We start from the raw sequence: 44,221 nt of genomic DNA on the forward strand, positions 1-44,221 counted from the left end.
CCGTTTCCACTCCAGTTAATTACTTTCCATGGAACCACCGTAAAGGTCGTTCCCACCCCTTCGTTGATATCCGGATCGGGATAAGGCCGATCCGGAGCTCCCACGTGTTCATCGGTATATAAAACCGGAGACCAGTCCAATACTCTCATCAACAACCGGCTCTCGTTGTTCTTTACCTCCAGGGTGAAAACGTACCGTTTGCCTCCGTCGAAAGAAATATTCATTTCGGTTGTCGCTTTCAGGGTCGCCGTTTTATCATCCCGCTGTACGTCGATCTCCACATCGAAAGGCGCTTCACTTTTAGGCAGAAGCACTCCCTTTGTTTTATTGAGCTTCGCACCATCCGTGTCCGGCTCTACCTGTTCAAACTCTTCTGTTTCAAACAGGACCTGCGCATCCGTATCACCGCCTGTCGGCAAAATTCCCGTATCTTCGCCCACGACAAGGGCTGCCCCCGGGGAAGATATTTTGCTTATAACCAACCGGGTGGCATACAACTGGTCGAAAGGAAGAACATTCTCTTTCGATGGAGCTACATTGAACACCACTAGCGCACATTTCCGGTTAAAAGTGCCCAATGTCACGCTATGCGAATTACTCGAAACAGTGACCCCATGCACAAAAGAAGTCATCACATCCTCTTTATGGGGTATACCCTTTATCCGATAAGTATTGTCTGTGTCTTTTACCCATTTTCTTGCCGGAGAGACAGCAAAAAAGTCGTATACACCTCCCCGTACGATCATCTCTTTCGCTTCACCGGCAATCGGTCTCCCGTCATCGTCCACCGGGCAGGGCGACAGGGAACCGTCCGTTCCTACCTGATAGGTGGCTTCCAGGGTCGGGGCAGTCGTAGAAAAGGATACCTGCGCAGCCTGTCCTTCCCCCAGGTCATTCCTGAAATAGGCACCGATACGCAGGGTCGCTCCCTCCGGCAGCAGCTCGGGAGACGAAGCTCCGGCTTCTTCCGTACGCGTCAGGACCACCGGCATGCCCAGGTTCGGCTTGCCGAAACTCAAAGCGACCATTCGGGCGTTTTCCGGTACGACACCTTCCACCGGTCCTGCCGTGCATCCTGCCAGCACAGCGCATCCCAACAACCCCAGATATACTTGTATGCTATTCCGTTTCATATGATTCCCTATCTTAAAGTTCCACTACTCCTCCTTCTTTCTCCGTCCAGCCGGTAACGGCTGTGGCAACGGATAATTTTTCTTTCTCTGCATCCAACGTGACCGAAAGGGTATAGGAAGTGCCGGCCTGCGCCATGCCCCCCGCCTCCCCGAAACGAACCGGCAGAGCCTCATAAGCCAGACTGCTCCCGTCGGGAAGGGCGACGGTTGCGTAAAATGTCAGCGGGACAGCTGCCTCCAGCAGGGTCGTTGCAACCGGCGTATCGGGATAAGCTTCCGACAGCCAAACGTCTGTACCATCCGACTCCCAAACGGTTAAAACCGCCGGTTCACCCATCGCCAACAACGTGCCTTTCTTCAAATCGAGTAATACATCCGGATGGCTTCCGCCTATCTGCATCCTCACCAAACGGGCATCAGCCGGATAACCCTCCGACACACGGACGCGGATATTCAGTTGCGTCAATAAATGGCGGAAAGTAAACCGCTTGCCCGTCTGCCAGAACATGTCGGCAAGCGAACCGTATTGTTCATTGCTGACAAGCAAATCCCGGCTACCGTCCAGTCGGTAGACAACTCCGTTACTGCCCGGCTCCGCCGAAGGATAATAGCCCCGGAGGTAAAGACGGCTGCCGTCTGACGGATAATCGTGCGACTGCAACAGGACAGCCTCTCCCGCCGCCGTCCCGTGTGCCTCCCAGACCTCATCATACGTACCCGACGCTTTCCCGGCGGCAAAAGCCAGTAGCCCATCATCGAACGCCGACAGAGAGTTGCCCGTAAGCAGGCGTATCCCGTTCGTGTCCTCCGCCGGTTCAGGCACTTTCAGGTTCTCGCAGCCCCACAAGAACGCGGTAAGCAACCCAGCCATCCACCATTTATTTACCCTATATTCCTTTTTCATGTCTTTCTCTTTTCCTGTTTTTTATTCAGTACCGGCTGTCCCCTCCGTCTCTGCCGTTCCTTGGCGCCAAGCGGTAAGCTCTATGGTATAACCGCCTGTTTCCAGCGGACGGACGGTCAGATCGAGTTCAATACGGGTCGCCAAACCGTTGGTCAGCGCCTCATTCATCTGGTCGGTCACATCCGTATGCGAGACGAACGATTGTCCGTCTTTTTGCTCTATCGTCAGCGAGAGACAGGCTGGAACTGAAGTTCCGGCTTCTTCCAGACGAATACCGAACAAAGATAGGGTAGCCGTATAACGGTTTATACCGGCAGCCTCAGCCGGAAAGCAGACCGAGGCATACTTTCCTTCACACGGTTTGCCGGTCGGTATACAGACTTCGGGAGAAATACCGCTCAACTCGCCGCTCACCACAGATACTTCACCGCCCCCCTCGATACGGATATTCAGTATCACCTCCTTAATCAGGCAGACAGGAGTCAGCACAACGGTTTTACCGACAGTGGCAGTGGCAATCACCTCTTTCTCTCCCGTTCCGTACAGGTTGCCGGGCTGGCTGATCACACCGACAGTTCCTTTGGAAGAGACAGAAGAACGGGCTGCCGCACGGGCTTCTGCATATCCCTTATTCATCGACAGGTCCAGATTAATGCCATCCGGATTACAGACCACGACCCCGTAATGACCCTGCGGAATGGTACCCTCATAACCTGAAGCATCGCCACGACGGACCAGGGGAACCGAGTTACCATCGGCATAGAAATAATAATCGAAAACACCTGTACGCGGGGCACGTATACCCCAGTCCAGCACTAAACGGATTTTGCCGTTCCTCGTCCAGTCCTTGTCAGTCGTCAGGGAGGTACAGGCTGTAAATAGCAAACCAATCAACAGCCCCCCCGCATAATCCCTTATCTTGTGCCTCTTCCCCATCTTAATTTTCAATTTTCAATTCTCAATTACCAAATCCCTATCCTGTACACTATACTGAGCCTGAACCCAATCATCATCCCCGTTGCATTGAACAGGCTTTCCTGATAATTCTTATCGTCCACCTTGTCATACCGGTATTTCTCTCCACCGAATACCGAACGGTAGCCACCCTGTAAAGCCGCCTCCATACAGAAACCGGCTCCTAACGGAATCATACACCCTATTGCCAGCCCTCCCGAAGCGAACTTACCCGTACGGCCATAAAGACCGTCGGAACTGATCTTCTCCCCCCGTACATCAAAATCGCCATACTGCCCGAACGCCCCGACCCATAACCAACGGAAACGCCCGTCTCCCTTCAGCCAGAAACGCGGTTCCAGCGTCACGGATGAAACGCCCCAAAGATTATCCGGATTGCCGTTGTAAGTATAATAGGAATAAAGAAAAGAGGCATCTACCGACCAGCATTCCCCGAAGCAATATTCCAACTCCAGATTAGGCATAAAGCTTCCCTTGTTAAATTCGACCGGCCCATTCCCCAACATCACCGACGGAGCCAGCGTACACCAGGGAAGCAGGTTCGTCTTTATCGAAAGATTGAAAGGGCGCGCACCGGAAAAGCTTGTCGTAACAACCGTCGCGTGAGCCGTCTCCGGCTTCACTTCTTCAGGCATCACCTCTTTTTCATGAGGACGTTCTACCTGTTTTTTCGGTTTCACCGTTTGGGAAAGGGACGTCTTTTTCGAGATCAGCAGCCGGTAATCGCTGACTTCATCCTTGTCAAACAATGCATCGCATATCATATAGACAATGCGTTCTTTTTGTTCTCCCGACATCCGTTTATACTGTTCCACAAAAGGGATCGCTCCATATTTCCCGACAGCCTCTTCCATGCTCCGCGAATAACGGCTTTCGCTGTAACAGATTTCCTGGTTGGCAAACCAGGGGACAGGGCTATCCAGATAATAAAGATGTACCTGATCCCGATCCAGTCCGCTACGGTCGATATAGAATACGATACATTCGTGAGGTAATTTCAATTTTGTCTTCAGATAGTTACGGATACGGGCGGCACGTATCGAGGCTTCGTTGACTGCCTCCGTTTCCATATATTGCCAGGAAGCCAGGTGGACCACGATCAATAGATGGGAAGTCCCTTCCAATAGAGCAATCCGGTTTTGCCTCAACTGCTCTGCCATCCGCTGGAGTTCGCCGGCATTATCCGCATAGTCAGCCAGTAAACGATTTTCCGCTTCGGGAAAAGAATAGACATAAGCGTCCGCCTGTTGAAAATCCTGTGCCCAAAGAGCATTACCGTTCAGCATGAGGAGCATGATAGATAATATGTACAAAACTCTTTTCATAACTTCCTGTATCTGTTCTGTTTCTTGGTAAGAAACGGAACATGAGCGAAAGACCGGACGTAAACAAATGGTATGCAATACATTAACAACATCACAGAAGTATTCTTTATAGTTGTAGAATACAATATGGACCATTCTTTACGTCAGCTTTTTTCCTTTTTAGATCATGAAAGTTTTTGAAACGCAAGAAAAACTGATATGTCCGGAAAGTTATCCTCACTAAAATACTTCCGCCATAAAAAGACAATAAGATGAGCCAAAAAAGAAGAAAGAAAAGGAAAATATTATTTAAGAAAACCACCATAAACAACTGATACTTTGAAATTTGCAAGAGAGCTGATAGATTAGTATAAATAACAAGAATGCCTATGCCCTATTTCGTAATATTTACTCTTTGAAAATAAGGAGAGTATAATATTCAGGGTTTCTCTTGCAAAATTTTGGGTTTTCATAACTGTTATAAGAAATAAAGTTATTATTTTTGCAGTGTAATACTATCATTGATTATCAATGTTCCGTTTCTTACCAAGAAACAGAACCAGCTTCTAAGTCTATCCTGCTGATCCATATCTTTTTATTTTTCGTTCCTGTTTTCTTTTTAATACAATCCGGTTGGCTTTATTGATCACAGAATTATTCAGTTCTGCCAGATAAATACGGGTTACCAAAATAGAAGAATGTCCCAGCGCATCACAAATGATTTCGATATCTACGCCTTTGTCTCGTGCAACCGTTGCCCAGGAATGGCGCGCTACATGTGTTGTTAACTTTACATTCAGTTCCAAAATCCCGGAGATACGGTTTAGGCGTTTGTTTTGCAGCCTCAAGGCACTCTCATATCCTTCACCGTCCGCTTTCAGAATAGGAAACAGGTAAGGACTGTCTTTCACATCCGGGGCATACCGTCGAATGATCATTATCATCTCCGGCAGTAGCTCTATATGCAGAACCTTACCGGTTTTCCTTCTCGTATAGGTAAGTACTCCCCCTTGTATATCCGTCTTTTTCAGATGGGCAAGGTCCACAAAAGACATGCCTCTCGTATAATAACTGAACAAAAACATCGAAAGGGTAAATGCCAGATTAGGGGATAACCGGGTCACCGCCTTTTCCAACCGGGTAATACTAGCTTCAGGCACAGCCCGTTTAGCCGTTTTTTTCACACCGGTAAAAACATTTTTAAAAGGATCTTCGTTTCCCCGGTCGACCATCCCTGCCGTCACCATTTCATGCCATATAGTCCGCAGATGGCGAAGATAAAAAGAAGAACTATTCTCCCCCAGCTTCTTCCTTCCCGGCTTTTCTTCTTGTAGCCAATGTTCATATGCCGTCATCAGTTTCCCATCCACCCCGTCCGCATACACTATCTTTCCACATAAAAAACGCTGGAACGAATTAAGCGCACTCCTATAATTATGCGCCGTACTCTTCTTCCCCCCATCTTCCAGACGGGTTATTCTCCCTTGCATAAACTGCAGTACTTCCACTTTCTGCCACCTGCTTACACTCTGCTCGTTGTCTCTTCTCATATACATTATTATTTACTAATTGATAATCACTCAAGTGAGTTTAGTAAACAAAATAACATAAAGAGATGATTTGATTTATTATTAAAACTGGTATCTTTGCAAATGTCGCACCATTCTTTACCACCGTAAAGTTTACGACGGTAAAGTTTACACGATGACAAAAAAGGCCTGGCAAACTGCCAAGCCTTCTCCTGATTGATAATGTCAGTTATCAATGAACGCCCAATTCAAGAGCGGTATTCTTTATATCTCCACTAAGGTCCAGCAGAGCCTTTTGTAATTGTTTTAATTCCTCCGGAGTAAATTGAGCTTCTTTTCCATTTACAATGAAACTATTCAAACGCTGATTTAACCAGGAACGGCTCTTTCCAAAATAAGCTTTAGCTATATAAGACCAGGAAACTGCATCATAAACTTTTGACAGTACTTTTCTTAGACGAGCTTCATGGATTAAATTATCAGCCTTTTCAATATCTTCATTCACACATTCCAGCATGATATCAGCTAACATCTGAGTCTCTTCCGGCGTTTTTGTAGCTAAATATTGCCTGATACGCTCTTGGAAAACACCCTGATCAGCCTCTTCACATTGACTAAACTCTGCTCGTTGTGAAAGGAACTCTTTTTTTAACTCTTCATAATTAGCCATATAATCTCCTTTTTAACTGACACCACAAAGATAATATACATATGTATATTAAACAAGCAATAAGAAATTTTTATTGGTTAAATAACTAAAACCACTCTTCTTACCATGAGCAGAGCAATTAATAGCACAAATAAAAGATAGTAATATCTGAAAAACACAAACAAAATGAAAGCTTTTTAACTTCTCTGCCAACATCAATATCTTACAAAAAAGAACAAACAGATCAACATCTGATCATCCCCGGCCAAATAGTTGCCACCACCCGAGCAGATCACCTTCACTACCCGGCAGGTAGTCACCACCATCCGTACGGATCATCGTGACAAACAGCCCGGGTAGCTACAATAATCCGGGCAGCCAGCTGAAACAATCCGTGCAGATAAATGAAATGAGGCTAAAAGAAAAGAAAGCATAACTTGATATGGGACAAAAAGATTGTGTTTTTTCCTGATTAGCAGTTATTTTTCTTCCAAAAGCCTCTTCTGACAGTTCGACTTCCATTTTACATTTCGATATATAAAACAGTATAAAAATAATTCAGGCTACACCTATCCGTACAGATAAATGCAGCCCGACAATCATTTTTCCATCTCATTAGAAAACTTGTATCCAAAAAGATAATCCTTAACTTCTGTACAGTCCCATATTTCACCGGCGAACTGGAGATAGAGACTCACAATGCAAAGAAACTAAAGGAAAAATAACATAATGACATTTCGATTATAAAGTTATAATACTCCATCTACTCAGGCTTTGCAAATTTAGAAAACAACTTTTCATTCAACTTATTATGTATCATTTTAAGTATATCACAAAATTCTTCTTCAGTAATTATCTCCGGTTCATCCTCTATTATTATTTCACAAAAATCATCTCCTCTGTTTGTGTATTCATCTGAATTTTCATATTCAAATATGCCATTACTAAACCCAACATAAAAGCCTTTAAAATCAATAACATCCCACCCATAAAGATCCAAACGGCATATTTCTCTTACATAACAAACCTGTAATTCTGAAAGCCGTAAATACTTGTTATTATAAACTTCTTGCAGAAGCTTTGTTTTCTTCTTTTCACATAATTTTACTTTCTTATTTGCATTAGCAATAGACTTTTCCATCTTTTCTATTTCTGCATTCAATTCATCTATTTCCATTATTATATATTTATGTTTCAACAAAAGTAGGCATTTTAACATCCCAACCATAAAAATCGGGATGTTTGACAACAGGATATGAATAATGTGTATCCGGACTCTTATCCAAATTTATTATTCTTCTGGTATTAAAATTGTTTTGAGGTATTTTAAAATAGCCTGTACATGTATATCGGCAATTATCGCTCTTCCCTTTTCCGAACAAAGAAACAAAAAATCGTCCCAGGTATCCATAAATAGATTTTCAGTAAGAATAGCCGGACAATTGGTATGCTTTAGAATGAACAAAGGATCATATTTCAAACCTCTGTTCCTGAAAGGGAAATCCGTGTCATGCCGGGATGTTACTTCTTCTGAAAAGACCGAAGCGATTTTTTGAGAAGTCATGGCATCACGGGTATAAAAGACTTCCCATCCTGTTCCACCTCCTGCATTAGCATGAATAGAAACAAGCATGCAGTTTGTCTTTCCAACCTGATTGGAAATAGTATTTACCCGGTTACAGCGTTCCTGGAGTGAGACATCATTAATTTCCTTTACTATCAGCTCACAATCTATATCTTTTTGAGTTAGTGTTTCATGTACCCGCCTTGCAATATCCCGATTAAATTCCCATTCAAACAAACGTCTGCTTTCATTCGGCCATTCCGGAGAACGTTTGCCCGGAGTTTCTATACCATGCCCATTATCGATCAATATCTTCATAAAATAAAAAGTTAAAAGGAGCTACTAAATAAATCACCAGCTCCTTTTATGAATAAAATGATTAGCCTTCCAATCCTATTTCAAAAAACAACGTTGTACCCTTTGTACGGTAAGTAGCAACAGCATCCCAAATTACACGAAATTCCTGTATAAAACCTGCTGCATTTACACATGCAATTCTATTTACTTCCTGCATAATTGTCTTTATTATTAATCTCTCAAAAACGGAACAATTTTAGTGATCATCACTTCACCACCATAGCAAGGCAAAGCCTGATGAACATATACCATTGCATAGGATTCCCGAGGAGGATTCGTTGCAGTTACTGACTTACAGACATAACGATAATTTACACCTTCCACAATCTGAACAGCTACCGATACAGGTGTATATTGAACTCCGACAACTCCACGCATCGCTTCCTGAAAGACTGCCATCTCTTCCGGCAACAATTCGTGATGATCTGTCCAACCTCCTGACTTCCGGTCGATATGGTCGTCCTCTATTTCAACAGGTTGAATCTGTTCGTAAAGAACACCTGCTTCCGATACATGTGTCTGAGCCAACTGATAAAGAGCTTTCCCGGGAGCTACTGCTTTAAAAACAAACACTTTTTTTCCCGGTGCACCGAGCAACTCTGCATCCGGTTCTATTGCATCTTCATCCAATAAGATCAAACCACCTTCCAAACGTGATAGAAAACAGTTCTCGCCTGTATTAAAATTAACTTCACGTTCTACTGTAAAGGTCTCATACAATTTCAAACTTCTACCTTGTGAATTTTCTTTTTCTTCCATGCTTATAAAATTTAAGATTCAAATTATAATAAGACAGCCCTTAAACCATCCTATCTTTACTGGCAAAGGAATGGTAAATTTTAATACGCACAAAGAAATTCAACCCTTAAGAAGTGACAACAGGAGCATTGTCATAAGACAAAAGAGATGTCACCCTCAAGACGTCAGATTGTCACATCAGCAAAACTCAATAATTAATGATTATTCATATCGCCGATTCATTTATTTAGCTACTTTTGCGCACTTATTATATTCGACATGAATAACGTGCTAATTTTATTAGACAGCCTGAATGATTGGAAACCGTATTATAAGACAAGCAGTATCTTAACCGTTTCCGATTATTTGAAGAACAAATCTCTCCAGAAAGAAAAGGGGAATAAGTTTGTCATCAACCTGAGTAACGATTACAGTTATAATTCCGAAGGATATTACTGTTCGCTACTAGCCCAAACCAGGGGACACAAAGTGATTCCCGGAGTAGATATCATTAACAAGGTGGAAGCCGGAGCCGGTGTCCGTATGGACCGGAACTTACAAAAGCTCTGTTATCAGTGGATACAGAAAAATGATATCACCGAAGACATCTGGAACCTGGATATCTATTTCGGTACATGCAAAGAGAAAGGGTTGGAAAAAATAGCCCGTTTTATCTTTGAGAACTACCCGGCCCCGCTACTAAGAGTCAGTTTGAATACCCGCCAAAAGAATCAAATCGAAACGATCCAGTTCCTTTCGCTGGAACAGTTGAACGATGACGAACAAAGTTTCTTTGCCGATGCGCTGGACCGTTTCAACAAAAAAGTATGGCGTGCTCCGCAATCCGTCAAATCAGCACGGTATAGCATGGCTGTATTATACGACCCGGAAGAAAAGTTTCCACCCAGCAACAAACAAGCTTTGAACAAATTGCTGGATGTTGCTAAAAAGATGGATATACATGCCGAACTGATTACCGAAGAAGATGCTACTCGGTTAATGGAGTTCGACGCTCTGTTTATCCGAACCACTACGTCGCTGAACCATTATACTTTCCGCCTGTCACAACTGGCGAAGCAAAACGGGATGGTGGTGATCGATGATCCATTATCTATCATCCGGTGTACCAACAAGGTCTACCTGAACGAATTATTTGAGAAAGAAAAGATACCGGCTCCGCTGTCTATGTTAATCTTTAAGTCGAATGAAAATACATTCGAACAGATCAGCGAGCAACTAGGTTCTCCTTTCATCCTGAAAATTCCAGACGGCTCGTTCTCTTTCGGAATGAAGAAAGTAACCAATGAGACAGAACTGAAAGCGGCACTCAATCTGCTTTTCGATAAATCGTCGATCCTTCTGGCACAAGAATTTACACCGACTGAATTCGACTGGCGAATCGGTATCCTGAACGGAGAACCGTTGTTTGCCTGCAAATATTATATGGCAAAAGGACATTGGCAGATTTATTGCCATTACGATTCGGGAAGAAGCCGGTGCGGACTGGTCGATACCATTCCCATTTATCAGGTTCCCCGTAAAGTACTCGATACGGCGGTCAAGGCAGCTTCCCTGATCGGGAAAGGGCTTTATGGAGTAGATATGAAGATGGTTAACGACCGGGCTATGGTTATCGAGATCAACGATAATCCGAGTATCGATCACGGGATTGAAGATGCCGTACTGGGAGACGACTTGTATTACCGTATACTGAATCATTTCGGGCGGACACTGGATATGAAACATTTTTAACCGGATGGAAAAGGAGTTGGAAATCAGGCAGGCAGTCCGTTCGGATCTCGATTCGATACTGGAGATTGAAACCGTTTGCTTCGGTGCGGACAGTTTTTCAAGGAGACAGCTCTTATACCTTATTACCCAGGCAAAAGGGATCTTTTATGTTGTTACGGATAAGGGAAAAGTGATTGCATACAGTTCGTTGATATCGAATGCCCATACTCATAACCTACGTATTTATTCCATAGCCGTTCATCCGGATACCAGAGGCAGGAAGTTAGGACAGCTACTGATGGAAAAAGCGATCGGATTTGCCCGGTCGTATCAACTCAAAAAAATTACGTTGGAAGTAAATGTGACTAACGAAGCCGCCATCGGCCTTTACCTAAAAAACGGATTCGAACACATCCGCATAATCAATAATTATTACGCGGATGGTTCGAATGCTTATTATATGTATAAGCTTATTTACTCCTAAGCGTTTGATTAAAACTACAAATTCGTCGGGTTCCCCCCTACCTTAACTTCGGACAATCCGGCATTTCCGGAGATAAAACTGATGCGGACAAAGCGGATATTCTTTCCGAGGTCACCATCTATACGCTGCTTCTTTTCTCTCTTATTGCTGGTGCGCTGGTCGGATACGGTTATCCATGATTGGTTATCGGAAGATACTTCAATGACGTATTGATGTATATCTACTGTCGGGAAGACCAGTTCGATCGCGTTCAGATCATAGGAGGCTTCCAGATCGAGCTTCCACCAGGCAGCCTTATCTGAGGGGTCGGCAAACCAGGCGGTCTGGTCGTCACCGTCATTTGATAAAGTGCGGGAAGAAAGTTCCGCTGTCGAACTGACAAAAGAAGGACGGTTAACCGCCAATAACAACTCATTTACAGGTTCTTCTTTCTTCGGGGCAATATAGCGTTTATAAGGACGGTCTGCCACTTTCGGACGACCGGCCGACTCCCAGGTTGGCTGTCCTAATGTCCGGATAGTGAGGGTAGACACCGGTAGCCCTTCAGCAGACGCTTCGACGACGGTCGTTCCGGCATAGTAACTACGGAACTCGATTGCAGCCTTTCCGTCACGGATCGTAATATCGGAGGCTTCCTCTTCTGAAGGAGGCATAAACTGAATGGACGAACCTGTTGGAAATTCGCCCGGACCGGACAGGATGGATAGCTTAACGGGGATCTCATTACTAACCGGTTTGCCGCTTGCATCCAACAAAGTGATCAGGATATGAACATCATCTGTCCCATCGGGAGCAGCGATCGTTGTCTTATCCGCAGACAAACCGATCTTTGCAGGAATACCCGATTCAGGCCATTGCGGTTCAACCGGGTTCCTGTTTCCTTTGGCATAAGCCTCCCGATACCAGTACCAGGAACGCTTCGGGATACGGAAATAATCCACTAATCCCATAATAGCCAGACCGGTTCCACCGACTGTCCCGTGATCGAAGCCACACCAGATCACTTGCCCTCCACGCCATACCGGACGGTTAAAGCCATCTTTCAGGTCTGCCCATCCCGGTTCGAATGTACCCGGACGATGTGTCGTTACACTACCATATTCAGAAACCATACTAGGTACACCGGGATTCAGGAAACCCGCCCCGTCGCCATTATAAAAAGCGATCTGGTTCTTCCCTAGTTTATCTACGCCTTTACGCTGGCTACCGCCGATAGCGACCAGGCGCGTCGGATCCCAAACATGCGTACTGTCGGTTGCCTTGTTCAGCAATTGCTTCATCCGTTCATTGGTGGATGCATCCGTAAAGAAAGGTTCATTACTCATACTCCATGCCGTAATAGAAGGACTATTCCGGTTGATTCGGATCAGCTCTTTCAACTGGTACAACACACTCCGGTCGAAACGATCCTGGTCTTCCGGATTCGGAGGATAACAACCGGACGAAGGAGTCCCCCAACCGTCACGGTCGCCCGAACCGCCTCCCATACCCCAGAAAGCATTCTCCGGGAAGAACAGTATGCCGATCTCATCACAAGCCTGTGCAAATGAAGGGTCGTGCGGATAATGTGATCCGCGGATCGTATTGAAACCACAATCCTTCATCATCTGTATATCCCGACGGAAACCGGCATTTGTTACGGCATCTCCCCAGCCGGCATGATCCTGATGGACGTTTGCCCCCAACAGGTAAAAATGTTCGCCGTTAAGAAAGAACCCTTTGTCTGCTGTCCATTCGAACCAACGGATACCGAAAACGGTTTCTTTCCGGTCGGTCACTTTATTCCCCTGCTGAATCGTTGTCACCGCTTTATAAAGGTTCGGACTATCCGGATGCCAGAGAGCCGGGTCGGCGATACTTGCCGGATACTGAGTGTATATTCGGGAACTGCCGGCTTCAAGCGTTTCTTTTGTTTCTGCTTTTGAAACAATTTTACCCTTGGGTGAAACGATCTCTGTCCGGATCGTAAACTGTTGCGGACGGGCATGGTCATTTCTTATTTCTGTCTCTGCCCTAAAAGAGGCAGACGATTTCGACACTTCCGGTGTTGTGATGAACGTTCCGCACCAGGCGACATGCAAAGGATCCGTTATATGTAAATACACATCGCGGTAGATACCTCCGCTAAACTGGTGATCGCCGGCACGTGGTGCCACATCCGGCTTCCAGAGATTGTTGACACGGACCGCTAAGATATTTTTTCCGGGTTTCAGGAAAGGTGTCAGGTCATAGCAGAAACCGGTATATCCTCCGGTATGCTCTCCTACCCGCTGCCCGTTCAGGAAAACTTCGCTTTGAATAAATATGCCTTCAAATTCAACCGATACTTGTTTACCCTTCCATGCTGCCGGCATTTCAATCGTCTTCCGGTACCAGCCATACCCATTGTATACGCTCTTCCACATGAAGTAAGGAAGAGAAAATGAGTGAGGAAGATTCACTTGTTCCCAACTTTGATCGGAAAAGGAGGTTTGTTCTGCCCCTTCCACATCGCCTAAAGTAAAGAGCCAGCCGCGGTTCAAATTGATCTGTTGGCGCACAGGGGCAGCATTCAGATTCCAGCAGATCATAATCTGCAAGAAGAAAATAATCGTTACGAGAGTTTTTTTATTCATAAGTACTTTAATATTAATGGCGAAAAAAAACAGAACAGAAGGAGAATAGCATTTACCTGCTGTTCCCCTTCTATTTATACTAAGATCTAACGGATACTATTATTTACAGATTTTGGCAGCATACCCTCCGCCCGGAGCCATCTTAATCTTCAACTTACGATCAGCCGGGACAGGTATGATTTCTTTTTTGTAATCGCTGGCAGCACGGTCAGCATTGATACCGTCTTTAAACAGTTCCAGCTTGTAATCGCCGTCACCCAGAAAAGAAAGATCCAGCTCCAGCTCACGCGGTTCCCAGTTGGTGAGGGCACCGACGTACCAGTTGTCGCCATGTTTGCGAGCCATTGCTATATATTCGGACACTTTTGCATCGAGCACCTGGGTTTCTTCCCATACGGTGGGGATAGCTGCTATAAATTCCGTACATTCTTTTTCACGCATATAATTCGTCGGATTGTCGCACAGCATATTCAGAGGCGATTCGAAGATCACATAAGTAGCCAACTGGCGGCAACGTGTCCCCTGACTCATCGGTTCGGAATAAACCGGACGGTAGTTTTGGCGGATCGCATTACGCATAGCCCCTTGTGTATAATCTACCGGGCCGGCCACCATACGGATGAACGGGAAAGTCACATCGTAAGTAACCATATCGTATGATTCGGGCGACCACTTCAACTGTTCCAGGCCGTTCACACCCTCATAATTGATCACGTTCGGATACGTGCGCTGCAACCCTGTCGGTTTACAGATCCCGTGGAAGTCGACCAACATATTATAACGCGCACAAGTCTCCGCCGCACGATATAGGAAGTCTATTATTTCCTGATCGTCACGATCCATAAAGTCTACTTTGAAACCTTTCACCCCCATATCGGCATATCGTTTCACCACATTTTCCATATCGCGGTCGAAAGCATAATAACCGGCCCAGAGGATAATATCCACATTCTTCGATTTAGCATACGATACAATTTCTTCCAAATTGATTTCCGGGATCACCTGCAATAAATCAGCTTTCAGGTTTACAGCCCATCCCTCATCGAGGATCACATATTCGATGCCATGATCGGCAGCGAAATCGATATAATATTTATAAGTTTCGTTATTGATACCGGCACGGAAATCGACTCCGGAAATATTCCAGTCGTTCCACCAATCCCAGGCAACCTTACCCGGTTTGATCCAGGAGATATCCTTTACACGAGACGGGGCAGCCAGGCGATATACCATATCGCAATCGGCCAACTGCTTGTCATTGTCCGAAACAACGAACACACGCCAGGGGAAAGAACGGTTTCCTTTTGTCTTTGCTATATAATTCTCGCGTTCCTTTACCAGCATCTGCAACTGATTATGTCCGCCTTGCTGTTTCACCTTCGGATACGGAGCATGGACAGATTTCAGAGAAGGCTTGTCCGTCGTGTTATTCAGGAACATACCCGGATAACTTTCAAGGTCGGCCTCTGTGATACAAACTTTCTTTCCATTTCCCAAATCGACCAGGAACGGCAGGATCATCAGGCGCTTGTCGTTCAGCTTCGTGATCGGTTCGTTGTAATAAGGCTGTTCGAACGAATTGGAAAATTGCTCTTCAAACGTCGGCTTGGTGCTGTTCACATAAGCGGCGAAGGTCTTATGGTCGGTAGAGAAGTTGTAGGATGCCTCCTCATCTTTCACGATCATATCTCCTTTTTTCTTCGTCACGAAACGATACGCCATCCCGTCGTTATACAGGCGGAACACGATACTGTAATCGCCGCGGAAAGCGATCGTCATCTCATTATATATATCGCTTACTTCCGATTTCTTATAGAATGGTGAGGGGATCGACTTATCGACGGAACCTTTCGTCACTTTCGAAACTTTAGGACTGTTGCCCCCCAGCACCTCTCCGGTCTGTAAGGTCATGGATATAGCAGAAGGAGCCAACACCTCCGTCCCGTCATGGTTCAACGAGAACTCTACATTATCTCCAACTGTCACTACTGTTTGCAGTTTCCTGTCGGGCGACTGCAACTGATAACTTTTCTGCGCCAATAAAGGCATGCTTCCCAACAACAGGAAAGTAAGCAGTACTTGTACTTTCATGGTATCTATGTTTTTTATTTTTAACAGGGGCAAATATACGTGAATAAACGAAAATAAAATTTCTAAAATTGTACTATCTTTGTCAATATTGTGTCAAAAAGTATGGTATATAAATAGATCGACCTATGAAAAGACTGTTGAATATCTTTATTCTATGTATGGTATGCCTCTCTGCCGGGGCAGAATGGAAATGGCAGAATCCGATGGACGCTGGTTTTCCCGTGATCCAGAACCAGGGTTGGCCCGATGAGATCGGACAGACCTATGTACGCCTACCCGACCGGGCAAAGGCCGAAGTCAGGGAACCGGTTTGGAACCTCTCCCGCAACTCAGCCGGACTGGCTATTCATTTTTATTGCAACTCCCCCCAGATAACCGTACGTTACCAGGTAAGCGGTGGGTATGCTATGCCGCACATGCAATCGACCGGCGTATCGGGGCTCGACCTGTACAGCATCGACAGCGAGGGCAAGTGGAGTTTCTGTTTCGGTAACTACTCATTCGGAGATACAATCCGATACAGCTATACGAACCTGGGACAAGACAAGTTCCATAACCGCGGGTTTGAATACAGACTCTACTTACCTTTATATAATAGCATCAAGTGGATGGAGATCGGCACACCGGAAGGAACCGAACTGACTTTCATTCCCCAATCGCCGGAGAAGCCGGTTGTCCTTTACGGTACTTCCATCGCACAGGGCGCTTGCTCTTCACGTCCGGCTATGGCGTGGGCGAACATCCTGCAACGTGCCCTAGGCTATCCGTTGGTCAATCTGGGATTTTCCGGTAACGGGCAGTTGGAAAAAGGCGTATTGAATTACGTCATCGAACAGGATGCCCGCATCTATATCCTCGACTGCCTGCCTAACCTCACCCAAAAGACCGAGCAGGAAGTGACAGACCTGGTGATCGCCGCCGTAAAGCAGATCCGGGAAAAACGGAACGCCCCGATCCTCCTGGTAGAACATGCCGGTTACAGCAACGCCCCCAGCGATCAGCGACAATACGAATCGTACACCCGCCTGAACGCCGCCTCACGCAAAGGATACGAAGCCTTGTTGCAAGCAGGTGTCAAAGACCTGTATTACCTGACACATGAAGAATTGAACTATCCGCCCGATGCCTGGGTTGACTACGTACACCCTTCCGACCTCGGAGCCACCTACCAGGCGACAGCCGTTGAAAAGAAAGTACGCGACATCCTCCGGCTGCCGGTAGGAGACCGCCCGACGACCCAGCCTGTCACCCAACGTCGCGAACCGAACAATTACGAATGGCAAACCCGCCACCGCGACATATTGAAGCATATCGAGCAAAACCCGCCCAAAGCCGTCATCATCGGCAACTCGATCACTCATTTCTGGGGAGGAGAACCGGCAGGACCGAGAAGCAGCGGCGCGAAAAGCTGGAAGAAGATCATGGAACCGGCCGGATTCCAGAATCTGGGATACGGTTACGACCGTATAGAGAACGTACTTTGGCGCATCTACCACGGTGAGTTGGATGGATATGAAGCGGATAAAGTTGTCCTGATGATCGGAACGAACAATATGGGAATCAGCCCGGACAAAGATATTGTAGAAGGTCTGCGTTTCCTCATCACAGCTATCCGTAACCGCCAACCAAAAGCGACGGTCAAAGTGATCGGTATCCTTCCCCGCCGGGAACACGAGAATTGGGTGAAAAACATCAACCAGCAAATCCGCACAATGGCGAACGAGGAAAACTGCCTGTTCAGCGATGTCGGAACAACCTTGCTCCTGCCCACCGGCAAGATCGACGAATCGCTTTTCAACGACGGCCTGCATCCGAATGAAAAAGGGTATCAGTTAATAGCTAAAACAATAGCCGAGGATTAAAGCAACAGATATAAAGACAGTAAGTTATGACACAGCAAAATGCAATCAAAATCTTTGAAGAGAAGAAAGTACGCACCGTATGGGATAGCGAAACGGAAGAATGGTATTTTTCCATAGTGGATGTAATTGCCGTATTGACGGATAGTGATAACCCACGTCGTTATTGGAGCGACTTGAAACGTAAGTTATCAAAAGAAGGAAGTCAGTTGTACGCTAAAATCGTACAACTGAAAATGCCCTCTGGTGATGGCAAATACTACAAAACCGACGTAGCCACCACCGAGCAACTTTTCCGCCTGATCCAATCCTTCTTATCTCTTTAACGACTTACGCACCAGCCAGTAAGAGACTGACAACGTGCAAATCTCAGCGATCGGTATATCATACCAGATGGCGTCGATACCGAATACAGCGGGGAGGACAAGTATACCGATTCCTACGAATATGAGTCCTCTCAAAGCTGATATAATGATCGAAATCTTCGCATTTCCGATAGCCGTAAAATAGCTGGATGCCAGGATATTCAAACCACACAACAAAAAGGCAAAGCAATAGATCGAGACACCTCGCGACGCAATAGCAAAGGCCTCGCTGCTGTGATCGTTGAAAAACAATCCGATAATCTGTTCGCCGAACAATAACAATACCAGGAACAAACCAATCCCGATCGCAGAATTAACCCGCACGGCAAGTCCCAGGATCGACTTGATACGTTCCTGCTTCTTCGCCCCGTGGTTATATCCTATAATAGGTATGATACCATCCGATACCCCCAGGAATATGGTGGTTCCGATAAACAGGATATAATTGATTGCCGTAAACGCCGCCACCCCACTTTCACCCAGATACTTCATCATCGTGATATTGAAGAGGAAAACGGTAATTGCCACCGACAGTTCAGACATACCCTCCGACGACCCGTTATAGAAAGCATTCCATACCAGCCGCCAATTGTAGCGTCCACGTTGGACGGCAACGACTTCGTGACGCGAAAACAACCGGGGCACATTCAGGCAAGCACCGATCGTAAAGGCAATACCGGTCGCCAGTCCGGCTCCCATCACGCCCCAACCCAATACGGCAACGAACACGAGGTCGAGAATAATATTCAGGATCACGGTCGTCCCCATGACCGAAGTCGCATACAAGGGATGCCCCATCGCCTTAATGATATAGTCGCCGAAGAACATCGTACACAAAAACGGGAAGAAAGGGACCAATGCCCGGATATATCCTACGGCATCCCCCTGCAACACGGCATTCGCCCCCAGGAAAGAAGCGATCTCCCCTGCAAATAAATAGATCAACAGGCTCACCGCCAAAGACATGGCAATCAGGAACAGAAATACCGAACGCAACGCGTTGTTCGCTTCCTGCTTATCACCTTTTCCCAGACTGATACTGACAATCGTCTGTCCCCCGATGCCCATCACGATGGCAAACGCCGAGATCAAACTATAACACGGTAAGATCAGATTCACACTAGCCAGCGCATTAGCGCCCACAAACCGTCCGAGCACAATCCCGTCAATTACGGACTGGATACCCAGAAATAATAGTCCCGCCACGCCGGGAAGTGCATACTTTGTAAATAACCGGGGAATCTCACCTGTCAACAATAACCTCTCTCTTTCCTGGCGGAAGAGAGCTTTTTCCTTACTCATAAAACAACTTGCTTTTGGTTCCGGCTGCAAAGGTAAGGAGGTCTTTTCAGAGAAAAATTACCATAAGATAATTTCGGTCTGCTCTTTTTATTTAGAAGAGGAACGGATACGGCTCAACGATTGCGGCGTGATCTGCAGGTAGGAAGCGATATGTTTCAACGGTACTCTCTGGAACAAGTCCGGACGCGAATGCATCAGACTCTCGTATTGTTCGCGGGCATCACTCCAACTGTCGTTGATAAAATAGTTCTCATATTCCCGCAGGTAATAGTCGAGCAGCTTCAATCCCCAGATAGCGATATCGTGCGACTGTTCGAAAAGTTTGTCCAGTTTCGTGGCAGGGATGCGGAACAGGACGGTATCCTCCACCATCTCCACGTTATAGACCGAGATGTCGCGGTAAACGAAATTGATCATTTCGCCGTCGCTGGCAAACCATAAGGTGATATCTTTCGTATCCAGTTCGACATATGCCCGGACCAATCCCTCTTTGACGAACCAGACAAACGGGTCGCGGTCGCCTTCCCTCGTCGAAAGTTCTCCTTTCGAGAAAGCCACCTCCTCCATCTCGTCGACCAGCAACCGGATCGCTTCGTCGGACATGGGATAAACCGCCCGCTGTTGTTCTATGAATTTATCCATGCTGTTTTTGTAACAAGTCCAATAACAGGGTCAACGCAGCATCCGCCGCGGCCTGTATATTTTCCGCCCTGACCGTTCCGAAATGAAAACAATGTGAGACGATTTCACCTTTCAGGGCTGCGGCGATCCAAACCGTGCCGACCGGTTTTTCCGGGGTTCCTCCGCCGGGTCCTGCTACACCGGAAGTCGCTACCGCACAGTCGCATCCGAGGGTACGGATCGCTCCCTGCGCCATCTGTTCCACCACTTCGCGGCTGACGGCCCCATGCTGGCGAAGACTTTCTTCCGAAACACCCAATACATGCTGTTTCACTTCGTTGCTGTAAGAGACAACTCCCCCGACAAAATAATCGGAACTACCTGCCACCAGCGTGATCATATTGGCTATCCGGCCACCCGTGCAGCTTTCCGCCGTCCCCATCGTCAGTTTCCGTGAACGTAAGACGTCGCCTACCCGTTCACCTAAGACTTTATTCTCTGCCATAATTCGATATTATCTTCTGAAAAATAGGATGCATCCTTTTCCAAAATAGCATGCACCCTTTTTGTAAATAGCATGCACCCTTTTAAAAAAGAGGATGCATGCTTTTTTCTATACCGTAATTACACCTGATAATCAGATAACTACCCGTGAGAACGGAACAGCGTCCATCGGACAAAAATCCTTATCGAGGAATTTATAATAACCAGTGATGGCAACCATCGCCGCGTTGTCTGTAGTAAACGCGAACTTCGGGATATGCACTTTCCAGCCATACCGCTTCGCATGGTCGAGGAAGGCATCGCGCAAACCGGAGTTTGCCGAAACACCTCCGGCCACCGCCACCTCTTTTATATTCAGGTCTTTCGCTGCCTTGCGCAACTTATCCATCAGGATATCGATCACGGTCGACTGAAGGGAGGCACAAAGGTCACGTTTATTATTTTCGATGAAGTCCGGATCTTCCTGTAGTTTATCCCTCAAGGTGTAGAGGAAAGAAGTCTTTAGTCCGCTAAAGCTATAATCGTATCCCGGAATATGCGGTTTGCTGAAAGTAAAGGCTTTCGGATTTCCTTCGTTGGCCAACCGGTTCACCACCGGACCACCCGGATAACCCAATCCCATCACCTTCGCACATTTATCGAAGGCTTCGCCCGCTGCGTCGTCTATGGTCTGTCCTATCACCTCCATGTCGTTATAAGCATTTACTTTGATGATCTGCGAGTTACCGCCCGACACCAGCAAACACAGGAACGGGAACGAGGGAGCATGATCGTCTTCCGGCGTTTCCTTGATAAAGTGAGCCAGTACATGCGCCTGCAAATGGTTGATCTCGATCATCGGGATGTCCAAAGAAGCCGCAAACCCTTTGGCAAAGGAGGTTCCGACCAGCAGGGATCCCATCAACCCCGGCCCGCGTGTGAAGGCAACGGCGCTCAGTTCCGACTTATCGATGCCTGCACGCTTGATAGCCTCTGCCACCACCGGGATGATATTCTGCTGGTGGGCACGCGAAGCCAGCTCGGGAACCACGCCACCATATGCTTCGTGAACCGCCTGACTGGCTATCACATTCGACAGCATCACGCCGTCGCGTATTACGGAAGAGGAAGTATCATCACAGGATGATTCTATCCCCAATATTGTTACACTCATACTCTTCTCTCGTTTTTTTGTGCAAATTTAATGAATTCTATCGCGATATTGTTGTAGATTTGCGTTTAAAATATAGTAAAGATATCAGAGGACTCAAATACATAATCATTACCCTACTTGTTTTGTTCTGGATATTCTATGCGATGCCCTTTATCTTGTTGAAGATACCCTACATCCAACATCAGGTTTCCGACATTGCATCGACCGAATTATCCGGCCATCTCGGTGTGCCCGTAAAGATAGGAAATGTGAATATCGAATGGTTCAACCGTTTGGTCCTCGACAACTTATACCTCGAAGATCAGGAAGGTCAGACATTATTCGAAGCCAATCATGTGGCGGCGGGCTTTGAAGTTCTTCCGCTATTTAAAGGAAAATTCGTTTTCACTACCGTGCGGCTATTCGGTTTTTCCGTCAATCTCAAAAAGAAGACACCCGAAAGTCCGCTCAATCTCCAGTTCGTGCTGGATGCTTTTGCCAGCAGGGACACGATCAAGAAGAATCCGAATATCGACCTGCGTTTCAACTCGATCCTGATCCGCCGGGGAAACTTCCGGTACGACGTGCAAAGCGAGGCCGAAACGCCAGGAAAATTCAACGCCAGGCATGTGGCTATCAAAAACCTGAGTGCGAAGATTTCCATGAAGGCCTTCAACAAGGACAGCCTGAACGCCAACATCAAAAAGATGAGCTTCGACGAGGCTTCCGGCCTTACGCTGAATAAACTCTCGATGAACGTTATCAGCAACCGCGACAGTGCTTTCATCAACAATTTCGAAATAAAACTACCGGAAACGGATTTGAAAATCAGCCGGGCAAAGATCGACATGCAGGAGGTGAAGAACGCTTCCGAGCTGCTGAACCATGCCCCGTTGGAATTGAATATTTCCCCGTCGCAAATCTGTCTGAAAGACCTCTCTCCTTTCGTCCCGGCTTTCAGCAACTTCACCGAGACCATCGAATTATCGGCAGAAGCGTCCGGTTCCGTCAACAATATCAACCTGCAACGGCTGACAATCCGTTACAGCGACAAGATGCTGTTTATCGGAAAAATGGACCTGAAAGGGATCAGCCATCCGGAAGATGCCTATATCTTCGGACAGGTAAACAAGATGTATATCACGACCGACGGACTGGCGGGCCTGGTAAACAATTTCAACAAGAAGCCGGTCGTGCTGCCCGATCCTGTCGTCAGGTTGGGTACGATCAATTTTACCGGAGAGATATCCGGCTTCTTCGATAACCTGGTGGCGTTCGGAAAGTTCTCTTCGGCGATCGGTTCGGTGCAGACCGACATGATATTCGGTACAGACAAAGAAAACAATGTTGCGGCATACCTGAAAGGACATATTTCTACCTCCGGCCTGCATCTGAACGAGCTGTTCAACGATGGCAACCCTTACGGGAACACCCGCCTGAGCATCTCACTGGATGCCAAACGCTACAACAACAGCAGTTTCTTCGGAAATATTAAAGCGAACATCAACGAGTTCGAGTTCAAAAAATACAAGTACGAGGATATCCAGCTGTCCGGAAATTTCAAAAAGAACAGCTTCGACGGCATGGTACAGGTGAACGACCCGAACGGGAAGTTGCATGCCCAGGGTATGTTCCGCCACGAGGGGAAGAACTCTATGTTCAACTTCACCGCCAATCTGGAACATTTTCGTCCCGACAGCCTCAACCTGATCGACAAATATGAATCGCCGGATATCTCGCTATCCCTGAATGCCGATTTTACGGGGAATAATATCGATAACCTGGAAGGTAATATCACGATAGACAGCCTTTCGTTCCTGACGGCTCCAAGCAGCTTCTTCCTGAAAAAATTCCAGGTAACGGCATCCGGACATTCATTGGACCGCCATCTGACTATCTCGTCCGATATCCTGAACGGAGAGGTTACCGGTGCATACTCCTTTACCACGATCGTACCGAGTTTTATGAACACTTTCAAAGGATATATCCCGGCACTGATCAATGCGACGCAGAAGAAAAAAGAAGTAGAAGAAAACAATTTCTCGCTGTTGCTGACAGTAGAGAATACGGAAAAGATATCCGAAACACTCAAACTGCCGGTGACGATGGTCAACCAGGCACGCATCACCGGACACTACAATAACTTGTATAATAAATTCCGCATCGAGGCTTTCCTCCCTAAATTCAAACTGGGAAACTCCCTGTTCGAATCCGGTTACCTGACTTGCGACAACCCGCAGGATAATATCAACCTGCAACTGAGGGCAACCAACTACAACCTGAAAGGACTTCGTAACTACCTCGACCTGAAAGCGGATGCCCGCGACAACCGGATCAATACGCTGATCGGCTGGGCGAACAATAAGGAAAAGGTGTTCCGTGCCGAGCTGTCGGCGTCTGCCCTCTTCACTGAAAAAGAACAGGAAAAGAGGCCTTCTACCCTGCGAACCGATATTTCCGTCAAGGAGAGCCAACTGGTGCTGAACGATTCTTTGTGGACCATCCATCCCTCGAATATTGTAATTTCCGACGGGCAGATAGGTATCCGTAAATTCCTGGTAGGCAATGAGAAACAATCGTTGCTGCTGGACGGAAACATCTCCAAAAATCCGTCGGATACGCTTTTGATGGACCTGAAACAGGTCGAGCTCAAATACATTTTCGATATACTGAATATCCCGGTATTGCAGTTTGCCGGGAAAGCGACAGGTACATTTAATATAAGCGACCTGTACGGCAGTCGTATGCTGAACACCGATCTGGAGATAAAAGACTTCTCATTCAACCAGACACCGCTGGGCAGGCTGAACCTTTTCAGCGAATGGGACGATGAGCAAAAGGGTATCCTGATGCTCGGCAGTATCTATAAGAACGATACGACATGGACCGACGTAAGCGGTTACATCTTCCCGGTAGGACAGAATGCCGGGTTGTCCTTATTCTTCGGAGCCAACGATATCAATCTGGAATTCCTCCACCCCTTTGTGGAAAAGGTGGCTAAGAATATGAAAGGACGGGGTTTCGGAAACGTCCACCTGCACGGTCCGTTCAAGTCGCTGACCGTCGAGGGAGATGCGTATGTGCTGGACGGCGGCCTGGGTATCGAATATACGAATACATATTATACCTTCTCCGACTCCATACATCTGGATGCCGGTTCCATCAATATGCGGAACCTGACCGTCCATGACGAGTTCGGTAATCCGGGTATCATCAACATGAGTGTCTATCACAATCACTTCAAAGATGTCAGTTTCGACGTAAATGTCAAGACAAACAATATGTTGGTGTTTAATGCGACACGCAGGCAGAACCCATTGATCTACGGAACTGTCTTCGGTAGCGGATCGGCGTCGATCAAAGGAAATGACAAGCTGATCAACTTTGACATCAATATGCGGAGCGATCCTAAGACGGCTATCACATTCGACTTTATAAACAATACGACGGCTGCCGACTACGACTTTATCACGTTCGTCGATAAGAAACAGTTGAACGAATCCATCGCAAACGGAACAATCTCGCCCGACTCCCTGAAAATGGCTGCCGCCAACGAAGAAGAAGGTGCCGAAATGCGCATGAACTTCCTGCTCGACATCACACCCGATGCCCGGATCGAGCTGATCATGGACCCGGTTGCCGGAGATAAGATAACCGGCAACTGTAGCGGAAGCATGCAGATAGAATACGGGACAAAAACGGATTTACGCATGTACGGAAACATGGGAATTGTCAGCGGCAACTACAATTTCAGCTTGCAACAGATCATCCATAAGGACTTTAAGATACGCGAAGGCAGCTCCATCGACTTCCGGGGTGACCCGTTCAATGCCACGATGCAAATAAATGCCATTTATAATGTAACTGCCAACCTGCGCGACCTGGATGAAAACCTGGCACTGGAAAGTCCGCGAACCAACATACCCGTCAACTGCGTGCTTAACCTCGACGGCATGTTACGCAGCCCTGCTATCTCGTTCGACCTGGAACTTCCCGGTTCAAACGAAGAAATAGAACGTCAGATGAAAGCGTTGGTCGATACGGAAGACATGATGACACGCCAGATTATCTACCTCCTAGTGCTGAACAAATTCTACACCCCCGAATACAGCCAGAACGCCTACCGTTCGAGCGAATTCAGCGCCGTAGCTTCTTCCGCCATCTCCTCCCAACTGTCGAGCATACTCAACAGCTTGACGGATAAGGTGCAGATCGGTACGAACATCCGCACCAGCGATGACGGCATACAGGATACGGAAGTGGAAATGTTGCTATCCAGCCAATTACTCGACAACCGCCTGTTATTCAACGGAAGTTTTGGATACAGGAATAATACGTACCAGGGGAAGAACGACTTCGTCGGTGAATTCGACCTGGAATATAAGCTGACCCCAAGCGGAGAGATCCGCCTGAAGGCTTACAATCATGCCAATGATATGTATAAGTATCTGAACCGGGCCTTAACGACCCAGGGGGTAGGTGTCATGTTCAGGAAAGACTTCAGTAACATTTCCGAGTTCTTCCGCCGACGGAAAAGACTGCTGCCGATCGTGCCGCTTGCTCCGGCTGATACCATCTCGCCGGCAAAGACGGATACTACGGCTGTAACAATTCCTTTACCGCCTGCTGATAAGTAGATAACTGGTTGCTTTTAAGTATTTTCTTCCGCAAACGTTTTTCTGCGTCCGGCAAGAGGTAATCCCAAAGAGTTTTCATTTTGGCAAGCACCTGGTGCTCTCCGCCTTCAAGTATGGCGCTGTATTTCTCAAATAAAAGTGTATGGAAACGGAACAGTCCGGCTTTCTTTTCCGTGTCCGGCAGCTCCTTTCCTGCCATATATTCCTTTGCCAGCCAGGGGGAAGACAATAAGCCGCGTCCCAACATCACCCCGCTCAACCGGGGATACAAGCGAATGATCCGGTCGATATCGGCCGGATAGTTCAGATCGCCGTTATAGAAAAGCGGATGTGCACATGCTTCGTAGAAACGGGTAAAGCTGTCCATATCCACATGCCCTTTGTACTGTTGCCGCCCTATCCGGGGATGCAAAGTCACATGTGTAAGCGGCAACGAATCGATAAAGGGAAGCAAAGCAAAGACTTCGTCCGGTGAATCCCATCCTAACCGGAGCTTGACAGAGAAATTCATTTCCGGAAATTCACGGGCTGTCTGCAACAGGGCGGCAGCATCTCCCGTATGAGGCAGGATACCTGCTCCCCGGTGAAGACGTGCCTGCATCGGGAAAGGGCACCCCATATTGATATCTGCCTGCCGGTATCCTTGTCCGAGAAATAAAGTTACCAGATGCCGGAATTCCTCAGGCGTGGCCGCTATCAACTGGGGAACGACCGGAGTAGCCACATTCCTGCCGGACGTTATATCCCGGAGATCCTTGTTCCGGAAACCGTCTTTCTCCACCCGCACAAAAGGGGTATAGTAGGCTTCGACTCCTCCGAATACCTGTGCATGCACTTCCCGGTACACGGCATCCGTATAGCCTTGCAAAGGGGCAAAATGTATCTTGTACTCCATCAGGGGAACAGTTCTGAAAATAATGAATGAAGCTGTGTTTTAGCTTGTTCGAAATCCTGCTTTTCCCCTAATTCTTTCTCCAGCGAGGTCACACCTTTATCCGTAAACCCACAAGGGTTAATCAGGGAAAAATAACTCAGGTCGGTATTGATATTCAGAGCAAAACCATGCATAGCAACGAACCGGCTGCTCTTTACTCCGATCGCACAGATCTTGCGGGCACGTCCTTTTACATCCGGATCGATCCATACGCCGGTAGCACCGTCGAGACGTTCTCCGCGTATCCCGTAAAGGGCGAGGAAACGAATAATGACCTCTTCCAGCCGATGGATATACAGTTTGAGTCCCAACTGCCAATATTCCAGGTCGAAGACCGGGTAACCGGTTATCTGCCCGGGGCCGTGATAAGTAATATCCCCTCCCCGGTTGATATGGTAGAAAGAGACGCCACGCTGCTGCAACAGTTGTTCCGGTATCAGGAGATTGGCATCTTTCCCACTCTTTCCGATCGTCAGCACGGGTTGATGTTCGCAGAAGAACAACTTATTTTCTTCGCTGCCTCCCTCCTTCTTTGCCTGAAGCAAGGTTTCAAAAGCATCTGTCTGAACCTTTAGCGCATCTGCATAATCAATGCGTCCGAGGTCGTGAAAAGTGAAGCTCTCCATTTCTTTCTTTTTTTTATTTTTCCGTTCGTATTATCGATCTCACCGGCTCCGTAACCCATCTGTATCTTCAACAACTTACCCATCAGGGAAAGGATTTGTCCCTGTCGTTTCAACATATAGGGAGAAGGTTTACCGGAATTAAATTTCCTGGGATTCGGCAAAGATGCAGCGATCAACGCAGCCTCCTCGCGATTTAACCGGGAAGCCTGCTTCTTAAAATGGGCCTTGGCTACCGCTTCTGCTCCATAAATACCGTCGCCCATCTCGATGGAGTTCAGATAGACCTCCATGATCCTTTCTTTCCCCCATATCCACTCGATCAAGAGGGTGAAGTAGGCTTCGATCCCTTTCCTTATATAGCTTTTGGTAGGAAGAAGGAATACATTCTTGGCTGTCTGCTGGGAGATGGTGCTGGCGCCGCGTACGCGCTTTCCCTTTTCCGCTTCATCGCGTGCTTTCTGTATCTGTTCAATATCAAAACCGTTATGATCGAGAAACAAATTATCCTCCGAAGCGACAACCGCCTGTACCAACGGTTGTGCTATCTGCGACAACGGAACCCATTTATGTTCCAGCTTGAAGGGTTTCCCCCCCTTGTACTGATCATACAACCGCGTCAGCATCAACGGCGTATAATAAACAGGGATGAACTTATACGCCACCACCGCCAGGATGCTGGATATAAAAAGAAACAGAAAGATATTCCTGCATCCGATCAGAATCCGTTTTATAATAGGCATATTCAATATCGTTTACTGTCGGCAAATGTACGAAATGTTACTTTCCTCCAAAAAGAAAAGTAACCAAAAATTCAGGCTGTATTTGCCTTGAACTTCCGGTTACTTCCTAACCAATCTAGTATATGGGAATTATCTTTTCCAGTATTGTTCCATCTGTTCCAACGTCTTTCCTTTGGTTTCGGGGACGAATTTCCAGATAAAGGCGGCAGCCAGGATACCCATCAGACCGTATATCCAGTAGGCCATACCATGATTAAATGTTTCAGTCAGGTACTGATTCTTATCGAGCATCGGGAAAGTCCATGATACCAGGAAGTTGGCAATCCACTGTGCCGCAACGGCAATACTCATCACCGTAGAACGGATAGAGTTCGGGAATATTTCAGCCAGCAATACCCAGCAAACCGGTCCCCATGACATGGCAAAACCAGCCGTATAAACCAACATGCAAACCAGCGAACCGACGCCGACGGAATGGGTATAGAAAGTCGTACCCAGTATAGTCATCGAAACAGCCATAACCAAAGCTCCGATGATCATCAACGGACGGCGGCCAAACTTATCGACCGTAAAGATAGCCAGTACGGTAAACGACAGGTTCACGGCACCTACCACGATCTGCTGCAACAAAGCGGCATCGGTAGCGGCCCCCATCGTCTTGAAAATCTCCGGTGCATAATATAATACTACGTTAATACCGACAAACTGCTGGAATGCTGACAACAACACACCCACCAGAATGATCAGAACGCCAAACGAACGGATCGGGAGTATCAAAGAGACAAAGAAGCTGCCGATCAAAGCGATCTCCAACGCACTCGTACTGCCAGCCAGTTCCAATCCTCCGTATGAAATCAGGAACAGAACCAACCAGGTCCCCATAAACTGGAAGTAAGGACGCATAGATGGTGCTTTTTCCTTGAAACTTTCTTTAATATCTACCAATTCTTTCGATGCTTCTTCCTTATCCATCAAACGACTGAGAATAGAGAAGGCTTTCTCTGTTTTACCACGCATGACCAGATAACGGGGAGTTTCCGGTACGAACATCAGGAAAACAAGGAATAAGACTGCCGGGATGGTCTCAGAGGCAAACATCCAACGCCAGCCGGTGGCATGCAGCCACGCCGCATCTCCTTGTAAAGCAATGGTATAGTTCACGAAATAAACCACCAGCATACCGAAGATGATAGCAAACTGGTTCCAGGAAACCAGATTACCACGGCGGTCGGCAGGCGCCACTTCAGCAATATACATAGGAGAAACCATAGAAGCCAGTCCGACCCCTATTCCTCCTACTATTCTATAGGCAACGAACAAATACATATAAGTATGATCTCCGCTTCCGGGTAGTCCCAAGCCGAATTCCGGCCATGCGGAACCGATCGCGGAGAGCAGGAAAAGGATAGCCGCAACGACCAACGTCGGCTTACGACCATACCGCTGGCTCACCCATCCGGCAAAAGAAGCTCCGAGGATGCAACCGATCAGCGCACTGCTGACCACAAATCCTTCCAGCGAATTAGCCTGATCGAGAGGTAATCCGTAAGGTTCGATAAAAAATTTCCGTAGTGATTCTACTGTTCCGGAGATAACAGCCGTATCATATCCGAATAGTAACCCTCCAAGGGTAGCAACGAGGGTAAGGCCAAAAATATAACTATTGTTGTTTTTCATATCTATCAGACTAAGAAACAAAAAGTAACTTCTCCACTCCGGAGAAAGGTACGGAGGTGTGCTATCATTTGGAAACACGTAATTATCACACGCCTCCTGCCTTTCTCCAAGAGAAGAGAAAGTTACTCTTTGTAACTAATTTTATATATATAAATTGAGAATCATTTCATATAATTCCTGCTTGCCACTGATCTGCTTCGGTTCGCCGTCACGAAGAGCGATCGTACGCAAGTCTTCCAAAGTCAGCTTGCCGTCTTCGAATGCTTTACCTTCGCCGTTGTCGAAGCTGGCATAACGCTCAGTACGCATTTTCTTGTAATCGGAGTTTTCAAGGATGGCAGCAGCCGTTATCAAAGCACGGGCAAAAGCATCCATACCACCGATATGAGCCAGGAAGATATCGTCCAGATCGGTCGAGTTACGACGGGTCTTCGCGTCGAAGTTCGTTCCTCCGGTAGTCAGACCGCCACCCTGAAGGATAACCAGCCATGCCTGGGTCAGCTCGTAGATATCCATCGGGAACTGGTCGGTATCCCAACCGTTCTGATAATCACCACGGTTAGCATCGATACTGCATAACATACCAGCGTCGACAGCAGCCTGCAGTTCATGTTCGAATGTATGTCCCGCCAATGTAGCATGGTTCACTTCGATGTTCAGGGCGAAGTCTTTATCCAGACCATAATGACGCAGGAAGCCGATCACCGTTTCAGAATCCACATCATACTGGTGCTTGGTCGGTTCCATCGGTTTCGGTTCGATCAGGAAAGTTCCTTTGAAACCATTCTTACGACCATAGTCACGTGCCATGGTAAGCATCATGGCCAGATGATCTTTTTCACGTTTCATATCGGTGTTCAGTAGGCTCATATAACCTTCGCGACCACCCCAGAATACATAATTCTCACCGCCCAGAGCGATACAAGCGTCGATAGCGTTCTTGATCTGCGTTCCGGCACAAGCGACAGCCGGAAAATACGGATTGGTAGCTGCACCGTTCATATAACGTTTGTTACCGAATACGTTGGCTGTCGACCATAACAGTTTCTTGCCTGTTGCCTGCTGCAAACCTTTGGCATGTTCAACCATTGTCTGCAGGTCTTTTTCAAACTCAACCATTGTAGGAGCCTCGTCTACAACATCCACATCGTGGAAGCAATAGTAAGGAATGCTACATTTGGTCATAAATTCGAAAGCGGCATCCATTTTATATTTTGCACGGCTGATACGGTCAGCCTCCGTGTTCCAGGGGAATGTTTTTGTTCCGCCGCCAAACTGGTCACCACCTTCGGCACAAAGTGTATGCCAATAAGCCATAGCAAAACGGAGATGGTCTTTCAATGTCTTACCCATTACCACCTTATTTTCATCATAATAATGAAATGCCATCGGATTCTTAGAATCGCTTCCTTCAAACTGAATCTTTCCTATTCCGGGAAAGAATTCTTTTTCACCTTTATAAAAGTCCATGAAATTAATTGTTTTAATGATTTATACTTTATCAGTTGATAGTTGACAAGTGACAGTTGACAGTTATTTCGGCTTTTAGCCGATTAGTTCACCGAACGCGAAGCCTATCTGTCATCTGTCACTTGTCATCTGTCAACTGTTCTAATCGTTCTTTCCAGATACTGTATGCAGCGCAGTATTTGTCCGCTTTCAATCCGTCAGGCTCGATCACATCGATCTTCTTCAGAGAGGCGAATGCTTCTTCCGCCGACTGATAGATTCCGGCACCGATACCGGCTCCCTTAGCAGCACCGACAGCTCCGTTCGTATCGAACAGCTCGATTACCGTTCCTGTCACACCCGACAAGGTATCACGGAAGACCGGACTCAGGAACATATTGGCATTACCGGCACGGATCACATCGATGTCGATGCCCATTTCGTTCATAATATCCATACCGTATTTGAAAGAGAACACGATTCCTTCCTGGGCGGCACGAGCGATATGCGCTTTACTATGAATATTAAAATTCAGTCCATGTATAGAGCAGTCGATCTGTTTATTCTGTAGCATGCGTTCGGCACCGTTACCAAACGGCAGGATAGACAATCCTTCCGAGCCGACAGGGATATCGGCAGCCAGATCATTCAGTTCAGGATAGCTGATGCCTTCCGGCGCTACGTTTTTCTTCACCCATGAGTTCAGGATGCCGACGCCGTTGATACACAGTAATACGCCTAAACGGGTCTGTTCGGATGAATGGTTCACATGAGCAAAAGTATTCACTCTCGATAATGTGTCGAAGTTTACTTTTCCATTCACGCCATACACCACCCCGGAGGTTCCTCCTGTTGCTGCGATCTCTCCCGGATTCAGTACGTTAAGCGATAAGGCATTATTGGGTTGGTCACCCGCACGGTAGGTAACAGGAGTACCTTTCTTCAAGCCCAGTTCCGTTGCAACAGAGCCCAGCAGTTCGCCCTGTAAGCCGAATGTCGGCCGGATCGCCGGTATCAGATCGTTGCTGAATCCGAAAAAGTTCATCAAGTCCTCAGATACCGTCTCGTTCTTGAAGTCCCAGAAGATGCCTTCCGACAAACCGGAAACCGTAGTAACGATATCTCCCGTCATACGCATGGCGATAAAGTCACCCGGCAACATAAACTTATGGACGGAACGGAACAGTTCGGGTTCAAATTCTTTTACCCAGGCCAGTTTGGCTGCGGTAAAGTTTCCCGGAGAGTTCAGCAGATGGGACAAACACTTCTTCTCCCCTATATTCTTGAATGCCCGGTCGCCATAAGGAACAGCACGACTGTCGCACCATATAATGGACGGACGCAATACTTCCATCTTCTTATCTACCAGTACAAGTCCGTGCATCTGATAAGAGATACCGATCGCTTTGATATCCGTTCCCTGGATACCGGCTTTAGCAATGGCTCCTTTTATAGCCTCTTTCAGATATTTCCACCAGTCATCCGGTTCCTGTTCTGCCCAACCGGGTTTCACAGCCTTAATAGGAGCTTCTTCCTTCGGATAGAAATCGGCACCGACCGTCAGTCCCGAATTGGCATCTACTATGGATGCCTTGACAGAAGAACTACCTATGTCACAACCTAATAAATACATATTCTTACGTGATTAATTCTTATTAAATTTTGAATGCATCTTATTATATTTCACTTTATCGAAACGATAATAGCGGGCGGCACGATGGGCAACTCCTGTTTCAACCTCGTCGGTCGGCACTATATATTCCAGCGAACTCATTTTCTTATGGAAGTTACGAACGTCCATTTCCTTATTATATATGATCTCATAAGTACGCCTCAACTGGTAAGCCGTAAACTTCAACGGCAAGTAATCGAAAATGATAGACGGTTCTTTCTCCACCCATTCCCGTATTTCTTCCACGGCAGCTTCGATGATCTCCCTGTGGTCGAAAGGCAAAGCCGGAAGGGAATCGACAGGGAACCAGGCAAGCGAGTTATATTTATTGGTCGGATTCGATTTCCGTCCGATCTTGCTTAACGCCAGGTAAGCTACAGTAACGATCCGTTCGATCTTCAGCTTCATGGCATTTTCCAGCCACTGCATATCGTCTGCATTTTTGGTACGTGACGGAGACCCGAAGCTACGGAACTGTTTCAAAGGAACGCGTTTCAAACCGGTGGCTTCATTAAATACCCGGTAAGCAGCCGTATCCAGATCTTCATTCTCGTAAATAAGACTACCGGGTAATTTGTAATGTTTCTCATCACTATTATCTATCTTCCGTTCCACCAGCAGTACGCAAAGTTTGTCTTCATTAACTCCCAATAGCACGCAATCGACAGATACGTGCGAATAAAGCATTTTCTTGTTTTCCATATGTGTTTCCATGATATTACGTTAATCAGTTGCAAATATAATCATTTATCCAATATACAAAATACACAAAACTATTTTTTCAATATTTATAACAGCTTATTTATCTGCCATTTTACTATCTTACCTCATACAATAACATTTATCCCCCATAATGTAAACAAAACAATATTATGGTAAAACGTTGATATTTTTCTTTTTAACATGCTTTATCAAAACTTTCTAAACTATTCCCACCCCGGAATACTTTTATTAATACATTTGCTACAGATTTTACTTGATCATGGACATAAAACATATACAGTTCACATGCCGGATGTATTGGGCCAACGCAAAAGGGCTGCTGAATATAGCGGCAGAAGGTATCATACTCCTGGCATCCATCGCCTCCCTGTTTGTTCTGGTTTATCAGTTCGGGTTTCAGCAGACCAACGAAACTATACATCATTTATACCTGAGCCGTATCTATATTTTACTGGGGTTCTTTATCGGGATCACACTGCGGTATATAGTCCGGTTCAATGAGATTATACAGGAGAAGCTGCTGTATCTGGATATCGGGATCTATTTTCTCCTGTTTGCCGTTCTATCGGCAAAGGTCTTTTTCAGGGACGTCATCGAGCGGTCATTGCCTTATCTCGACTTCCTTTCGAAACCGTTGTTCGTATATACTTTGATGTTGCTGCTGAGTGTTATCCATCTATCGAGACAGACATTTACACTAATGCAGACCCGTATCAAACCGTCGCTACTGTTCCTGCTCAGTTTTATTTTCGTAATCCTGATCGGCGCAGGATTATTGATGTTGCCGAATGCCACTACCCGGCCGATCCATTTTGTGGATGCCCTGTTTACAGCTACAACTTCGGTTTGCGTAACAGGACTTACGACGGTGGATGTAGCAACCACTTTCACTCATATCGGGCATGTAATCATTATGATCCTGATACAGATCGGAGGGATCGGCGTGATGACTTTCACCAGTTTCTTTGCGCTGTCTTTTATGGGGCATTCTTCTTTTACCAGCAAACTGATGCTGAAAGATATGTTGAATGAAGAGCGTACCGGAGGACTGTTCCGGGTGATCCTGAATATCCTGTTTGTTACTTTCTTCATCGAAGGGATCGGGGCTTATTTCATTTATATGGATATAAGAGGTACGTTACCGGGTGCCACGGTACAGGATGATATATTCTTTGCCATTTTTCATGCAATATCGGCTTTTTGTAATGCCGGGATCTCTACGTTAAGCGGTAATATGTGCGATCCGTTAGTTGTACATAATTACAATCTGCATGTCTGGATTTCCCTGCTGATCATCTTCGGCGGACTGGGTTTCCCGATCGTATTCAACTATCTGAAACTGTTAAGGCATTTTATCGTAAATACGTTCATGGTCGCTACCAGGCTGCAAAAACGGTATATCCATACTCCCCGCATTATCAATATCCATACTTATATCGTAGTGATAAGTACACTGGCGTTGATCATCGGCGGAATGATCCTCTATTTTATTTTTGAAACGGACAATACGCTGGCAGGGCTTCCGCTCAAAGGGAAACTGGCGGATTCTTTACTGGGAGCAGTCACCCCGCGAACAGCCGGATTTACGGTAGCCGATATGGGAACACTTCGTCCGGTAACCTTGATGCTTACGCTTATTCTGATGGTTATCGGTGCTGCACCGATGTCTACCGGGGGTGGGTTGAAGGTAACGACGGTTTTCGTGGCGATCGTCACGGCATTGAACGTTGCCCGTGAAAAAGAAAAGGTGGAAGTACGTAAACGGGAAATATCTCCCGCAACAATCCGCCGGGCGTTTGCGACCATTGTCCTTTATTTCATTTTTGCCTCGGTTGCAGTCTGGATGCTGTCTTACACAGAAGAAGGGACGCCGATCTTTACGCTTACCTTCGAAGTTGTTTCTGCCTTGAGTACGGTAGGGTCGAGCCTGAATTTTAGCCCGCTGCTTTCCATGGCGGGAAAGCTGATCATCATCTGCACGATGTTGATCGGACGTATCGGGGTACTGACTTTTATGGTCAGCTTTATAAAAGAGTACAAAAAGAGGGATTATACATACCCTCAGGAAAATATATTAATGTAATAAGAATGCCTTATGAAATTTCTGGTTATAGGATTAGGTAATCTGGGACGTGCCATCGCGGAAAATTTAACCCGCATCGGCGACGAAGTGATCGGTGTCGATTTGAATCTGCATAAAGTAGAGGCTGTCAAGCAGACCATTTCCGGTTCTGTCAGCCTCGACACGACCGACAGGGATGCGCTGAACACGCTTCCGCTAAGCGAGATGGATGCTATTTTTGTGACCTATGGGAAAAATTTCGGTACTTCGGTACAAACAGTCGCCTTATTAAAGAGCCTGGATGCCGGCAGGCTGATCGTTCGTTCCATCTCTCCCATCCATGAAACGGTGATCCGTTCTATCGGTGTGTCGGAGATCATTCGCCCGGAACAGGATTATGCCGCCACATATGCTTCCCAGAGCTTGCTGGGCGATCTGTTCCAGCGTTGGTATCAGGTGACGGAGACGCATCATCTGTACAAAATAAAGACACCGGGTGCTTTGGTCGGACAGACTTTAAGGACGATCGACTTCCAAACGAACTTCGGTATCCGCCTGGTCGGAGTAGAACGAGCCAAAGAAATACGAAACCTGATTGGATTGAAACAAACAGAATATTATGTGGTCGACCCTCTAACCGATGATCTGGTGCTGGAATCCAACGACAAGTTGATCCTCTTCGGAAAAATGGAGGTGCTTCATAAGATCAAAGAACTGTAAGAAGAGAGAAACTATACAGAAGGCTTTTCAAAGCATATATGTTTTAATGACGAAACATATATGCTTTGAAAACAAAAGTCCCTTATTTTGATTACAAAATAAGGGACTTTTGTTTTCAAATCTACTCAGTGAATGTCACTATTCACTATCAAGAAAGAGGATACGATACATTCCTCTATTGAATTATGGCTTACAGTTTCAGGTAAATCCTTCCACTATTTAATCTTCGTACAAAGAATATCAATCTATCTTCTTCACCAACACCTTGTCGATACGTGCCCCATCCATATCCACGATCTCAAATTCGAAAGTTAACCAATTCAGTGTCTCACCGGTCTTCGGGACACGTTCCAATATTTCCAGGATCAAGCCGCTCAACGTATTATAATCGTGTTCGGCATAGAGATCCTCCATATCGAAATACTCCAGAAAATCATAGAAGTTATACTGTCCGTCCACCAACCAGGAACCATCGGCACGCTGAGTGATCTCAGCCTCTTCTCCCAATTCCGGAACCTGGCCGATCAAACCTTCCATGATATCTTTCAAAGTAACGATACCCTGGATACCACCGAACTCATCCGTCACGATACCATATTTAACACGTGCCTGTTTGAACTGCTCCAACGCATTATAAACACTTTGGTTTTCCGGCAGATACTGAGCCGGACGTATTACCTGTTCCAGCGAGAAATCAGGTTCATCGATCCGTCCGAACAGATCTTTCAGGTAAACGACACCTTTGATATTATCGAATTTTTCGGAAGCTACCGGATATATATTAAACAGGTTTTCCTGTACCTTTTCACGGATCTTTTCAATACTATCCGTTACATCCAGCCAAACCAAGTCACTCCGGTGTGTCATAATCGAACCGACATTACGGTCTCCCAGGTTGAACACACGTTCCACAATGTCTTGTTCCACTTCCTGCACTTCACCTCCGTCAAAGCCTTCTTTCACGATCGCCTTGATCTCTTCTTCCGTTACTTTATTTTCTTCATTTGCTTTAATTCCGGTAATTTTAATAACAAAGGAAGTACTTTTAGACAATAACCATACAAAGGGTAAAGCCAGCTTTGATAGCAGAAACATGGGTCTGGCAACCAGCATCGAAACCCGTTCGGCATATCCCATGCCGATACGTTTCGGCACAAGCTCACCCATGATCAAAGTAAGATAAGTAACGATTATAACGATTACAGTCTTTGACAATCCTAGTGCATAAGGCTCAAGTACGGGAACATGACGTACCACTTCTGACAGATTATAGGCGAAAGCCTCTCCTGAATACAAACCGGTCAGGATTCCGATCAGCGTGATACCGATCTGGATAGTAGATAAGAAACGATCGGGCTCACCAGCCAACTTCAGGGCTGTTTGCGCAGATTTATTACCTCTTTTTGCCTCTAGTTCCAACCGGGCCTTACGGGCAGACACTAAAGCGATCTCAGACATCGACAAAATACCATTCAACAAAATAAGGCCGACAATAATAAAAATTTCCATTTGCTATATATACAGCGATTGATTAGGGAGCGAAGATATGAATTATATCGAAATTAATACTACATTTAGAACCTTAATTAATATATGATATAAAACATGAAACATCAGATCATATTACTTGGCAAAGATATCACCTCTGTTTATCACGGCATCAAAGAGTTTGCCCCCGACCATGTGCATCTTCTTTGTACGAACGAGACAAAAGATGTAGCTACCCCTTTATTTCCGCTACTCCCCGCCAGCATCCGCCGGACCTTATACCGGACCGAACCGTACGACGGAGAAAACGTTCGCAACGTATGCCGCAAGATACACCAGGCCTACCCTACCGACGAGTTTGCCTATAATCTTTCGGAAGGAACCAAGCTGATGGCATTCGCCGCTTTTACAATAGCCAAAGAATATAACGCCCCGGCCTTCTACCTGACTCAACTGGGCGACCTGATCCGGTTGGAAAACTTTGAAAAGCATCCAATGCAAAGCCAGTTGGATAATAAAGAGATATTGGGCCTGAGCGGAAATATCCTGACGGAATACCAGGACGCCAAACAATTGAGCGATGCCGACATACAGGCTTCCGTCTCCATCAAGCAGTTTATCGAACAATACCCGAAAGAACATACCATGATCCAGAAGTTCTTCAATATATTCTGCAATAAGGAACTATCCCGCTTACCGTCATCACGGGTTTTCAAGAGCGGGTTGCGCTTCAAGCAAAGACAGGATACTTTCCTCATTGCACAGCAAAACCATGTATTGCTCAGGTTAACGACCCCCAACGCAGGTATGTTATTTTTCAAAGGACGCTGGTGGGAAACACTCGTTGCCCATAAAGTCAGGACATGGAGCCAGAGACATCCCAACCGTCCCGAGGTATGGCAGAGCGTTCTATTCAGGACAGAAAACAACAGTTCCAGGACAAAAAACGAAGTGGATGTCTTGTTGAACAACCAACAGAAACTAATATTCATCGAATGTAAATCAGGAAATGTAACACAGAACGATATATATAAGGTAGATGCGGTACGTGAAACCTATGGCGGAGATATCTCGCTGGCCGTATTAGCCAGTTATTACCCGGTGGAAGACAGTTTACAGGAAAAATGCAAGGATCTGCAGATCAATTTATTTGCCCCTGCCTATATCGACGATCGTATCCATCATCTGGATACCCTTCCCGACTGGTTGGAAAAGCTGTCCAACTCCCTACAGTTATAAAAAAATGAAGCCGTTCTACCTTCTCAGGCGGAACGGCCTTTATCAATCGATAAGTTTTTGCTAATCTAATACATATTAGAAAACAATATCGGGAGATAGATACTTACACTTATTCTAAATTCTAAACTTCATCATCATATTCATAGAGGGGAACTCACTTATTCCCCAACACCTTTATTTATGCAAATGACGTGCCAAAAGAATATAAAGTCGGGATATACCTATCTAATATACTAACTATCAACAGATAAAAACATTTTATATCACATCTTGTATTTCCGTACATCTCACAACTGTGGTGTGGAATCGATGTGGAAGTGTGGATTTTTTCCACACCACACTAAAAAAGCCGGTCTATTCCTAGACCGGCTTTCACACGTACCTTTATATATTATACTTTACTTATTTTACAAACTTGGCTTTCAAAAGATAATCGGCACAACCTTTTATCCCGTCAAACTGGGTACGGCCATCCGGCATACCTTCCAGTTCTACATAATATTCCTTTACACCGATCTGATAGGCCTGTTTGAAGATCATCTCAAAGTTCATAAAGCCAGATTGTCCAAGGATTGCACGATCTTTGATATGCAACAGTTTAATACGATTCGGATATTTCTTCATGTATTCCACCGGATCATTCTGCCCGATCACCGTCCAATATACATCCATTTCAAAGAATACCAGATCAGGATCCGTATCTTTCAGGAAAAGATCATAGATTTTTTCGCCTTTGTTATGGCGGCCGAATATAGCTTCTTTACCTCCGGGAAGTACTTTGGCAAACTCAAAGTCATGGTTATGGTAGCCAAAAGGAATACCTGCCGCTTTTACAATTTTTCCGGCTTCGTTGAAAACATCGCAAACATAGCCTACCTCTTCCACACTGCGGGTACGGGGTTGTCCGGGCTGAACCAGATATTTCACACCTAACTTGGCATGATCGTCTGCCGTCTTTTTCCAATATTCCATAATCATATTGCGGGTATCCGGCGTGTACTCGCCTGTCGGAGGATTCACGTGAGAACTGGTGATCTTCAATCCGGCATCTTCTGCCATCTTCTTGAATTCCATCATATCGACACCATTGATCTTGCCGTTATTGTAACCCGCCAGTTCAAGAGTGGAATAACCCATCTTTTTAAGGTTTTTCATTCCACCGGGAACGTCCTTCATCAGTTCACCTCCCAAAGAATAAATCTGTAAACCGATACTTTTGGCAGCAGTCGTTTCCGATACGACGGGAGTGGCTGCATGTAATGATTCTGCCTTTCCGGCTACCAGCCCCCCCAAAGTCAGGACAGAGGCACTTTTTAGAAAATTTCGTCTATTTACCATGGTCTATTAAAATTTAAGTCTTCAAAGGTATTGTTTTTAATCTGAAAAATAATTCTATATTTGTTCTAAAATAAGAGGCTTATAAATAAATTTAAGAGTATGGAACCTATTTATTGTCAAAGTTGCGGGATGCCGCTGATATCCGATACGGATTATGGAACAAACCAGGACGGGAGTAAAAACAAAGAGTATTGCGCGTTCTGTTTTAAAGACGGGAAATTTGTACAGGATGTAACGATGGATGAAATGATCCGAATCTGTCTTCAGTATTCAGATTCTTTCAAACACGACAACGGCGAAAGCTACACAAAAGAAGAAGCGCTTGCCGGCATGCAGTATTATTTTCCTCAACTGAAACGCTGGAAAAAAGAGTGAACCTCTACGAATCCAATCAAACTGTGTAATACGCCATTATGTACCAGGAATATCCTCCATGCCCGTCACTGGCTCCCTATATCGACAAATATTGGGAGGTGAAAGGCGAGACTGAATACGACATGCGTTATAAGATATTGCCTGACGGATGTGCGGATTTCATCTTTTCCATCCAGGAACCGTCGCAACCTCTGAACGGTGAAATGCTGATGCAGCCTTACCGTTTTTATTTCGTCGGTCCCATGCGGGTTTATTCCGAACTGGTCACACGTTCGACCAACCTTCATATGATGGGTGTACGCTTCTCTCCTTGCGGACTGGCGGCATTCACAAAGGTTCCTTTGGGAGAATTTACCGACATGCGAATCGATGCTTCCGAATTGGATATGCTCTTCGACAATAGTTTTGCAGAAATGTTATGCGAAAGAGAATCTTTGCAGGAACGCATACAAATCATAGAAAGGTTCCTCCTTTCCCACTTGTCCGCTATCATTCCCATAGACCGGCAGATGTTACAGGCAACCGATCTGATCATCCGGTCGAACGGGATGCTCCCCATCCGTCAACTGACCGATAAATTATATCTCGGCCAACGTCATTTCGAGCGCAAATTCAAACACGTCACCGGTTATACGCCGAAAGAATTCAGCAGGATCACCAAATTCAGGAACGCAACCCGAGTTTTAAGGGGCATAAAAGATACAGACATGCAGCAGTTAGCCATTGACTGTGGCTACTACGACCAATCTCATTTTATCAAAGAGTTCAGAAGATTATCTGGAAGCAATCCATCCGCATTCATCTCTTTACCGATACCGGAAGACGATCCGCTTACCTATATATAATAGAAGAAAGTCGATTTTTTACAACAGCAACCGCGAAGTTTCCCTTATGTTTGCCTCCGAAACAAAAAAATAGTTTTATGGAAAAGATCAAACAAGAGGCAATCGAATTGCTGAATAATTGTGAGGTAGCAACATTAGCCTCCATCGACGAACAGGGTTATCCCCGTCCCATAGTCATTTCGAAGATCAAGACAGACGGGATCGATACGATCTGGTTCTCAACGGGAACGAGTTCTGAAAAGACAAAGAATTTTATCGAAAACCCGAAAGCAGGCGTCGCTTTCTTCAAGGAAGGCGACAGTGTGACGCTGACAGGCACCATCGAAGTAGTCGAAGACGCTACGGAAAAGAAAGCATTATGGGTAGACTGGTTTTATGAGCATTTCCCCAAAGGTGTGGAAGACCCGGAATATTGCATCCTGAAGTTCACCGCCGAACATGCGACCTACTGGATAGGCCACAAGTTCGTGAAGGGGAAAGTATAAACATCACGTTTTAAATGAATAAAGAATAATTGTCGAACGATTATTCTTTATTCATTTAAAACAATTAACCAACAACCTAGCAATATTTTAATTATACCTACCTGCAAATGATTTTCTGCTTAAATAGTATGAATTAACCAACCTTTTCAAAGAAGTAAAACAATCCAAAACATATTCTCCTCAAAATAATCATCTATTCTCACTGAGTATTCACCTACCAAACTGTATATCTTAATGAGAAAACAAAATAAATGCAACTAAAATGATGATTTGACATGAGGATAATTTATTCTATTACATTCTCGCTGATACTTTTTTTCAATGTAACTGTATTTGCGCAAAATAATCTAACAAAAGAAACTGTACCGGACATTTCTTATAATAGTCCAAAGAAATACAAGATAGCCGATATCAAGGTAACGGGTATTAAGAATTATGATGATTTCGTGTTAATCGGTTTCTCCGGACTATCGGTCGGTGACATGGTCACTATCCCCGGTGATGAGATTACAACAGCGGTAAAGCGTTTTTGGAAACACGGATTGTTCTCGGATGTAAAAATCCTGGCAACCAAGATTGAAGGTGACGAGATCTGGCTGGAGATCCAGTTGAAGCAACGTCCCCGTATATCAGAAGTAAATTATCATGGTATAAAGAAAGGGGAACGGGAAGACCTTGAAGCCAAGTTAGGCTTGAAAAAGGGATTCCAGATCACTCCCAACCTGATGGACCGTGCAAAGATCGTTATTCAGAAGTTCTTTGACGGCAAAGGTTTTAAGAATGTAGACGTCGATATTATACAACGTGATGATTTGTCCAAAGAGGGCGAAGTGACTGTCGATATCCATATCGATAAGAATGAAAAGACGAAGATTCATCGTATTTACTTTGAGGGGAATGAGGCTTTGTCTACCAGGAACCTGAAGAAGGCGATGAAGAAAACGAACGAAAAGTTCAGTATTCCGAACGACTGGAAGACCAGTATCCTGGAAGCATTCAGTACGAAGAAGTTCACTACGGAAGAATACGAGAAAGATAAGCAGAACATTATCTCCAAATATAACGAACATGGTTATCGTGACGCTGTATTGCTGGCTGATAGTGTTGTGAATTTTAATGAGAAGAAGGTCGATATCTTCCTGAAACTGGAAGAAGGGAACAAGTATTATCTGAAAGACATTCGTTTTGTGGGTAATATGCAGTATGCTTCTGATTATCTGGAGGCGATTCTCGGAATGAAGCCGGGCGAGGTATATAACCAGAAGAAACTGACGGAACGTTTGTCGACAGATGAAGATGCCGTATCCAATGTCTATTATAATAATGGTTACATCTTCTTTAGTGCCGACCCGGT

General features: G+C 45.8%; 36 protein-coding genes and 1 pseudogene (1 of these 37 only partly in view). 12 read left to right on the plus strand and 25 right to left on the minus strand.

Going from position 1 to position 44,221, the window contains the following annotated elements; all coding sequences use genetic code 11:
• The 10 genes from DWW23_RS02110 to DWW23_RS02150 form a co-directional block, all read right to left on the minus strand.
• On the minus strand, window positions 1-1,133 hold the 5' portion of the coding sequence (locus DWW23_RS02110) for a fimbrillin family protein (RefSeq protein ID WP_122351620.1). The gene continues 22 nt to the left of window position 1, outside the view; only the first 1,133 of its 1,155 coding nucleotides appear in the window; it begins with the start codon at window positions 1,131-1,133; the stop codon falls past the left edge of the window.
• Between the two features lie 13 nt (window positions 1,134-1,146).
• On the minus strand, window positions 1,147-2,037 hold the full coding sequence (locus DWW23_RS02115; RefSeq protein ID WP_122351621.1) for a fimbrillin family protein: 891 nt from the start codon (window positions 2,035-2,037) through the stop codon (window positions 1,147-1,149).
• Between the two features lie 21 nt (window positions 2,038-2,058).
• Entirely contained in the window at window positions 2,059-2,973 is a 915-nt protein-coding gene (locus DWW23_RS02120; RefSeq protein ID WP_122351622.1) for a DUF5119 domain-containing protein, read from the minus strand.
• A 26-nt stretch (window positions 2,974-2,999) separates the two neighbouring features.
• A complete protein-coding gene (locus tag DWW23_RS02125) occupies window positions 3,000-4,337 on the minus strand; it encodes a DUF3575 domain-containing protein (protein WP_158583146.1) in 1,338 nt (445 codons plus the stop codon).
• A 551-nt stretch (window positions 4,338-4,888) separates the two neighbouring features.
• Window positions 4,889-5,866, minus strand: a complete 978-nt coding sequence (locus tag DWW23_RS02130; RefSeq protein ID WP_158583147.1) for a site-specific integrase — start codon at window positions 5,864-5,866, stop codon at window positions 4,889-4,891.
• Window positions 5,867-6,077: 211 nt separating this feature from the next.
• A complete protein-coding gene (locus DWW23_RS02135; RefSeq protein ID WP_233564240.1) occupies window positions 6,078-6,515 on the minus strand; it encodes a DUF5053 domain-containing protein in 438 nt (145 codons plus the stop codon).
• 742 nt (window positions 6,516-7,257) lie between these two features.
• The gene (locus DWW23_RS02140) at window positions 7,258-7,671 is read right to left on the minus strand and encodes a hypothetical protein (protein ID WP_122351683.1); all 414 of its coding nucleotides are present in this window, start codon (window positions 7,669-7,671) and stop codon (window positions 7,258-7,260) included.
• Window positions 7,672-7,785: 114 nt separating this feature from the next.
• Entirely contained in the window at window positions 7,786-8,376 is a 591-nt protein-coding gene (locus DWW23_RS02145) for an N-acetylmuramoyl-L-alanine amidase (protein WP_122351625.1), read from the minus strand.
• Between the two features lie 61 nt (window positions 8,377-8,437).
• The gene (locus tag DWW23_RS26915; RefSeq protein ID WP_255419589.1) at window positions 8,438-8,572 is read right to left on the minus strand and encodes a hypothetical protein; all 135 of its coding nucleotides are present in this window, start codon (window positions 8,570-8,572) and stop codon (window positions 8,438-8,440) included.
• A gap of 14 nt (window positions 8,573-8,586) precedes the next feature.
• Window positions 8,587-9,174, minus strand: coding sequence for a protease inhibitor I42 family protein (locus tag DWW23_RS02150; RefSeq protein ID WP_122351626.1), 588 nt, complete (start codon window positions 9,172-9,174; stop codon window positions 8,587-8,589).
• A gap of 258 nt (window positions 9,175-9,432) precedes the next feature.
• Between DWW23_RS02150 and DWW23_RS02155 the strand changes: the two genes are divergently transcribed.
• Together DWW23_RS02155 and rimI are read left to right on the plus strand one after the other, a co-directional pair.
• Window positions 9,433-10,905 carry a RimK family protein gene (locus tag DWW23_RS02155; protein WP_122351627.1) on the plus strand — a complete coding sequence of 491 codons (1,473 nt, stop codon included), beginning with the start codon at window positions 9,433-9,435 and terminating at the stop codon, window positions 10,903-10,905.
• Between the two features lie 4 nt (window positions 10,906-10,909).
• Window positions 10,910-11,368 carry a ribosomal protein S18-alanine N-acetyltransferase gene (rimI, locus tag DWW23_RS02160; RefSeq protein WP_122351628.1) on the plus strand — a complete coding sequence of 153 codons (459 nt, stop codon included), beginning with the start codon at window positions 10,910-10,912 and terminating at the stop codon, window positions 11,366-11,368.
• 14 nt (window positions 11,369-11,382) lie between these two features.
• On the opposite strand, the gene DWW23_RS02165 is transcribed toward rimI, so the two are convergent.
• Window positions 11,383-13,983, minus strand: a complete 2,601-nt coding sequence (locus DWW23_RS02165) for a glycoside hydrolase family 2 TIM barrel-domain containing protein (RefSeq protein WP_233564241.1) — start codon at window positions 13,981-13,983, stop codon at window positions 11,383-11,385.
• 99 nt (window positions 13,984-14,082) lie between these two features.
• The gene (locus tag DWW23_RS02170; protein WP_122351630.1) at window positions 14,083-16,074 is read right to left on the minus strand and encodes a glycoside hydrolase family 97 protein; all 1,992 of its coding nucleotides are present in this window, start codon (window positions 16,072-16,074) and stop codon (window positions 14,083-14,085) included.
• A gap of 125 nt (window positions 16,075-16,199) precedes the next feature.
• Here DWW23_RS02170 and DWW23_RS02175 point away from each other — a divergent pair, with 125 nt between their 5' ends.
• Together DWW23_RS02175 and DWW23_RS02180 are read left to right on the plus strand one after the other, a co-directional pair.
• Window positions 16,200-17,936 (plus strand): SGNH/GDSL hydrolase family protein, encoded by a 1,737-nt coding sequence (locus tag DWW23_RS02175; RefSeq protein WP_122351631.1) that lies wholly within the window; start codon window positions 16,200-16,202, stop codon window positions 17,934-17,936.
• Window positions 17,937-17,962: 26 nt separating this feature from the next.
• Window positions 17,963-18,253, plus strand: a pseudogene (locus DWW23_RS02180) (BRO family protein); the annotation flags it as partial.
• Here DWW23_RS02180 and DWW23_RS02185 read toward each other — a convergent pair.
• From DWW23_RS02185 to tsaD, 4 genes are all read right to left on the minus strand, one after another.
• Window positions 18,248-19,600: an MATE family efflux transporter gene (locus tag DWW23_RS02185; protein ID WP_122351633.1), complete on the minus strand. Its 1,353-nt coding sequence runs from the start codon at window positions 19,598-19,600 to the stop codon at window positions 18,248-18,250. The pseudogene DWW23_RS02180 and the gene DWW23_RS02185 sit on opposite strands and share 6 nt — an antisense overlap.
• Before the next feature lie 87 nt (window positions 19,601-19,687).
• Window positions 19,688-20,242, minus strand: coding sequence for a Crp/Fnr family transcriptional regulator (locus tag DWW23_RS02190; protein ID WP_075558094.1), 555 nt, complete (start codon window positions 20,240-20,242; stop codon window positions 19,688-19,690).
• Window positions 20,235-20,726 carry a CinA family protein gene (locus tag DWW23_RS02195; protein ID WP_122351634.1) on the minus strand — a complete coding sequence of 164 codons (492 nt, stop codon included), beginning with the start codon at window positions 20,724-20,726 and terminating at the stop codon, window positions 20,235-20,237. Before DWW23_RS02195 ends, DWW23_RS02190 begins: the two co-directional genes overlap by 8 nt.
• A gap of 132 nt (window positions 20,727-20,858) precedes the next feature.
• The gene (gene tsaD, locus DWW23_RS02200) at window positions 20,859-21,878 is read right to left on the minus strand and encodes a tRNA (adenosine(37)-N6)-threonylcarbamoyltransferase complex transferase subunit TsaD (RefSeq protein WP_075558096.1); all 1,020 of its coding nucleotides are present in this window, start codon (window positions 21,876-21,878) and stop codon (window positions 20,859-20,861) included.
• A gap of 143 nt (window positions 21,879-22,021) precedes the next feature.
• On the opposite strand from tsaD, the gene DWW23_RS02205 reads away from it, so the two are divergent.
• Window positions 22,022-26,494 carry a translocation/assembly module TamB domain-containing protein gene (locus tag DWW23_RS02205; protein ID WP_187576551.1) on the plus strand — a complete coding sequence of 1,491 codons (4,473 nt, stop codon included), beginning with the start codon at window positions 22,022-22,024 and terminating at the stop codon, window positions 26,492-26,494.
• On the opposite strand, the gene DWW23_RS02210 is transcribed toward DWW23_RS02205, so the two are convergent.
• The 7 genes from DWW23_RS02210 to DWW23_RS02240 all read right to left on the minus strand — a co-directional run bounded on the left by DWW23_RS02210 (window position 26,454) and on the right by DWW23_RS02240 (window position 34,306).
• Window positions 26,454-27,389: a tRNA-dihydrouridine synthase family protein gene (locus DWW23_RS02210; protein WP_122351635.1), complete on the minus strand. Its 936-nt coding sequence runs from the start codon at window positions 27,387-27,389 to the stop codon at window positions 26,454-26,456. The two genes, DWW23_RS02205 and DWW23_RS02210, sit on opposite strands and share 41 nt — an antisense overlap.
• Window positions 27,389-28,054 (minus strand): lipoyl(octanoyl) transferase LipB, encoded by a 666-nt coding sequence (gene lipB, locus DWW23_RS02215; protein ID WP_122351636.1) that lies wholly within the window; start codon window positions 28,052-28,054, stop codon window positions 27,389-27,391. The genes DWW23_RS02210 and lipB overlap by 1 nt, the downstream gene beginning before the upstream one ends.
• On the minus strand, window positions 28,000-28,794 hold the full coding sequence (mtgA, locus tag DWW23_RS02220; protein ID WP_122351637.1) for a monofunctional biosynthetic peptidoglycan transglycosylase: 795 nt from the start codon (window positions 28,792-28,794) through the stop codon (window positions 28,000-28,002). The genes lipB and mtgA overlap by 55 nt, the downstream gene beginning before the upstream one ends.
• 129 nt (window positions 28,795-28,923) lie before the next feature.
• Window positions 28,924-30,471, minus strand: a complete 1,548-nt coding sequence (xylE, locus tag DWW23_RS02225; RefSeq protein WP_122351638.1) for a D-xylose transporter XylE — start codon at window positions 30,469-30,471, stop codon at window positions 28,924-28,926.
• A gap of 141 nt (window positions 30,472-30,612) precedes the next feature.
• On the minus strand, window positions 30,613-31,941 hold the full coding sequence (gene xylA / locus DWW23_RS02230; RefSeq protein WP_122351639.1) for a xylose isomerase: 1,329 nt from the start codon (window positions 31,939-31,941) through the stop codon (window positions 30,613-30,615).
• A 118-nt stretch (window positions 31,942-32,059) separates the two neighbouring features.
• Window positions 32,060-33,553, minus strand: coding sequence for a xylulokinase (locus DWW23_RS02235; protein ID WP_122351640.1), 1,494 nt, complete (start codon window positions 33,551-33,553; stop codon window positions 32,060-32,062).
• Window positions 33,554-33,565: 12 nt separating this feature from the next.
• Window positions 33,566-34,306, minus strand: coding sequence for an NUDIX domain-containing protein (locus DWW23_RS02240; RefSeq protein ID WP_122351641.1), 741 nt, complete (start codon window positions 34,304-34,306; stop codon window positions 33,566-33,568).
• Between the two features lie 268 nt (window positions 34,307-34,574).
• Here DWW23_RS02240 and DWW23_RS02245 point away from each other — a divergent pair, with 268 nt between their 5' ends.
• Together DWW23_RS02245 and DWW23_RS02250 are read left to right on the plus strand one after the other, a co-directional pair.
• A complete protein-coding gene (locus DWW23_RS02245; protein ID WP_122351642.1) occupies window positions 34,575-36,398 on the plus strand; it encodes a TrkH family potassium uptake protein in 1,824 nt (607 codons plus the stop codon).
• Window positions 36,399-36,410: 12 nt separating this feature from the next.
• The gene (locus tag DWW23_RS02250) at window positions 36,411-37,097 is read left to right on the plus strand and encodes a TrkA family potassium uptake protein (protein WP_122351643.1); all 687 of its coding nucleotides are present in this window, start codon (window positions 36,411-36,413) and stop codon (window positions 37,095-37,097) included.
• Between the two features lie 240 nt (window positions 37,098-37,337).
• On the opposite strand, the gene DWW23_RS02255 is transcribed toward DWW23_RS02250, so the two are convergent.
• Window positions 37,338-38,606 carry a hemolysin family protein gene (locus DWW23_RS02255; RefSeq protein WP_122351644.1) on the minus strand — a complete coding sequence of 423 codons (1,269 nt, stop codon included), beginning with the start codon at window positions 38,604-38,606 and terminating at the stop codon, window positions 37,338-37,340.
• A 96-nt stretch (window positions 38,607-38,702) separates the two neighbouring features.
• Between DWW23_RS02255 and DWW23_RS02260 the strand changes: the two genes are divergently transcribed.
• Window positions 38,703-39,824 (plus strand): Card1-like endonuclease domain-containing protein, encoded by a 1,122-nt coding sequence (locus DWW23_RS02260; protein WP_122351645.1) that lies wholly within the window; start codon window positions 38,703-38,705, stop codon window positions 39,822-39,824.
• A 402-nt stretch (window positions 39,825-40,226) separates the two neighbouring features.
• Here DWW23_RS02260 and DWW23_RS02265 read toward each other — a convergent pair whose 3' ends face one another.
• Window positions 40,227-41,162: a TIM barrel protein gene (locus DWW23_RS02265; RefSeq protein ID WP_122351646.1), complete on the minus strand. Its 936-nt coding sequence runs from the start codon at window positions 41,160-41,162 to the stop codon at window positions 40,227-40,229.
• A 99-nt stretch (window positions 41,163-41,261) separates the two neighbouring features.
• On the opposite strand from DWW23_RS02265, the gene DWW23_RS02270 reads away from it, so the two are divergent.
• The 4 genes from DWW23_RS02270 to DWW23_RS02285 form a co-directional block, all read left to right on the plus strand.
• Entirely contained in the window at window positions 41,262-41,537 is a 276-nt protein-coding gene (locus tag DWW23_RS02270; RefSeq protein ID WP_122351647.1) for a zinc ribbon domain-containing protein, read from the plus strand.
• A gap of 38 nt (window positions 41,538-41,575) precedes the next feature.
• The gene (locus tag DWW23_RS02275; protein WP_122351648.1) at window positions 41,576-42,382 is read left to right on the plus strand and encodes an AraC family transcriptional regulator; all 807 of its coding nucleotides are present in this window, start codon (window positions 41,576-41,578) and stop codon (window positions 42,380-42,382) included.
• A 77-nt stretch (window positions 42,383-42,459) separates the two neighbouring features.
• Window positions 42,460-42,867 carry a pyridoxamine 5'-phosphate oxidase family protein gene (locus tag DWW23_RS02280; protein ID WP_122351649.1) on the plus strand — a complete coding sequence of 136 codons (408 nt, stop codon included), beginning with the start codon at window positions 42,460-42,462 and terminating at the stop codon, window positions 42,865-42,867.
• Window positions 42,868-43,142: 275 nt separating this feature from the next.
• Window positions 43,143-44,221, plus strand: a 1,079-nt coding sequence (locus DWW23_RS02285; RefSeq protein ID WP_305037000.1) for an outer membrane protein assembly factor, incomplete at its 3' end; no start/stop codon positions are given.

This window comes from Parabacteroides sp. AF14-59 (genome assembly GCF_003479515.1).
Taxonomy (GTDB): Bacteria; Bacteroidota; Bacteroidia; order Bacteroidales; family Tannerellaceae; genus Parabacteroides; species Parabacteroides faecis.

Bases quoted from the DNA above. Each gene is read 5' to 3' on its own strand.
- DWW23_RS02115 (WP_122351621.1), bottom strand. From the start codon at position 2,037: ATGAAAAAGGAATATAGGGTAAATAAATGGTGGATGGCTGGGTTGCTT.
- DWW23_RS02120 (WP_122351622.1), bottom strand. From the start codon at position 2,973: ATGGGGAAGAGGCACAAGATAAGGGATTATGCGGGGGGGCTGTTGATT.
- DWW23_RS02125 (WP_158583146.1), bottom strand. From the start codon at position 4,337: ATGAAAAGAGTTTTGTACATATTATCTATCATGCTCCTCATGCTGAAC.
- DWW23_RS02130 (WP_158583147.1), bottom strand. From the start codon at position 5,866: ATGAGAAGAGACAACGAGCAGAGTGTAAGCAGGTGGCAGAAAGTGGAA.
- DWW23_RS02135 (WP_233564240.1), bottom strand. From the start codon at position 6,515: ATGGCTAATTATGAAGAGTTAAAAAAAGAGTTCCTTTCACAACGAGCA.
- DWW23_RS02140 (WP_122351683.1), bottom strand. From the start codon at position 7,671: ATGGAAATAGATGAATTGAATGCAGAAATAGAAAAGATGGAAAAGTCT.
- DWW23_RS02145 (WP_122351625.1), bottom strand. From the start codon at position 8,376: ATGAAGATATTGATCGATAATGGGCATGGTATAGAAACTCCGGGCAAA.
- DWW23_RS26915 (WP_255419589.1), bottom strand. From the start codon at position 8,572: ATGCAGGAAGTAAATAGAATTGCATGTGTAAATGCAGCAGGTTTTATA.
- DWW23_RS02150 (WP_122351626.1), bottom strand. From the start codon at position 9,174: ATGGAAGAAAAAGAAAATTCACAAGGTAGAAGTTTGAAATTGTATGAG.
- DWW23_RS02155 (WP_122351627.1), top strand. From the start codon at position 9,433: ATGAATAACGTGCTAATTTTATTAGACAGCCTGAATGATTGGAAACCG.
- rimI (WP_122351628.1), top strand. From the start codon at position 10,910: ATGGAAAAGGAGTTGGAAATCAGGCAGGCAGTCCGTTCGGATCTCGAT.
- DWW23_RS02165 (WP_233564241.1), bottom strand. From the start codon at position 13,983: ATGAATAAAAAAACTCTCGTAACGATTATTTTCTTCTTGCAGATTATG.
- DWW23_RS02170 (WP_122351630.1), bottom strand. From the start codon at position 16,074: ATGAAAGTACAAGTACTGCTTACTTTCCTGTTGTTGGGAAGCATGCCT.
- DWW23_RS02175 (WP_122351631.1), top strand. From the start codon at position 16,200: ATGAAAAGACTGTTGAATATCTTTATTCTATGTATGGTATGCCTCTCT.
- DWW23_RS02185 (WP_122351633.1), bottom strand. From the start codon at position 19,600: ATGAGTAAGGAAAAAGCTCTCTTCCGCCAGGAAAGAGAGAGGTTATTG.
- DWW23_RS02190 (WP_075558094.1), bottom strand. From the start codon at position 20,242: ATGGATAAATTCATAGAACAACAGCGGGCGGTTTATCCCATGTCCGAC.
- DWW23_RS02195 (WP_122351634.1), bottom strand. From the start codon at position 20,726: ATGGCAGAGAATAAAGTCTTAGGTGAACGGGTAGGCGACGTCTTACGT.
- tsaD (WP_075558096.1), bottom strand. From the start codon at position 21,878: ATGAGTGTAACAATATTGGGGATAGAATCATCCTGTGATGATACTTCC.
- DWW23_RS02205 (WP_187576551.1), top strand. From the start codon at position 22,022: ATGCCCTTTATCTTGTTGAAGATACCCTACATCCAACATCAGGTTTCC.
- DWW23_RS02210 (WP_122351635.1), bottom strand. From the start codon at position 27,389: ATGGAGTACAAGATACATTTTGCCCCTTTGCAAGGCTATACGGATGCC.
- lipB (WP_122351636.1), bottom strand. From the start codon at position 28,054: ATGGAGAGCTTCACTTTTCACGACCTCGGACGCATTGATTATGCAGAT.
- mtgA (WP_122351637.1), bottom strand. From the start codon at position 28,794: ATGCCTATTATAAAACGGATTCTGATCGGATGCAGGAATATCTTTCTG.
- xylE (WP_122351638.1), bottom strand. From the start codon at position 30,471: ATGAAAAACAACAATAGTTATATTTTTGGCCTTACCCTCGTTGCTACC.
- xylA (WP_122351639.1), bottom strand. From the start codon at position 31,941: ATGGACTTTTATAAAGGTGAAAAAGAATTCTTTCCCGGAATAGGAAAG.
- DWW23_RS02235 (WP_122351640.1), bottom strand. From the start codon at position 33,553: ATGTATTTATTAGGTTGTGACATAGGTAGTTCTTCTGTCAAGGCATCC.
- DWW23_RS02240 (WP_122351641.1), bottom strand. From the start codon at position 34,306: ATGGAAACACATATGGAAAACAAGAAAATGCTTTATTCGCACGTATCT.
- DWW23_RS02245 (WP_122351642.1), top strand. From the start codon at position 34,575: ATGGACATAAAACATATACAGTTCACATGCCGGATGTATTGGGCCAAC.
- DWW23_RS02250 (WP_122351643.1), top strand. From the start codon at position 36,411: ATGAAATTTCTGGTTATAGGATTAGGTAATCTGGGACGTGCCATCGCG.
- DWW23_RS02255 (WP_122351644.1), bottom strand. From the start codon at position 38,606: ATGGAAATTTTTATTATTGTCGGCCTTATTTTGTTGAATGGTATTTTG.
- DWW23_RS02260 (WP_122351645.1), top strand. From the start codon at position 38,703: ATGAAACATCAGATCATATTACTTGGCAAAGATATCACCTCTGTTTAT.
- DWW23_RS02265 (WP_122351646.1), bottom strand. From the start codon at position 41,162: ATGGTAAATAGACGAAATTTTCTAAAAAGTGCCTCTGTCCTGACTTTG.
- DWW23_RS02270 (WP_122351647.1), top strand. From the start codon at position 41,262: ATGGAACCTATTTATTGTCAAAGTTGCGGGATGCCGCTGATATCCGAT.
- DWW23_RS02275 (WP_122351648.1), top strand. From the start codon at position 41,576: ATGTACCAGGAATATCCTCCATGCCCGTCACTGGCTCCCTATATCGAC.
- DWW23_RS02280 (WP_122351649.1), top strand. From the start codon at position 42,460: ATGGAAAAGATCAAACAAGAGGCAATCGAATTGCTGAATAATTGTGAG.